The organism is Gemella sanguinis ATCC 700632, assembly GCF_000701685.1.
GTDB classification, from domain to species: Bacteria; Bacillota; Bacilli; order Staphylococcales; family Gemellaceae; genus Gemella; species Gemella sanguinis.
The window spans coordinates 1-57,671 of record NZ_JNJO01000008.1 but is presented as its reverse complement, the minus strand read 5'-3'; the positions used below and the strand labels follow the sequence as shown (position 1 = coordinate 57,671).

Annotated in this window: 56 protein-coding genes and 1 pseudogene (1 of these 57 running past the window's edge); 13 read left to right on the top strand and 44 right to left on the bottom strand. The window is 30.1% G+C overall.

The features are described from left to right. The 13 genes from rplD to tadA all read right to left on the bottom strand — a co-directional run. A protein-coding gene (gene rplD, locus T369_RS0104890; RefSeq protein WP_031552531.1) for a 50S ribosomal protein L4 crosses the window boundary here: on the bottom strand, positions 1–543 show its 5' portion. Its footprint begins 81 nt before the window's first position; only the first 543 of its 624 coding nucleotides appear in the window; the start codon lies at positions 541–543; the stop codon falls past the left edge of the window. 32 nt (positions 544–575) lie between these two features. After that, the gene (gene rplC, locus T369_RS0104885) at positions 576–1,238 is read right to left on the bottom strand and encodes a 50S ribosomal protein L3 (protein WP_004633609.1); all 663 of its coding nucleotides are present in this window, start codon (positions 1,236–1,238) and stop codon (positions 576–578) included. 19 nt (positions 1,239–1,257) lie between these two features. Continuing rightward, a complete protein-coding gene (gene rpsJ, locus T369_RS0104880) occupies positions 1,258–1,566 on the bottom strand; it encodes a 30S ribosomal protein S10 (RefSeq protein WP_003147624.1) in 309 nt (102 codons plus the stop codon). Between the two features lie 421 nt (positions 1,567–1,987). After that, positions 1,988–2,737 (bottom strand): MBL fold metallo-hydrolase, encoded by a 750-nt coding sequence (locus tag T369_RS0104875; RefSeq protein WP_031552528.1) that lies wholly within the window; start codon positions 2,735–2,737, stop codon positions 1,988–1,990. A gap of 41 nt (positions 2,738–2,778) precedes the next feature. Continuing rightward, positions 2,779–3,168 carry an OsmC family protein gene (locus T369_RS0104870; RefSeq protein ID WP_031552526.1) on the bottom strand — a complete coding sequence of 130 codons (390 nt, stop codon included), beginning with the start codon at positions 3,166–3,168 and terminating at the stop codon, positions 2,779–2,781. A gap of 41 nt (positions 3,169–3,209) precedes the next feature. Continuing rightward, the gene (locus tag T369_RS0104865) at positions 3,210–3,881 is read right to left on the bottom strand and encodes an HAD family hydrolase (protein WP_210727758.1); all 672 of its coding nucleotides are present in this window, start codon (positions 3,879–3,881) and stop codon (positions 3,210–3,212) included. Between the two features lie 109 nt (positions 3,882–3,990). After that, positions 3,991–4,605 carry a nitroreductase family protein gene (locus T369_RS0104860; protein ID WP_031552519.1) on the bottom strand — a complete coding sequence of 205 codons (615 nt, stop codon included), beginning with the start codon at positions 4,603–4,605 and terminating at the stop codon, positions 3,991–3,993. A 249-nt stretch (positions 4,606–4,854) separates the two neighbouring features. Beyond that, positions 4,855–5,529 carry a hypothetical protein gene (locus T369_RS0104850; RefSeq protein ID WP_031552516.1) on the bottom strand — a complete coding sequence of 225 codons (675 nt, stop codon included), beginning with the start codon at positions 5,527–5,529 and terminating at the stop codon, positions 4,855–4,857. Between the two features lie 26 nt (positions 5,530–5,555). Further along, the gene (gene dprA, locus T369_RS0104845) at positions 5,556–6,446 is read right to left on the bottom strand and encodes a DNA-processing protein DprA (protein WP_031552513.1); all 891 of its coding nucleotides are present in this window, start codon (positions 6,444–6,446) and stop codon (positions 5,556–5,558) included. 11 nt (positions 6,447–6,457) lie between these two features. After that, positions 6,458–7,555 carry a competence protein CoiA gene (locus T369_RS0104840; protein ID WP_233417882.1) on the bottom strand — a complete coding sequence of 366 codons (1,098 nt, stop codon included), beginning with the start codon at positions 7,553–7,555 and terminating at the stop codon, positions 6,458–6,460. A gap of 28 nt (positions 7,556–7,583) precedes the next feature. Next, the gene (locus tag T369_RS0104835) at positions 7,584–7,862 is read right to left on the bottom strand and encodes a hypothetical protein (protein WP_031552507.1); all 279 of its coding nucleotides are present in this window, start codon (positions 7,860–7,862) and stop codon (positions 7,584–7,586) included. A gap of 42 nt (positions 7,863–7,904) precedes the next feature. After that, positions 7,905–8,720, bottom strand: coding sequence for a methyltransferase domain-containing protein (locus T369_RS0104830; RefSeq protein WP_031552504.1), 816 nt, complete (start codon positions 8,718–8,720; stop codon positions 7,905–7,907). A 282-nt stretch (positions 8,721–9,002) separates the two neighbouring features. After that, complete coding sequence (tadA, locus tag T369_RS0104825; protein ID WP_031552501.1) at positions 9,003–9,470, bottom strand: tRNA adenosine(34) deaminase TadA; 468 nt, start codon at positions 9,468–9,470, stop codon at positions 9,003–9,005. A 1,513-nt stretch (positions 9,471–10,983) separates the two neighbouring features. Between tadA and T369_RS08970 the strand changes: the two genes are divergently transcribed. Further along, a complete protein-coding gene (locus T369_RS08970; RefSeq protein WP_031552493.1) occupies positions 10,984–11,724 on the top strand; it encodes a LytR/AlgR family response regulator transcription factor in 741 nt (246 codons plus the stop codon). 232 nt (positions 11,725–11,956) lie between these two features. Here the strand turns inward: T369_RS08970 and T369_RS0104805 are convergent, their stop codons facing one another. The 3 genes from T369_RS0104805 to T369_RS0104795 form a co-directional block, all read right to left on the bottom strand. Further along, the gene (locus tag T369_RS0104805) at positions 11,957–14,275 is read right to left on the bottom strand and encodes an ABC transporter ATP-binding protein/permease (protein ID WP_031552479.1); all 2,319 of its coding nucleotides are present in this window, start codon (positions 14,273–14,275) and stop codon (positions 11,957–11,959) included. Positions 14,276–14,405: 130 nt separating this feature from the next. Then, positions 14,406–15,017, bottom strand: coding sequence for a DUF1648 domain-containing protein (locus T369_RS0104800; RefSeq protein ID WP_031552476.1), 612 nt, complete (start codon positions 15,015–15,017; stop codon positions 14,406–14,408). Further along, positions 15,007–15,276 carry an autorepressor SdpR family transcription factor gene (locus tag T369_RS0104795; RefSeq protein ID WP_031552473.1) on the bottom strand — a complete coding sequence of 90 codons (270 nt, stop codon included), beginning with the start codon at positions 15,274–15,276 and terminating at the stop codon, positions 15,007–15,009. The genes T369_RS0104800 and T369_RS0104795 overlap by 11 nt, the downstream gene beginning before the upstream one ends. Before the next feature lie 385 nt (positions 15,277–15,661). Here T369_RS0104795 and T369_RS0104790 point away from each other — a divergent pair, with 385 nt between their 5' ends. After that, entirely contained in the window at positions 15,662–16,660 is a 999-nt protein-coding gene (locus T369_RS0104790) for a D-2-hydroxyacid dehydrogenase (RefSeq protein WP_031552470.1), read from the top strand. A gap of 829 nt (positions 16,661–17,489) precedes the next feature. Here T369_RS0104790 and pyk read toward each other — a convergent pair. The 21 genes from pyk to T369_RS0104685 form a co-directional block, all read right to left on the bottom strand. Next, complete coding sequence (gene pyk, locus T369_RS0104785; RefSeq protein WP_031552468.1) at positions 17,490–18,935, bottom strand: pyruvate kinase; 1,446 nt, start codon at positions 18,933–18,935, stop codon at positions 17,490–17,492. A 110-nt stretch (positions 18,936–19,045) separates the two neighbouring features. Then, positions 19,046–20,008, bottom strand: a complete 963-nt coding sequence (gene pfkA, locus T369_RS0104780; RefSeq protein WP_006364610.1) for a 6-phosphofructokinase — start codon at positions 20,006–20,008, stop codon at positions 19,046–19,048. 126 nt (positions 20,009–20,134) lie between these two features. Then, positions 20,135–23,413 carry a DNA polymerase III subunit alpha gene (locus tag T369_RS0104775; protein WP_031552465.1) on the bottom strand — a complete coding sequence of 1,093 codons (3,279 nt, stop codon included), beginning with the start codon at positions 23,411–23,413 and terminating at the stop codon, positions 20,135–20,137. A gap of 82 nt (positions 23,414–23,495) precedes the next feature. After that, positions 23,496–25,910 carry an SA1320 family protein gene (locus tag T369_RS08965; RefSeq protein WP_051618971.1) on the bottom strand — a complete coding sequence of 805 codons (2,415 nt, stop codon included), beginning with the start codon at positions 25,908–25,910 and terminating at the stop codon, positions 23,496–23,498. Further along, on the bottom strand, positions 25,900–26,619 hold the full coding sequence (locus T369_RS0104765) for a hypothetical protein (protein WP_051618970.1): 720 nt from the start codon (positions 26,617–26,619) through the stop codon (positions 25,900–25,902). The genes T369_RS08965 and T369_RS0104765 overlap by 11 nt, the downstream gene beginning before the upstream one ends. 259 nt (positions 26,620–26,878) lie before the next feature. Next, a complete protein-coding gene (locus T369_RS0104760) occupies positions 26,879–27,211 on the bottom strand; it encodes a hypothetical protein (RefSeq protein ID WP_155835429.1) in 333 nt (110 codons plus the stop codon). 36 nt (positions 27,212–27,247) lie between these two features. Then, the gene (locus T369_RS0104755; RefSeq protein ID WP_031552454.1) at positions 27,248–27,577 is read right to left on the bottom strand and encodes a hypothetical protein; all 330 of its coding nucleotides are present in this window, start codon (positions 27,575–27,577) and stop codon (positions 27,248–27,250) included. 111 nt (positions 27,578–27,688) lie between these two features. Next, positions 27,689–28,402: a hypothetical protein gene (locus T369_RS0104750; RefSeq protein ID WP_031552441.1), complete on the bottom strand. Its 714-nt coding sequence runs from the start codon at positions 28,400–28,402 to the stop codon at positions 27,689–27,691. A gap of 12 nt (positions 28,403–28,414) precedes the next feature. Then, entirely contained in the window at positions 28,415–29,104 is a 690-nt protein-coding gene (locus T369_RS0104745; RefSeq protein ID WP_051618969.1) for a hypothetical protein, read from the bottom strand. Positions 29,105–29,150: 46 nt separating this feature from the next. Further along, entirely contained in the window at positions 29,151–29,861 is a 711-nt protein-coding gene (locus T369_RS0104740) for a hypothetical protein (protein ID WP_051618968.1), read from the bottom strand. 2 nt (positions 29,862–29,863) lie between these two features. Continuing rightward, positions 29,864–30,229 carry a hypothetical protein gene (locus tag T369_RS0104735; protein ID WP_031552432.1) on the bottom strand — a complete coding sequence of 122 codons (366 nt, stop codon included), beginning with the start codon at positions 30,227–30,229 and terminating at the stop codon, positions 29,864–29,866. After that, positions 30,226–30,465 (bottom strand): hypothetical protein, encoded by a 240-nt coding sequence (locus T369_RS0104730; protein WP_031552429.1) that lies wholly within the window; start codon positions 30,463–30,465, stop codon positions 30,226–30,228. Before T369_RS0104730 ends, T369_RS0104735 begins: the two co-directional genes overlap by 4 nt. Then, the gene (locus T369_RS0104725; protein WP_031552426.1) at positions 30,413–30,928 is read right to left on the bottom strand and encodes a hypothetical protein; all 516 of its coding nucleotides are present in this window, start codon (positions 30,926–30,928) and stop codon (positions 30,413–30,415) included. The genes T369_RS0104730 and T369_RS0104725 overlap by 53 nt, the downstream gene beginning before the upstream one ends. Positions 30,929–31,058: 130 nt before the next feature. Then, the gene (locus tag T369_RS0104720; protein WP_031552423.1) at positions 31,059–31,640 is read right to left on the bottom strand and encodes a flavin reductase family protein; all 582 of its coding nucleotides are present in this window, start codon (positions 31,638–31,640) and stop codon (positions 31,059–31,061) included. A 31-nt stretch (positions 31,641–31,671) separates the two neighbouring features. Next, a complete protein-coding gene (gene yaaA / locus T369_RS0104715; RefSeq protein ID WP_031552421.1) occupies positions 31,672–32,400 on the bottom strand; it encodes a peroxide stress protein YaaA in 729 nt (242 codons plus the stop codon). A 2-nt stretch (positions 32,401–32,402) separates the two neighbouring features. Then, positions 32,403–32,813, bottom strand: coding sequence for a hypothetical protein (locus T369_RS0104710; protein WP_006364615.1), 411 nt, complete (start codon positions 32,811–32,813; stop codon positions 32,403–32,405). Between the two features lie 137 nt (positions 32,814–32,950). Continuing rightward, complete coding sequence (locus T369_RS0104705) at positions 32,951–34,822, bottom strand: polysaccharide biosynthesis protein (RefSeq protein ID WP_031552418.1); 1,872 nt, start codon at positions 34,820–34,822, stop codon at positions 32,951–32,953. A 104-nt stretch (positions 34,823–34,926) separates the two neighbouring features. Beyond that, positions 34,927–35,175 (bottom strand): hypothetical protein, encoded by a 249-nt coding sequence (locus tag T369_RS0104700; RefSeq protein ID WP_006364617.1) that lies wholly within the window; start codon positions 35,173–35,175, stop codon positions 34,927–34,929. 2 nt (positions 35,176–35,177) lie between these two features. Beyond that, entirely contained in the window at positions 35,178–36,137 is a 960-nt protein-coding gene (locus T369_RS0104695; RefSeq protein WP_031552415.1) for a CdaR family protein, read from the bottom strand. 11 nt (positions 36,138–36,148) lie between these two features. Beyond that, on the bottom strand, positions 36,149–36,949 hold the full coding sequence (gene cdaA, locus T369_RS0104690) for a diadenylate cyclase CdaA (protein ID WP_031552412.1): 801 nt from the start codon (positions 36,947–36,949) through the stop codon (positions 36,149–36,151). A gap of 219 nt (positions 36,950–37,168) precedes the next feature. Then, a complete protein-coding gene (locus T369_RS0104685) occupies positions 37,169–38,263 on the bottom strand; it encodes an NAD(P)/FAD-dependent oxidoreductase (RefSeq protein ID WP_031552409.1) in 1,095 nt (364 codons plus the stop codon). Between the two features lie 173 nt (positions 38,264–38,436). On the opposite strand from T369_RS0104685, the gene T369_RS0104680 reads away from it, so the two are divergent. After that, positions 38,437–39,294 (top strand): hypothetical protein, encoded by an 858-nt coding sequence (locus tag T369_RS0104680; protein WP_031552406.1) that lies wholly within the window; start codon positions 38,437–38,439, stop codon positions 39,292–39,294. A 209-nt stretch (positions 39,295–39,503) separates the two neighbouring features. After that, a complete protein-coding gene (gene pepF / locus T369_RS0104675; RefSeq protein WP_031552403.1) occupies positions 39,504–41,312 on the top strand; it encodes an oligoendopeptidase F in 1,809 nt (602 codons plus the stop codon). Between the two features lie 51 nt (positions 41,313–41,363). Here the strand turns inward: pepF and proC are convergent, their stop codons facing one another. Further along, complete coding sequence (proC, locus tag T369_RS0104670; protein ID WP_035496403.1) at positions 41,364–42,152, bottom strand: pyrroline-5-carboxylate reductase; 789 nt, start codon at positions 42,150–42,152, stop codon at positions 41,364–41,366. Positions 42,153–42,334: 182 nt separating this feature from the next. Between proC and ung the strand changes: the two genes are divergently transcribed. Next, positions 42,335–42,994 (top strand): uracil-DNA glycosylase, encoded by a 660-nt coding sequence (ung, locus tag T369_RS0104665; protein WP_031552397.1) that lies wholly within the window; start codon positions 42,335–42,337, stop codon positions 42,992–42,994. A 361-nt stretch (positions 42,995–43,355) separates the two neighbouring features. Here ung and T369_RS08960 read toward each other — a convergent pair whose 3' ends face one another. Next, entirely contained in the window at positions 43,356–44,519 is a 1,164-nt protein-coding gene (locus T369_RS08960) for a hypothetical protein (protein ID WP_051618967.1), read from the bottom strand. Between the two features lie 338 nt (positions 44,520–44,857). Between T369_RS08960 and T369_RS0104655 the strand changes: the two genes are divergently transcribed. From T369_RS0104655 to T369_RS0104645, 3 genes are all read left to right on the top strand, one after another. Further along, positions 44,858–46,036 (top strand): acetyl-CoA C-acetyltransferase, encoded by a 1,179-nt coding sequence (locus tag T369_RS0104655; RefSeq protein ID WP_031552391.1) that lies wholly within the window; start codon positions 44,858–44,860, stop codon positions 46,034–46,036. Positions 46,037–46,323: 287 nt separating this feature from the next. Next, entirely contained in the window at positions 46,324–47,496 is a 1,173-nt protein-coding gene (locus T369_RS0104650) for a hydroxymethylglutaryl-CoA synthase (RefSeq protein ID WP_031552388.1), read from the top strand. Positions 47,497–47,507: 11 nt separating this feature from the next. Then, a complete protein-coding gene (locus T369_RS0104645) occupies positions 47,508–48,776 on the top strand; it encodes a hydroxymethylglutaryl-CoA reductase, degradative (protein ID WP_031552385.1) in 1,269 nt (422 codons plus the stop codon). A gap of 66 nt (positions 48,777–48,842) precedes the next feature. Here T369_RS0104645 and T369_RS0104640 read toward each other — a convergent pair whose 3' ends face one another. After that, the gene (locus T369_RS0104640; protein WP_031552382.1) at positions 48,843–49,544 is read right to left on the bottom strand and encodes a sunset domain-containing protein; all 702 of its coding nucleotides are present in this window, start codon (positions 49,542–49,544) and stop codon (positions 48,843–48,845) included. A gap of 195 nt (positions 49,545–49,739) precedes the next feature. Between T369_RS0104640 and T369_RS0104635 the strand changes: the two genes are divergently transcribed. Next, on the top strand, positions 49,740–50,366 hold the full coding sequence (locus T369_RS0104635; RefSeq protein ID WP_031552378.1) for a superoxide dismutase: 627 nt from the start codon (positions 49,740–49,742) through the stop codon (positions 50,364–50,366). 190 nt (positions 50,367–50,556) lie between these two features. After that, positions 50,557–51,651, top strand: a complete 1,095-nt coding sequence (locus T369_RS0104630; RefSeq protein ID WP_031552375.1) for a metallophosphoesterase — start codon at positions 50,557–50,559, stop codon at positions 51,649–51,651. A 46-nt stretch (positions 51,652–51,697) separates the two neighbouring features. Here T369_RS0104630 and T369_RS0104625 read toward each other — a convergent pair whose 3' ends face one another. Then, positions 51,698–52,228 carry a hypothetical protein gene (locus T369_RS0104625; protein ID WP_210727757.1) on the bottom strand — a complete coding sequence of 177 codons (531 nt, stop codon included), beginning with the start codon at positions 52,226–52,228 and terminating at the stop codon, positions 51,698–51,700. 2 nt (positions 52,229–52,230) lie between these two features. After that, positions 52,231–52,503, bottom strand: coding sequence for a hypothetical protein (locus T369_RS0104620; RefSeq protein ID WP_031552369.1), 273 nt, complete (start codon positions 52,501–52,503; stop codon positions 52,231–52,233). A 162-nt stretch (positions 52,504–52,665) separates the two neighbouring features. On the opposite strand from T369_RS0104620, the gene T369_RS0104615 reads away from it, so the two are divergent. Then, complete coding sequence (locus T369_RS0104615) at positions 52,666–53,880, top strand: peptidoglycan bridge formation glycyltransferase FemA/FemB family protein (RefSeq protein ID WP_031552366.1); 1,215 nt, start codon at positions 52,666–52,668, stop codon at positions 53,878–53,880. 47 nt (positions 53,881–53,927) lie between these two features. Here T369_RS0104615 and T369_RS0104610 read toward each other — a convergent pair whose 3' ends face one another. After that, positions 53,928–55,253: an FAD-containing oxidoreductase gene (locus T369_RS0104610; protein ID WP_031552365.1), complete on the bottom strand. Its 1,326-nt coding sequence runs from the start codon at positions 55,251–55,253 to the stop codon at positions 53,928–53,930. Positions 55,254–55,477: 224 nt separating this feature from the next. On the opposite strand from T369_RS0104610, the gene T369_RS0104605 reads away from it, so the two are divergent. Further along, on the top strand, positions 55,478–55,813 hold the full coding sequence (locus T369_RS0104605; protein WP_006364640.1) for a zinc ribbon domain-containing protein YjdM: 336 nt from the start codon (positions 55,478–55,480) through the stop codon (positions 55,811–55,813). A 312-nt stretch (positions 55,814–56,125) separates the two neighbouring features. Next, positions 56,126–57,328: a dicarboxylate/amino acid:cation symporter gene (locus T369_RS0104600; protein WP_031552362.1), complete on the top strand. Its 1,203-nt coding sequence runs from the start codon at positions 56,126–56,128 to the stop codon at positions 57,326–57,328. Between the two features lie 158 nt (positions 57,329–57,486). Here T369_RS0104600 and T369_RS09500 read toward each other — a convergent pair. Then, positions 57,487–57,671: pseudogene (locus tag T369_RS09500) on the bottom strand (transposase); the annotation flags it as partial.

The window sequence follows — 57,671 nt, the reverse complement described above, 5'->3', positions numbered from 1 at the left end:
AAGACCAGTTGTTTCTACGAATTCAACTCCTGGAATATTTCTTCCTGATAAAACAGTATTTTCTTCTAGTTCAGTAACTACGAATAATACTTTTTTCTCTAGGCTAAGGTTTGATAACATTTCTTTAAAGTTTTTAGTTTTAATTGCATCAAATGCTAATGTTTCTAATGCAAATACTTCGTTAGCTGCTACTTTAGAAGATAAAGCAGAACGTAATGCTAAACGACGCATTTTACGAGGCATTTTGAAGCTGTAGCTACGTGGTGTAGGTCCGAATACAATTCCACCTCCACGCCATTGTGGTGAACGGATAGATCCTTGACGAGCACGACCTGTTCCTTTTTGACGCCATGGTTTGCGACCACCACCTGAAACTTCAGAACGTCCTTTTGTTTTGTGTGTACCTTGACGAAGTGATGCTCTTTGTAAAGTTACAGCTTGGAATAATACGTGTTGATTTGGTTCAATACCAAATACTGCATCATTAGCTTCAACTGCACCAACTTTTGTACCGTCTTGTTTAAATAAATCTAATTGTGGCATTATCTAATTTCCTCCTTCCGTATATTTTCCGATTATTTACCAGATTTAACTGCTGATTGGATTTTTACGAAGCTTTTTTTAGATCCTGGAATACATCCTTTAACTAGGATTAATCCATTTTCTACATCTACGCTTACGATTTCTAAGTTTTGAGTAGTAACTGTAACTCCACCCATTTGACCTGGTAATGCTTTACCTTTAAATACACGGTTAGGTGCTACAGGTCCCATTGACCCAGGACGACGGTGGTAACGAGAACCGTGTGCCATTGGTCCACGAGATTGTCCGTGACGTTTAATAGCCCCTTGGAATCCTTTACCTTTACTTACTCCTGTTACGTCAACTAAGTCCCCTGCTGCAAAAATATCAACTTGGACTTCTTGACCTACTTCATAACTAGCAACATCTGCATCTCTGATTTCGCGTACGAAACGTTTTGGAGCAGTGTTAGCTTTATCTGCGTGACCTTGTTCAGGTTTGTTCGCAACTTTTACTAAACGATCTTTACGTTCTTTATCGTAAGGACGTTTATCGTCGAATCCTAATTGGATTGCGTTGTATCCTTCAACTTCTTCTGTTTTCTTTTGTAATACGACGTTACCTTTCGCTTCAACTACTGTTACTGGGATTAATTCTCCATTTTCAGCGAAGATTTGAGTCATACCTACTTTTCTTCCTAAGATACCTTTGGTCATCGAAAGTCACCTCCTATAATTATAATTTTAATTCGATGTCAACACCTGATGGTAAGTTTAAGCTGATTAAAGCGTCAACTGTTTTTTGTGTTGGTTCAATAATATCGATTAGGCGTTTGTGTGTGCGTTGTTCGAATTGTTCACGGCTATCTTTGTAAATGTGAACTGAACGTAAAATTGTGTAAACTGCTTTTTCCGTTGGTAATGGAATTGGTCCAGAAACTTTTGCTCCAGAACGTTTTGCTGTTTCAACAATTTTCTCTGCACTTTGATCCACTAATCTGTGATCATATCCTTTTAGACGAATACGAATTTTTTGTTTTGCCATCATTTCTCCTCCTATTACATTTATTCGCTGTTATCTAGTAACAACTTCTCCACGAAAGTTCTCCAGCACGCCATGCCATGGCAAAGCGGCCGGGCGTGTCAGTAACCTTTCGCTTCAACGCAAGTCTTTTTCAGACCAACATTCATTATTATACATGGAAAAACCATTAATTGCAAGTGATTTAACGAAAAAAATTCAAAAAAATTTATGAATATGTTTTCCATTTTTCAACTATAGTTTTTAGAATTTTCGATCTCTCATTTTGTCCTATATTATATAGAAGAAAAAATTCAATTATCACTTTTTATATTTTGAAATTTCCCCTTATTGTCTATTAATTATTTTCCAGAAACAATAAGAAAAAACCTAGAATAATTATTCTAAGTTTTTTCAAAAAAATTATTTTTCCAAAGGTAATATATTATATCGAAATACTATCTCCTGCTACCAAAACTTTATATCCTGCTGCTTCAACTTCTTTTCGAGTCGTTTTGTAATGACTATAATCTTCAATGTGCAGCGGATAAACATTCTTAGGCTGAAGCAGACTATCCATTTGTTTTAACATTCCCAAATCCATTGTAAAAGGTCCACCAAATGAACCAGATTTTACTGCACCTAGGTTAGCAAAAATAACATCTATATTTTGCGGAATATTCTTCGTTAACTCAGAATACAGAACTGTATCACCCGTGAAGTAAATTACCTTAGTTAGCAAAGGGCTTTTGATTGTTATTTGATAACCATTAACTTTTCCAACTATCTTTTGCATAATATAATTACTTGCATGATATGCAGGTACTGCTTTAATAATAATTTGATATTCTTCAACTGAAAATATTTGTTCTTCGCCCCATTTTAAAACCATATTATTTAAAACTGACAATCCTTCTGTAATTTTTTTATTAGTTGAAATTACAGTTTTACCATTTAGGTAACTTCTTCCTACATCATCTAAATGATCTTGATGACCATGAGTTATTAACCATAGGTCAACTTTATTAAGAAGCTCGCTGTCATTATTAACATCAGTTTGCTTTTTAGATACGAACCCTTTAAACTGGACTAGACTTCCTTTAGGAGATAAATCAGGATCAATACCGATATAAAATTTATTATCTATAGAGATGACTCCACACGCAACCCCACAATAAGTAAATAAAATAGACATAATACCTCCTTGACTTTTCACGAGCACACTTATCTTAGCTTTTATTTTTTCAAAGGTAGTATATTATATTGAATATCTAATTCATCAGATAATAAATGAGAAACTTTACATCTTAATTTGATATTTTCTAGTACTCCCTCTCTATCTTTTGAGCTTAGTTCTTCTTCTGTTCTATCCACATAGACATTTGCTACAATATTTTTATTATCGTAGTCTACTTTTAGCTCTGTTTCCACAGCTAAATCTTTTAAACCATAAGCTCTAACAAAATATCCTTTTGCACACATACTAATACACCCATTATAAGCAACAGTGAAGATTTCCATAGGTCCATCGAATTCTTCTTCTATTCTCATTGTATAACTTCCACCTAATGGTGTTGTTGCATTAGCAGTAAAACCTTCTTTTATTTTTAAGTTTGATGTGTACATTTTAATACCCCCATTTATTATTTTTTAAAAATTCTTCTATATTATTTATTTTCTACTACATCTTTTATTGTTTCTAATAAATCTACATCTTTATAAGCGTACTGAACTCCACTAAAATCCATATGTTTAGTAATATCATTAGTCTGCAAAATTAATGTTGCACCTGATTTACTAGCACCTATTGCTCCAGGTTTAGAATCTTCAATAGCAATTGAATTTTCAATATTAACACCTAATTTATTAGCTGCCAATAAATATACATCAGATGCTGGTTTCGGGTTTTCTACCTCTTCTCTAGTAGCAATTGCTCCGATATATTTTTCAAAACCTTTTCTCTTTAAACCTGTTCGAATATGCTCCTCTTTACCATTTGATGCTACAGCCATTTTTACACCTATCTCATGTAAATATTCCATAACTTCTGCAATTCCTGGCAATACAGGCGCACTATGATAATTTTCAAATATACGTCTAGTAATTTCCTCTTCGAATTTATCATAATCTTCATCAGACATACCAAATCGTTTATTATAATACCTTCTACTAGTCTCTTCATTTGTACCTGAGACATTCTCTATGTAATCCATTTTATCCAATTTAGCACCTAAGACTTCTTCAGTTAGGTCTCTCATATTCTCATAATAAACTTTTTCAGTATCTACAATAGTTCCATCAAAATCAAAAATTACCGCTTCTAGTTTTTTCACTGACATTCTCCTCATCTATACATATATTACCTATTTTAAACCCTAAACAATATTTTTTAAAGTAATATGCTAGTAAAATTTACCTTATTTTTAGGCAAGATTCCCAACGTAGAAACTACTCAAAAGTTACTAAATCTTTAGCTCCCATTCTAGTAGAAGGTCTTGCATCTTTTTCTTTCTTTCCTATAGCTATTAACATTACAGGCATTAATGATTCATCAAGCTCGAATAACTCAGAAACTTTCTTTCTATCAAATCCACCAATTATATTAGAATCATAACCTTTCGCATGAACGATATTCGCAAATTGCATAGTCCAAATTCCACAATCGAAATAAACTAATTCACGTTTCGTCTCATGAGTTGTAGCCTCTATCATTCCCTCAAGACCCGTTCTGAATTTTTCTTTTACTTCTTCTGTCATATGACCTTCTTCTACTGCAGAACCATAGATTTCATCAAATTTATCAAAGTAACTTAAATCACCTAATAATATAATCATCGCTGATGAAGTATCATTTTGTGTTTTATTAAAGTTTGCTTTACCTAACTTTTCTTTACCTTCTGGCGTGTCAACCACTATATATCTCCATGGTTGAAAGTTACACGATGACGGAGCAATATTTGCTTCATCCAACATTTCTAAAATTTCCTCACGAGGAATTTTAACACTCTCATCATAGTATTTTACCGATCTTCTATTTCTAATTACATCAAAAAAATCTCTCATTGTTTACTCAATCTCCTAAATTAATTTTCTAATCTTTTAGCTGTACAATTATACTATAATTGATACCTTATATCAACTATATTAACTTAATATAAAAAGAGCAGCCAAGAACTTTATTATCAGCTACTCTTCATTTTATATTATATTCATTTCCTAGAAAAATTTTAATACCACCACAATACCTCCTTGGATTACTCGATATTATTTTTCTAGATTTTTTAACTTTGTTATTTAACCAATCTTGCATTATTATTTCCCTAATATTACTTTTACTATCATCTCAGGCTTTGTAACCATAAGGAGATGATCTTCTTCCTCTATTTGTATGTAATTTGCAGGTATTAATTTAAAATAAGAGAAAATCGTAACTCTATTAAATACTTCTCTACATTTTTTTAACAACCCTAAATTATCTATTCCTGCATACAGAGATAAGTAATCATACTCTAACTCTGCTGATGGACTAATCACATATTCACTACCTCTTTTTCTCAGTTTTCTTAGGAGTAACTCCACTAAAAACTTATCTTGCTTTTCTTCTTCACTAAGTGTCTTTGATAGATATTCTTCTTTACTAGCGAACTTTATCTCCGGTTCAAAATATGTTTTTAACACTGATTTAGGAGGTATCGGCTCTAACCCCTCAATTACTATCAAATTGACCTCATTAAGGTATTCGCCAAAAATTTCCAACCCATTAAGCAAAACAACCGTTCCATAAGAAGCACTAATAATATATCCGCCTCTTTTAACCTTAGTCATTTTATTTAACAGTACCGTCTCAATTTCTTTTTTTGATATAGATTTAAAACTCTCTTCTGTAAATTCAATAAAATCAAAGGTTTGGTTTGGCATATTTTCCAGAACTCTCGTCCAAATATATCTATCCCAACCTAGTGGATTAATAAATAAGATATCTGTCATAATAATCATCCTCTCAAATATCTATACTAAAATCCTAATTCTTCACCAAAATCCTCTAATTTATTTACCAGTATCGCCCCCTCTCTAATATATTCATTCATGGCCCAACTCATTTTTGCTCCAAACTTCCCTGGAAGGCAAAATACATTATTACCTAAATCCAAAGCAAAATCTACCGTCCTAGATGTACCACTCTTTTTAGCCGCTTCTGTAACTAACAACGAACTCGTTAACCCCGCAACTAACCTATTTCTCTCCAAGAATTTATATTTTCTTATTGGCGATGTTGGCACATATTCCGATATAATTAAATGTCTTTTCTCTAATTCTTTATAGAGATATCTGCTTTTTTCCGGATATATTATATTGTGACCATGAGCAATAACCCCTATAGTAAATCCTCCATTTTTTATAGCACCTTCATGAGCTAAACTATCCACACCATAGGCAAGACCACTAACTATTAAAAAATAATTCTTTAGTAGATGCGGTACAATAGATTCTAGAGCTTCTTCCGAATACTCCGTATTGTTTCTACTGCCCACAATCGACATTTTACGTTTAAATAACAACAACTCTTTATTCCCTCTATAAAAAATTACAAAAGGATAATCGTACAACCTAAACAACTCTTTCGGATAATAAATATCATCGCAAAATATATAATTTACACTATAAAATTTAAAATACTCCTCAAAATTAAAATCCAAATTGTATTTTAATTTTTTATGAATCTCTTCACCACTGTCACCAAAAAATTTCTCAAATTCTTGAACAGATAGCTCTAAAACCATCTCTATACTCCCCAACTCCTCAAACATTTTATGCAATTTCAAAGTCGTAACTTTTTCTATCGCAACTAATGAGAGGATAATTCTTTTTTCGATGTCCGTTAACATCCCATAATACTCCCCCATAACAGTCTCCCTTAATCTTCATTTGCGATAAGCAAATTATAATAATTATCAAATACCTTTATAAATATCTCATTTTCCTGTTTATTATCAATGTAGATACTATCTTTTATCTCAATAATATTTCTCATAATACGAATAAGCTCTGTGTATGTTTTACCCTCTTTGTAGAATCGATACATCAATCCCTGCCAGTAAATTAAAGGAGTATTTATCAATATTTGTTCCAACATATTAACCCCTATAATCTCTGGAATGTTGCTTAACTCTATTCTTTGATTATAAAACATACTTAATACTTTGTTCTTTACCGTTTTATCATATTTAATTTGTTCATAAACATAGTTTTCAATATCTGATGGATATAATTTAGAAGTCAAATCCTTCTCCGATAATCTTAAATCCAATGGAATATCAAATTTATCTAAACTAACAGTTGTTTTGATACAAACGGCATTTCTCTTTTTCAGATTATGTGCCCAGAGTTGATATAATTCAAAACTCTTATTCTCACTATCCCAACCATAGAAGAACACTTTCCCTTTATAATAATTCAAAAAATTATCCACGAAAGGAGCATACCTTATATAACTTATACCATCATAGCTTTTCAACTCTTTTATGAATTTATTTGTATCTATTAGCCAAATAAGTTTTATTCCTGCTTTTTCGTATCCTATGGTTCGTTGCTTAATGAGCTCTAACGGAATTACCGAGCGTTGATATTCAAAAGCAATATTCTTATCCCTAATAAAAACATCAGCTATTTGAATATTTCCTTCTCCTACTTTGAAAACATGCTCAACTTCAACGTTTTTATACATACTTCTAAAGTGGTTATACAAATCCTTTTTCGCCTCTAAATGTTCTTTACTTTCTTTTTTATAAGTCTCATAATCACATGAACAATTTTTAACATGAGCAAAATGCGATTGTATCTTCACACCTTTTTTAAAAATAACCTTTTCTCCACAAACTGGACAATGGTATTTATTTGCTTTTTCAATATCAGTATCCAATGCATTACATACTTTATTATTATCATCATACGCTACATACATGATTCTCACCTTTTTCTCTAGCACCTCATTACTAGAACTACTGCACGTCATTCGTATTAAAATCTATTAAATTATCATTTTACTTAAGTACTCTATACTTTCTATAAATAGCATCATCTATCTCTATTTCAACAAACTTATTTAAATTTATCCCTGATATTTCATCTTTGTGGTTATCACTATCTATTAGATACGTTTTCCCATCTTTTTGACATAGATAATAATGAGTCTGACGAATACTTGCTTCCCTCATAAGATACATATCTTCTTTAAGTGAAAAATTCAAAGAATTCATTGGCCACGGTTTTTTTATGTATTTTTTTACCTCCACTACGCGATCATAACAATTAGCATTCATTGTAATATCCCCCTTTCATTGATTAGAAAACATAATTATTATTTATTTTTTACATACTATAATCTCTAAATCTATAGTTATTTCTTTTAATTTTTGAATATCACTTTCTAATATTTGTTTCGAAAATGTTAGTGGTGTCATCTTTAAAAAGTTTTCCGCCAAATATGAATCTAATACATACGTCTCTTTCACATTAACACGTTCCACTACTTCGCAATTTTCTTCAATTAGCGAAATAGTATCATCATTTTTATACTCCTTAGCAGCTGTAATAGAACGTATTTCCTTTAAATACTCTGCGTTTGGAATAACTTTTATCAAATATCCATCTTTTCCAAGAACTCTAAAAAACTCTGTGTAATTAGCCGGAGTTAAAATATTCAGAATACACGAAACACTATTATCTCTAAATGGCAAATTTGATAGATTCGCTATCATATAAGGATTTTTTTTATCCTCCTTTACCGCAAGTTCTATGGCATCTTTACTATTATCCAGACCATAGAAATACTTATCAGGAAACTTTTCTTTTAGTTTTCTAATATAATAGCCTTCTCCACACCCAATATCTAAAACTCTATTTTGCGCATACTTCTCTATCAAACTTTCTAGTACTTCTAATACTTTTTTATAAAATCCATTGTTAAATATGATGCTACGCGCTTCAAATAGTTCTTCACTATACTTTGTTGGTTTATAATTATTTATTAAATGAATATGTCCTTTTTTAGAAAAATCATATCTATGGTTATCAACACAGATTAAACTTATTCCTTCTATTTTAGCTTCTGTTGCACATTTCGGGCAAAGATAAATATCATTTTTATCAAACTTTTTCACTACATTTTCTATTTTCATGAAATAACCTCTACTTCCTAGCTATATTGTATCAAATTTTTAACAATAATGATAGCGATAACATCTTTATTAAAAAGAATTTTTTTCATTTTTTTTAGATTAGCACTATGCATTTTGATAATCTTTGTAAACGCTTGATTATTAAGTATATAAAATAAAAATGACGATCTAGTTTTTTTATTTAAATCTATCGTCATTATAGTTATTTATTTTTGTTTTTTATTTTTTAAATTTTTAAAAGTAACTCATATTAAATTATAATAATATATTTGTATAGACAACTCATTTTTTCTTTTTACTTTCTCTAAGTTCTTTGAAAAAACTTTTCATTAACATTGAACATTCATCTTCTAGTACACCCGCTACAACTGTTGCTTGGTGATTAAATTTATTATTAGAAACCAAATCCATACAACTACCACAACAGCCGTATTTTGGATCTTTCGCTCCGTAGATTACATTTTCTACACGAGCTTGAACTATTGCCCCACTGCACATAACGCATGGCTCTATAGTAGTATATAAATAACTATTGTCCAAACGCCAAAACCCTTGCTTTTCACACGCTTTTTTTATCGCAATCATTTCTGCATGATTCAGAGCTTGTTGAGTTTCCTCACGTGTATTGTGCCCACGTGCAACCACTTCTCCATCCACTACTAATACCGCTCCAATAGGAACTTCACCTTTTTCATACGCTCTCCGCGCTTCTTCTAACGCTAACTCCATATAATAACTATGCTCTTTCAACTTATAACACCTTCCAGTAATATTTTCTCTAAGTTCTACAATATTATAGCATATTTCCTACGTAGAAACAGTAAAAATAACTGCCTCTAAAACGTTTCGGAAGCGTTGCTTCCTCAATCAGCTTAAGTAAATAAAGAAACAGCTCTTATTTCTTTAAAGATTTAATGAATCTAACATCCTTAATCAGTACTAATAACATCACAAATAGCACTAATATTTTTCTATATATATTATCAATATTAATCCCTACATGCGTCAATATCATATAAATTAAAATACTGTCAACAAAGCTATTTCTCTGTATTAGCTTATAGTTTATTAAATTTAATACAATACTTATTAAACTACATAATATATATAGTATGAAAACTAGATTACTTACTATAGTTACCATTTTGTTTCATACCCCCTTTATCTCTTGTACTCTGTTTATCAAAAACTCCCTTATTATAATCCCGTCCCTCTATATACTTTTCTTTATTTTTTTAATATTATAGCCTATTTCTAGCGAAGTAACAGTAAAAAATAACCACCTCTAAAAAGGGTGTTTGTTATTGTTTCGGAAGCTTTACTTCCTCAATCAGCTTAAGCAAATAAAGAAATAAGTGCTGAAATAACTCTTATTTCTTGAAATACTACTATTCATTTTCTTAATTACTTTCTTTTGGATAAAAATTACCCTGAAGTATCACAATAAGATATTTATTACAGAAAAGCATACTGTAATCATTAAACTAAAACATATAACTATATGATTAAACAATAATATCATTGTAATCATTAAGTCTACAATACTATTTTAAGTATAACATTTTGAAATTATATCATTTATCTAAACTTGAGATTTTATATTATAGATACCTTCCCACACCTAAACCTATATTCACTCCTCTTATTACTTGCAAGCAACCCGTTACAACACCTTATTAGTCATCCATAGCTCCTCATCCATAGTCTACAACATTAAGTAAATCTTCACTTTTTTAATTCCTCATTTTGATGTTGCTCTTTCTTAAAGCTATATTTATATATTAATGTAGAAATATACACTATAAAACATATAACTTTCACTAAGTACCATAAACTATAACTCACAGGATAAAGTATCGTTAAATACAATACTATAATTAATATTTCTGAAAATTTTAAATTATTCATAACTTCACTCCTATCTCTACCCGAAACCATTATCTTCGTTGAGTTGTTGTGTATTCAAACAACTTGTAGTAATTGCTCCATAATTTTCACTATAGCCTATACATTTACAAAAACCATCACAACTTATTGATTTCGTCATTATTTAATAATTCATAATAAGTATTCGTAAAAAATATCTCATTCCTATTTTCTATAATTGACACCTCTTACAATCTTTATTTTACAGTACACTTATTATTTTTTTATAAATTATACCCTAAGTTTACATTTTTATTTCCTAACATGCAAAATTTTATTGTTTATAGAATAATCTCATGGTAGAATTATAATATGTTATAAAAATGGAGGTACACTAATGAAAATTGCTATCTGTGAAAGTAATAAAAATACATTAAAACTTATAGAAGATACCATAACTAAATATTTTATAATTAACGAGTGGAATTTCGATATAATGCTATCTACCACAGATCCAGAAGACATTATAAACTTTATTGAAGAAAAAAAAGCTGACTGTTATTTTTTAGATATCAATTTTGGAAAAGATAGTATCACCGGTATAAAATTAGGAAGAAGAATTCGAGACTTAGATGCTTTTGCTAAACTTATATATATTAGTTCCCATCAAGAATACCAGAATGATTTACTAAAGGAGATGATTTCTACTTTCGCCTTTGTTAACAAAAATAAAAATACATTAAAAGATGATATTCGTAAAACTTTAGACACACTACACAAGCAATTCCTGTTAGAAATCGACACTAACTCAAAATTACATAAAATACCTATAAAAATAGGCACTAGACAATTTATTTTCGATATTCAGGATATCCTATATTTTGAAACAATTGGTGATCATAAAATATCAATCTATTTAACAGAAAATAAAACATATTCCTTTTATGGCAAGATATCAAAATTAATTAAATTAAACAATAACCTATTTCAATGCCATAAATCTTATATAGTAAACCTACAAAATATTACTGAACTTTATAATGATACCATTATTTTTAAAAATAACTCTTCTTTACTATTGTCAGTGTACACAATAAGAAAAATAAAGAAAAAATATACAGAAATTTTTAATATTTAAAACAATTTTATGTCTTATCATATCCCGATATTATAACTATTCTGTTATCTTATTCACTCCTCATAAATACTAAAATTATTTCTTTAAATATTTCAAACTGTAAAACAATCAAGAAAATTAAATTAATAAACCTTCCTTAAAAATTATTCCAAAAAGATAGCAACTAACACGTAGAAAATCAAGAAATCAGTGAAAAATCCAGCTAATTTTTACTATTAGCTGGATTTTATATTTATTCAGTTCTTAAAGCTTCGACTGGATCTTTTTTAGCTGCCATTCTTGATGGTATTACACTAGCTATCAAGGTTAGTATTACACTCAATAGTATTAAACCTACCGCAGATTTTATATCTAACCCCGCACTAAAATTATCTATTTTTAAAGCTTTAGCTATAGTTTTACTAATAGGTAAAGCTAACCCTGATGATACAATAACACCTACTGCTCCAGATACAAAACCTATTAAACCTGCTTCCGCTATAAAGATTCTTGTAATATCTTTTTTACGTGCCCCTATAGCTCGTAAAATACCAATCTCTTTAGTTCTTTCCACTACTGAAACATATGTTAGTATTCCTATCATAATTGATGATACAATTAGCGAAATGCCCGCAAACGCAGTTAATATCAATGTAATAGTATTAATCATTTGCGACATAATTGATGTCATCTGTTTAGCCATATCTGAATATGTAATACTATACTTATTATAATCTTCAGTTCCTGCACCATATCTATCTGCAACTTTTTTATTGTACTCACTAATAGTGTTTGCTATTTTATCACGATCATTAAATGTTTTCGGATAAATTAATATCGAACTAGGCTCAGTATTCGCTCCTAAACCAGATAGAACTTCAGTCGCCACTTCATTATCCATTTTTGTATTAGTTAGAATATTTTTACTTTTATCTTTTTCTTGCTCTTTTACTATTTCTGAAGAAACTTCTTTAGATAATAAGCTATCTTGTAGCTCTTTCGTATACCCTAATGTAAATTGAGGTACTGTAAAACTGTCTTTAGCTTTAGCTATTGCCACAATTTTTACTTTTGTACCAGCATTATACATTTTCTCATCAACAGCAGCTGGAACAAATCTATTTTCCACTTTAGTGTAGTAGTTATTATTATCCACTATACTAAATTCTTTACCTAAAATATCTTCATATTTCACTTTAGCATTTTCACTATAACCAAGAGCTTTTAAAACATTTTTATCTATTTCATTATTCTTCGCTGTAAATAATACTACTTCATCACCTTTAGGATACTCAAAATTCTGTTCCAAACTTTTAACTATTTCAAATTGATTCATTATTAAGTTTTTATCTTCTGGTAGTACACTAAATATAGTATTTCCTCGGAAATTATCTTGACCATCCATTTTAACATCTACTATATCACCTTTAGTGTTTTTAGTAAGAGCTTTTATTTTATATCCTTTTGCAAAATCTATCACTGAATAATAGTCTTTAGCATTTTCTTGAATATATTTAATGAATGTTTCCCCATTACCTAGCGCATCTTCTGAATACAGGTTCTTATGGACATCCCTACGTGATTTTGGAACAAGATTCTCTTCGCTAGAATCAGATGTGTTGTTATCTTCACCTATTCCAAAATTAATTTGATTCGAACTAATTGTTATCGGCATACTAGATAAATTCTCATTTTGCATAGTTTGAATATACTTATCCATACCTGATGATATAGCAAGTACTAAACCAATACTAATAATCCCAATACTACTAGCAACAACGGTCATTAATGAACGAAACTTTTTAGTAAGTAAGTTTTTAAAACTAGACTTTATAGCACTACTAAATGCCATTGCTGTTTTCTTCAACTCATATCCATTGTTTCCTTCTTGCTCAATATACGGTTTAGTATCTTCTATTATCTCCCCATCTTTTACACTAACTATTCTATCACTATATTTACGTGCTAACTCTGGATTGTGAGTTACCATAATAACTAGTTTCTCTTTACTTATTTCTTTTATAAGCTCCATAATCTGAACGCTAGTTTTACTGTCTAAGGCTCCAGTAGGTTCATCTGCTAGAATAACTTTCGGATTAGTTACTAAAGCACGTGCAATAGCTACTCTCTGCATTTGTCCACCGGATAGCTGATTAGGTTTTTTATACAGATGATCTCCTAGTCCAACATCTTCCAATACCTTCTTAGCTTTTATATCATTTTCTTTATTTGATTCACCAGAAATGGATAGAGCCAATTTAACATTTTCTATAACACTTAGATGCCCTATTAAATTATAGCTTTGAAACACAAAACCAATAGTTCCATTTCTATAGCTATCCCAATCTCGATCTGTAAATTCTTTAGTAGAGCGTCCCATAAGCAGCATATCTCCCGAAGAATACTTATCAAGACCTCCTATTATATTTAATAGTGTTGTTTTCCCACTACCACTAGCACCTAAAATCGATACAAATTCACTTTCTCTAAAAGAAATATTAACCTTTTTTAATACTTCTACCTCCGTGCCCCCAGTATTATATTTTTTTACTATATCTTTTAACTGTAACATTGCACTATTCCCTTTCATTCTATTAGTTAATACATTATAGTTTTCTCAGTTTACATAGAGTTAAAATATCTCTATTACTAAAGATTCCGTATTTAATCTATTTAATAAACTAAATACAGAATCTTTTTACTTATCTATATTTTTTCATAAGATAAAACGGTAGGAATATACAAATTAGCACAAAAATAGCTATAGCAATAATTGAACTTATAGGATTAATCATCGCACTGAAGAATATTATTGCCCCACCTATTACCAATACTCTAGAGTAACTACGAATAACTTTTTGTTCATTTACACCTTTTTCTAATCCAAATAGATTAAAGTTATATTTACCCCAAAATTCTTTTTTAGGTAAGTAGTTACCTAATACCATAAATATTATACCTATTGTAAATACTGTATACTCTCTAATCTCAAAACTACTATTCATTGCATATGTTAGTAATGCACATTGCCCTATGACACTCACTATAGGGATAATACTTTTTATTAACACTGCACCTTTTTTAGGTGTATTTTTAGCATCAGCAGATAAAGAAATTACTACTTGCAATATTGCACAAAACAATGGCAGAACAATAATCTCAATATCTTTACTCATAAAACTGTTTGGTTTGCCATCAACTCCAAAGTGAATAGCTATTTCACTAGGTAATACACTATAATAATATACACCTATTAAAATTGGCAACAAACAAATTACAACACTATATATCAATGTTTTTCTATCAACTCTCATCTTTCTTTCCTCCTAATTCATACAACCACACTAACAGTTCCTCAAAAATACTGGCATTAAGTTCATAATAGACATAGTTTTTATACTTACTTTCTATTATCAACCCAGCTTTCTTTAATTTAGATAAATGATAAGAGATTGTCGCTGCAGTTAAATGAAATTCTTCAGCTAATTCCCCTGCACTTTTCTTCTCATCTTTCAGTAAATCTAATATATCTCTTCTAACCGGATCTGAAATTGCTTTTAATGTTTCACTCATCCCATTTATATCACCACTTTCATATCGAATTGCAATTCTATTTAGATATCTATCTAATTAGATTATAGCCCTACCATTAATATTTGTCAATACCTATTTAGATATTTTTCTAAATAGATTTAAAAATTATCTTTTGGTAACTTTATTTTAGTATATACAATTTATACTCTTAAAAAAAATTTATATAATTATTTATATGTGCCAATCATTGATCTCATAATTTAAATTTTACTTTGTAAAATATTAGCACTTTTAATCATATCAAATAATACTAATATATTTTTTTCCAACTCTTTTCATCCACTATAACAGTATTGAACATTAATTTAAAACAGTTTATAATAAGTATGAAAACATTCACAATTTTAAATAAAGGAGAATCATTATGAAACTAGCACTATTTAATTTAAGAGAAGACGAACGACCATTTGTTGACGCTTGGATGAAAGAACATCCAGATGTAGAAATAGATCTACATGAAGGTGAACTTCAAGCCGAAACAAAACACTTGCTAGACGGGAAAGACGGAGCGGTAATGTTCCAAAATAGACCTTTTGCTAAAGAAGTATATGACTATGGTAAAGAACAAGGTCTAAAAGTTATAGCTAACCGTATGGCTGGATTCGATATTTATGATATCAAATATATGAGAGAGCTTGGAATTAACATGACAAACGTTCCTCGTTATTCGCCAAACGCTATTGCAGAACACGTAGTAACTACTGTTCTTTACATTAGTAGAAATATTAAAAAAATACTTAACAATATAGAAAAACACAACTTTACTTGGAATAAAAACATTATTTCAAAAGAACTTAGAACACAAACTGTAGGTGTTTTAGGAACAGGAAATATTGGTCGTCAAACAGCAACATTATTTAAAGGACTAGGTTGCAAAGTAATTGGTTATGATTTATACCCTAGTGATGCTGCTCGTGAAGTTTTAGAATATGTTGATACTATCGATGAGCTTTTAAGTCAAGCAGATATAGTTACTATCCACGTTCCAGCCACTAAAGAATATACTCACATGGTTAATGATGAATTCTTTAGCAAAATGAAAGACGGATCTATCTTCGCTAATGCCGCTCGTGGTATTTTGGTAGATACAAAAGCTGTTATTCGTGCATTAGATAGCGGAAAATTATTAGGAGCTAGCTTAGATGTTTACGAAAATGAAGGAAACTATGTTCCTAAAGACTTCTCTAACAAAGATTTCGACGACAAACTTATGCAAGAATTAATTGACCGAGATGATATTATCTACACTCCTCATACAGCATTCTATACTGAAACAGCAGTTAAAAACCTTGTAGAGGGAGCATTGAATGCAGCAGTAGACGTTATTACAACTGGTGATTCTCCAAATATTGTCAATAGATAGCCCTTTAATATAATTAAACAGGAAGGTAAATTACAAAAATCTAATTCTAAAGATTTTGAGTAATATTTCACCTTCCTGTTTTTTTCTTTTTTCCACATAATCTATATTTTCATATTTTATTTTTTTATATTTTTTTAAAAAAATAATATAATTTTCTGTTAGTTTGCATATTCTAATTTACCCCTATAAACACCTTAACAACAAGCTTTGTAATTATCCTGAAATTGAAAACTGGAAATATATTTTTTATATTTTTTATCAAATCTAATTTTCTATTTGACTTATTGTATATTTTTGATAAAATAAAAATGTAAACGGTTGTTTTATTTAGTTTATTATTTTATATAATAATTTCATTTATAAAATATCCCTTGAATTTAATTATTCTATTTGTTACCTCTTGATATTTTATAATGAGATCAGTTATATGATATTTTTGTCGAGTATACATACCAGGAGATATAGATGGAGATTTATTAATCGTCCGAATCTTAACTAACATAATTCACACATATTAACGGCATAATATTTTATAATAAACTAATTTGGAGTTAATAGAAAAAGCATTCTCTAACCTTTTGAGAATAGCAAAACCGTTCCTAATAGCATAAATCGCTATTTATTAACCTTGGTTGTTAAAATTTTTTAACAATAAACTTTTAATTTAATGCTGAAACTTTCTAGTTTCGGCAAACTACAAAATAACTAATTTACCCTAAATTTTTTATTTTGTGTTCATTTAACGAGAGTAGCCCCCAAAAGGCTACTTTTGTTTTATAAGAATATAAAAAGAACTCAAATTCTATTTGAATTTGAGTTCTTAGTATTATTAGTCTATTTCAGATACTTTTAAGAAGTTTGTAGAACCTACATTACTTCTTGAAGTGTTTACTGGGATACCACCAGTGATTACGATAGCATCACCTTTTTTAGCATATCCAGATTCTTTAGCGATTTCTTTTGCTGTGTCTAACATTTCGTCAGTTGATTTAACTTGAGCAGATACTTTAGCATCTACACCCCAAACTAAACTTAATCCTCGAGCAACTTTTTCACTTGGAGTTACAGCTAAGATAGCTGCGTTTGGACGGTATTTAGAAATTAATCTAGCAGTTATTCCAGACTCAGTGTAAGTTACGATAGTATGTAAGTCTAAGTTTAATGCAGTATATCCTACAGATACACCAATTGCATTTGTAATATCTTTAGATACAATTTTTCTTGAACGATCTTTTAAGATACGAGAATAGTCTTGTGTTTCCTCTGTACGTTTAGCGATTGTTGCCATAGTACGAACAGATTCGATTGGGTATTCACCAGCTGCTGATTCTCCTGATAACATGATTGCATCAGTTCCATCATAGATAGCGTTAGCTACGTCTGATACTTCCGCACGTGTTGGACGTGGGTTTTTTTGCATAGAATCTAACATTTGAGTAGCTGTAATTACGAATTTCCCAGCTGCGTTACATTTAGCAATGATATTTTTTTGCATGATTGGTACTTCTTCAGCTGGCACCTCAACTCCAAGGTCACCACGCGCAATCATAATACCATCTGATACTTCGATAATAGCATCGATATTGTCGATAGCTTCTTGACATTCGATTTTAGGAACGATTTGAACGTGTTCGCATCCTTCTTCTTTAAGAATACGTCTAACTTCTAGTACGTTTTCTTTAGTACGAACGAATGATGCAGCAACGAAGTCGATATCATTTTTACATCCGAAACGAATATCTTCTTCATCTTTTGGAGTAATCCCTGGTAATTTTGTAGAAACACCTGGTACGTTAACTCCTTTTTTGTTTTTAAGTACTCCACCATTTTGGATAGTTGTATAGATTAATCCAGCTGCAGTATCTACACTTTTAACTGTTAATCCGATTAATCCATCATCAAGAAGAATAGTATCACCAGCTTTAACATCATTTACTAATTCTCCATATGTGATAGAGAATTTTTCTGGTGTTCCTAGAACTTCTGACATAGATACAATAACATCTTTTCCTGTTTCTAAGATGATTGCATCATTTTCCATATTGTGAGTTCTGATTTCTGGTCCTTTTGTATCTAAAAGGATAGCTAAGTTAGTTCCTGTTTCTTCTCTAACTTCTTTAATAGTTTGGATACGAGCTCCATGTTCAGAATAGTCACCGTGTGAGAAGTTAAGACGACAAACGTTCATTCCTAACTCTACCATTTCTGTAAGTCTTTCTTTAGTTTCAGATTTAGGTCCAATAGTACAAATTATTTTAGTTTTTTTCTGTATCATAATATTAATTTACCTCATAATTTTATCGTTAATATATATTCTAACTTATTTTCAATATGTTTTCAAACATTTTTTCAAATTTTCAACGTTTACAAACAAAGAAAACGTTTTTAGATTGAAAGTTGTTTAGAAACTTCGTAGATTGATAAATCGACATTGTGCACATCGCTAAATACATCTTCGAATTTAGTACTTACAAGTTTGTTATTTTGAATACCTACTGCACGTCCAGATTCACCTGCGATTAGTAATTGAACTGCGTAGTTACCAAAACGTGATGCTAATACTCTATCTTGTGCTGTTGGAGTTCCACCACGTTGGATATGACCAAGAATAGTTGCACGTACTTCTTCACCTGTTAATTCTTTTAATTTAGCCGCTAACTCTTGTCCACCCATTACACCTTCTGCAAGAACGATGATTGAGTGTTTTTTACCACGACTTTCACCTGCTTTAATACGAGCTACTACTTCATCAAGATCTTCTTTTTTCTCTGGGATAAGAAGACTTTCACTTCCTCCAGCGATACCAGCATACAACGCTAAGTCACCAGCATTACGCCCCATAACCTCAATAATAAATGCACGTTCATGACTTGATGCTGTATCACGCACTTTGTCAATAGCATCTACTATTGTATTTAAGGCAGTATCGAAACCGATAGTGTAGTCTGTACAACAAATATCGTTATCGATTGTTCCTGGCACACCGATTGTTTTAATGTCCATCTCGTTACTTAAAGCCATAGCTCCACGATATGAACCATCTCCACCGATTACTACTAATCCATCAATACCTAAGTCTTCTAAGTTTTTAATAGCTACTTTTCTTACTTCTGGATTAGCAAATTCTGGTAAACGAGCTGAATAAAGCATTGTTCCACCACGGTTAATGATGTTACCTACATCACCTACCTCTAATTTCTTGATGTTATTTTCTACTAGTCCTTTATATCCCTGAAATACTCCATATACTTCCAAACCATTGAAGATTGCTGTTCTTACTACGGCACGCACAGCTGCATTCATTCCAGGTGCATCTCCACCACTTGTTAAAACTGCGATTTTTTTCATGTAGTTTTACCTTCCTCTGTTTTTATTTAGATTAATATTTTTAAATTTACTTAACAACAATACCATATTTTAACTATTTTTTCTAGTCAAAACACGGTATTGTTTGTTTTTTGTTCATATTTTTTCTTATTTATCCTTATATGCTAGTTTTAAAGGCTTTTCAGGTAGATTTTCCAAAAATTTATGAACAAATTCCTGTTCATTTTTTATATACACTGTTTTAGCCTGCGTTGAGTTATTACTACGCAACATAACCACCTTAACAGCTGATTTATCAGTAATATAACTAGAAATCAGCTGAGAAATCGATTCATCGATGACAGTATAAATAATTTTTATATTTTTCAGACAAAAATTATTATAATTTTTTAAACTAGCAAACTTTTCAAGTATGTATTGTTCCCTATTATTTCTTACTTGTTTTTTCAAAGTCATCACTACAAACTCTCCGACCTTTATAAAAGTATTTGCGTATTTATAAACACTAGGAAACACCGTTACATCATAATCATTTTTACCATCATTAACAGTTAAAAATGCCATGTAGTCTCCATTTTTTGTTTTTATTTCTTTCTTCGTAATAACTTCTACATAACTATCCGTTACATCTCGACCAATATATTGCAGTGGAAGATACGAGTATTTTTCTTTTTCCACTTGAACAGGGTGTTTTAAGAAATATGTACCTGTAACTTCTTTTTCCATTTGGATTCTTTCGGTAATAGAATAGTCCTCAACTTCTTCTACTTTTAAAGTTAGACCTGTTTCTGCGGATAATGCTACTCTAACGTTGTTTATATATTGGCGATTATCTTCATAATAATCTTTAACTTTTTTCATAAGCGTTGCGCGATTATAACCAAAAGTATCTAACGCTCCTGCTTTTACTAAAGAAGCTGCCGCTTGATAATCAACTTTTTTATTCATTCTTTTTAGGAAATCATCAATATCCAAGTACTTACCAAAGTTCAAGCGATCTTGAACTATTTCATAACTACTGCGGTACCCAACATTTTTAATAGCCGTTAGCGCGAAGACTATGTCTTGTTTATAAACACTAAAATCACTTAAACTAACATTAACATCAGGTTTTATCAATTTAATTCCTAAATTATTAAGCTCTTGTTTATACTCATTTATTTTTTTCTCACTACTAATAACGTTATTAAGCAACGCAGTCATAAAGTACTTAGTATAATAAACTTTCAAATAAGCTAAGCGGTACGCAAGCATACTATAAACAACCGCGTGACTCTTATTAAATCCATAGTTAGCGAATGTAACGATAAGGTCAAATAAACTCTTAGCCACATTACGGTCATAACCAGCAGCTACACTTTTTTCTATGAAAATTCGTCCATAATACTCCAAATCTTCTTTTTTCTTTTTACTAACAGCTCGCCTCATATTATCCGCTTCGTTAAGTGACATATGAGCAAAATTCACCGCTATAAGCATGATTTGTTCCTGATAAACAATTACACCATATGTATCTTTAAGAATTTTTTCAAGATTAGGATGAGGATAATTTACCTTCTCTTCCCCATGTTTTCTTCGAATATAAGTTTCTATTTGCGCCATAGGTCCTGGACGATATAAAGCATTCATCGCGACAATATCATTGAACTCCGTTGGTTTAAGAAGGCGTAGTTTTTCCTTCATTCCACTAGATTCAAATTGGAAAATACCTTCTGTTCTACCTTCCGCAAATAGATTATATACTTTTGGATCTTTATAATTTATCCTAGTAATATCAAACTCTGAATTTTCCTTTTTAATCTGTTCAACAATACTAGATACCATCGTTAAATATCTAATTCCAAGAAAATCTATTTTTAGTAATCCAACACTCTCGACATCATCCATTGTCCACTGCGTTAAATATTTAGTCATATTAGATTCAGCAAGAGGTGCATATTTCACAAGAGGATTATTATCACTTATTACAACCCCTGCAGCGTGAACAGACGGGTTTTTCGGAAGACTTTCTAAACTCAGCGCTATACTAAACCAACGGCGATTTATAGTACTCTCATTAACAAAATTACGTAGTGACTCAGAACTTTCATAACACTCTTTCAATGTCCTTGTAGAACTAATATTACTACTAATAAACTTTAAGGCATTATCATCAAACTGCAGAATTCTCGCAGATTCTCTCGCAGCACTTTTAGATTGAAACGTTGTAAATGTAATAATCTGCGCTACTTTATCTTCACCATATTTTTCTTCTACATATTTAATAACTTCGTCACGGCGTGTATCCTGAAAGTCTATATCAATATCCGGCATAGAAATACGCTCTTTATTTAGAAATCTTTCAAATAGTAAATTATATTCTAGAGGATCTGCTTCTGTGATATTTAATAAATAACAAACTAAACTTCCTGCTGCACTACCACGTCCAGCCCCTACTAAAATCCCGTTAGTTTTGGCATACTTAACAAAATCATAAACTATTAAGAAATAGTCATTAAAGCCCATTTCATCGATGATTTTAAGTTCATACTCATAGCGTTTTTTATACTTGTATAAATCTTTACCAAATAATTTTTCTTTCGCACCCTTTTGAACTAAATAACGCAGATAGTCTCTTGATGAGAAATTTTGGAATACATCTTCATCTTTTCCATACTTATATTTAGGTAGATGGTATCCTTTAAATTCTAGATTGTATCGACATTTATCAATGACTTCTGCTTGTTTAACTAGAGCTTTTTCTAACATTGATTTCAATAATGGATTATCAACATTTAGTAAATTCTTAAAATCTTCTTGAGTTCTTACAAATTTACTACCAGTAGTCGTAGTTAATTCAGTAATATTAAGTTTGGCATTGTCCCTAATTGCACGACTTACAATTACTTGTTGGTATTGGTCATTATTTAAATAAAAACTTGGTTTTGTATAAACTACATTTTCATAATATTGATAAAGACTAGCATCAAACTTTTCATTAAATCCAAAATAAAAATCAAAACCTTTTAACACATCATTTAAGTAGCTAAACTCCATACTATCTCGAAGTTCATCAATAACAATAATTACAAAATCTTCTTTAGATTTTTTTAGTTCTTCGACAAATTTTTCAATAGACCATTCTACTTTATTTTCTATCATTGTTGATATTTCCAACAAACGATAAAACATTTCGGTATTTTTACATAGTATATTAAATTTTAGAAAACTAATGCCATAACCTAACTTTATCTCTAAACCGTGCACTAAATCAATATCAAACTTTTTAGCGATTTTATGAGCTTTAATAGCACCATAAAGAGTTGGATCTGTAATAACTACAGTATCTTGCCCGTCTTTTTTCAACTTACTAAATAACTCAGTATATTTGATTGTACTATTTAATAAATCATAAGCACTATGCACTTGCAAATTGTAATAAGTCATAATTCTCCTCCTTTCTTCAATAATTAACTATATAATATATCATTATATCATTTTGTTGCCTTAAGTTAAAATACTTATATTTTTAACTCTGATCTCCAAAACAATCCCCTATAAAAGTTTTATAATAATCTAGATTTTTTCCTACTTCATCTAGTTTATTTTCCAAAGCTTGTATTGCTTTCCCACTCATATTTTCTGTTCCTATATGACCTTTTACATATGTTATTTCTTTTTGAATTTTTTCAACTAATTGTTTCACTACTTTTTGACTATTTACTATTTCATCTAAATCAAAAGCTTTATAGACACCTTCCTCTATAATTTTCTTTAAACTTGGTTGAAGGGCAGCTAAGTTATTTTTTGTGCTATCAATTGCCGTTATTGTATTTTCTATTCGACCTTTTTTAGATGTGATTTTCTCTCTAGCTCCAGAAATATTAGTTACCACTGCTTCTGGATATAACCTTTTGAATTCTCCCCAATATCTTCTTTTTGTTTTAGAGCCTTTTTCACCGTCTTCAGTATACTTTTCCTCTACTTCAACAGTCATTGGATAATTCCCTTCAATTTTTGCCATTCTACTTTCTACATTATCTACATATGTTAACCAGTTGTTTAACCCTTTTGAAATAGTATCTAGGCTTCTACTTGTTACTTCTGTTACTTTACTAGCATATTCTTTACTACGCTTTTCTACTTGTTTATCAAACGCCTGTATTACCCCACTCACATCATCGAATATTCCATCTCTTTCTAGATACGCTTTGTAACTAGTTGGCATAGACCTAACTGTATTACTCCCTACAAAAACACCGTTACTTATTCTTCCTTCAATCCACTTATCTTGCGCCTCAAAATTTACAGCCAAACCTTGTGTTAATTCTCCAGTGTTTTGTAGTAATTTCCCTAGCTCTTCAGCGTTAGCTTTAGCCACTTTTAGAACCTGAGTTAAAGACTGGCTTATCCCGTCCTCTTTTCCTGTTCTTAACCCATCTCCCTCAAATGTTTTTTTACTCTCTTCTAATAGATGTTTTGTCCCGTTTTCTACTTCTTGCCATGATTTCAGTATTGTTGGTTTTCCTTTAAAGAAATTAGAAATATCTTTCGATTCTTCCTTTATACTTTGATTTAATAATGGCTCTACTGCATCCCTTAGTAAAGATAACTCTTGATTAAATGGATGAGGAATTAAGACTGCTCCATGAAGCAAAGGCTTTTCATTATGTCCAAATTGTTCCATCTTAAGTTCGTGGTAGTTTTGTAATTCACTTAAAAAATCTTTATTTTTTATTATTTCTCCTACTGAATCTCTTAAATTATCTAGCACCAATGGTACTTGAGCATTATTGATTTCCTCTTTTATTTTTTCACTAACTTGCTCTTTTCTTTTATTGAAGTCTGCTTCGACACTATTGTTTTTTTCTATACATAAATTAGTTATTCTTATTATTTCTTCTAAGTCTGATATTACACTTGTTTTAATATTATTACTTAATGTTTTAAGTACATCAGGGTTTAATTGAATTTTTCCACCTGCTGTGATTTCCACACTGTCACTTAAAAGATTTTTGGTAGTAAGATTCAGCGAAGCTAAATTTATATCAACATTCCCATCACCATCTATATCTATTTTTGTTTTAGAATAAAACAATGGTTTAGTTAAGTTTTCTATTTCCTCCTGTGATTTTTCAGAGTTTAATATATCTAATATACTATGAATTTTACCATTTTTTAAAGTGTATAGTATTCCTATGTATTTCCCATTAAGAAACTCAGCTCCATGAGTTAACCAATCGTATTGTGACCTTATAGTTACTATTTGTCCTGTGAATGTTTTTACTGAATTTTCTATTTTGCGTTCTTCTGACTCATCCCCAAGAAGATCTAACACACTATTTTTAAAAAATTCCATGGGATAGGCTATCGCATCTTTTAGTCTTACTCCAAATCTACTCAATAACATATCCATTGCATTTTCTTTGACTAATACCGCTGCCTTTGCAGCCAATTGCCTTAAGGGTACATATAAAGGGGCTGGATTATAGATAATTGTTTTTTGAACATTATATTGTAATGCAACCCTCTGAGCAACATTCCCTCCTAAGCTATGTCCTGTAAGTATTATATTGTCTCCGTATTTTTCTCTAATTTTTTCATAAAATTCATACGCTGGTTCATAATGTGTAGAGCCCAATCCAAAACCAATTTCCCCTACATCAGATTTTATTACATCTTTATAAAATTCTTTCCATCCTGATTCTAAATTAGTCCCTGTATAAGATAAGATTATTTCTCCTGTATCTTTATCTCTAAAAGCCGTTGCACTAGTACCTGTTTTTTCGTCGTAAGTGTCTTCTAAATATTCTAGTTTTTCTGGGTATTGAAGATTATAATTATCTTTGACATATGATTCTATTTCATCAGAAGGTTTCCTTTTAATTCTTGCCTTTTCAAATTCATATGATAAATCAGAGGCATATAATGTACTATTCTTCATATTTATTCTCCTTTTTTTCTATGATTCTTTCAAGAAATGTCAACCCATCTTTGTTTATTTCTATAACATAAAAATAATTCTTTTGACCATCTGCACCTCCTATTCTTATATTCTGATTCTCATCTTTCACACCTAAATAATCAGCTATTTCTTTATTTTTGTAGCCATAAGTAATTTCATACCTTCCAGTTTCATAACTATAATCTTTATCAATCACTTGTAATTTACCCAGTATGCTCTTATTTAACTGTATTTTTTGAAATAAAAAATAATTTCTAGGCAATATTTCTTCTGTCAATTCAGGATTGGCTAATACTAAGTTTTGCCCCTTTTTATACTCTACCTCACTTTCCTTTTCCACTATCTTTTCATACGGATCCGACTTTAATAGCGTTTTACTCACTTTACCTTTTATTACCTTATTTTCCTTTTCTCCCTCAACTTCAATATATAATCTATATTTCTTTCCGTTTTCTTCAAACAATCTTGTTTGGGATATTATAAATCCATTAGGAAATTTTTCAAATAAATCCTCCAAATTCTCTGTTGGGTATACTCTTTCTATATCTGACACTTTATTTTCTATCCATGTTCTACTTCCTTTTCTTGCACAACCCACATTCATTACTAATATACCTCCTACTAATATTATACTTACCTTTTTTAATACATTTTTAAATATTTTTAGCGATTTATTTTCTTTTTTCATCTTAACAACCTCCTTTAGATAGATCGTTTTCCCTATTATACCATAGTTTTGCTCATTACTAATAATTAAGAAATAAAAAATAATACTTTTAATCATTATTTTTCATTTTTATCTCTTCGCTTTCTACCATTTTATTTTACTTACAATACAACTCACTATTCTATCTTGTCGATTTCATCAACTTTATATTCGTTAATATGCCTACTTAGTAAACTTTGGATAAAAAACAGTAATTAATAATGCTATTTCTTATTCAGCATCATCCTTTTTTGTCTTCTTTTTCTTCAACGACTTTTTCAAAAAAATCAAATTTTTTAGATTCACCTTTAATTAAAATTGTATGGAAATAGGCTTTGTCTTTCTCACTATAATACCCACTTACATCTAAAATTATTTTATCACTATTTAAATCTAAATAACTATTTATTTCATTATTATTAATACTATATTTTATACTATATCTATCAGTTGCAGAAGTATATACTTTATTTTTAACTCCTAACTGTTTAAATATATCCTTATTTAATTTTAATTTTTGAAATAAAAAATAGTTTCTAGGCAACAATTCCTCTGTTAACTCAGGCTTTGCCAATACTAAATTCTGTCCTTTTTTATATTCAACTTCACTTTATTTTTCCACTATCTCCTTATAAGGTTCTGTCTCTACTCGCACCTTTTTTATCTTTCCAATTATTTTTCTAGTAGCTTTATTCCCCTTCATATCCAAATTTATCATATATGACACCCCATTCTCTTTAAAAACCTTTGATTGACTTATAATAAAGCCATTGGGAAACTTCTCAAATAAGTCTTCAGCATTTTCCGTTGGATACACTCTTTCTATATCTGATATTTGCTCTTCAATCCAAACTATATTTCCTTTTCTTGCACAACCCACATTCATTATTAACATACAACCTAATAATATTATACTTGCCTTTTTTAATATATTTTTCATCTTATCTACCAATTACTTTTCTTACATTATATCTATATTAGTTTCTTTTTTATTATACCATAGTTTTACTCTTTACCGATAACTAGATAAAAAAATAAGACCTACTAAGTCTTATTCCTCATTCTTTATATCTTCCTTACTATTTGATATTATTTCATAATAATTTATATTATTTTCCTTGTTTTCTATTTTGAGGCTATATTTATATGAATCCTTTGCGGATAAATCTACTCCTCCTAAATCTACTTTTAACTCCGTTTTTCTATCTATATTAAAATAGTTCGAAATCTCACTATCGATAACATTATATTTTATGTCAAATACTCCTGTCTCAAAGGAATATTCTTTATTTATAAATCTCCAGTTATTAAGAACCTCTTTATTTAATTTAATTTTTTGAAATATAAAATAATTTCTAGGTAACAAGTCTTCTGTTAGTTCTGGTTTATCTAAAACTAATCCCTTACTTTTCACGTACTCTACATTACTTTTCTCAATTAGAGTACTTTCAAACGGTTCACTTTTTACCTTATACTTTTCTATATTTCCTTTTATTGTTTTATTTTCTTTATCACCTTTAAGCTCTAGAACATAATTATAACCTTCATTTTTATCATCTCCGTCTACTAATCTAATTTGACTAATATAAAAGCCGTCAGAGAATTTTTCAAATAAATCTTCTAAGTTCTCTGTTGGATATACTTTTTCCATATTCTCTACTTTTCTTTCAACCCAAGCTCTACTTCCTTTTCTTGCACAACCCACATTCATTACTAACATACAACCTACTAATATTATGCTTGCTTTTTTTAATGTATTTCTCATCGTACCCACCAACTATTCTTTATATTCATTCTCCTTTTTTTCTATAACCCTTTCAAGAAGAGTCAATCTATCTTTACGTACTTCTATATAGTGAACATAATTCTTTATACCATCTCCACCTCCTATTCCTATATTCTGATTCTCATCTTTCACACCTAAATAATCAGCTATTTCTTTATTTTTGTAGCTATAAGTAATATCATACCTTCCAGTTTCATAACTATAACCTTTATCAATCACTTGTAATTTACCTAGTATTCTCTTATTTAACTGTATTTTTTGAAATAAAAAGTAGTTTCTAGGTAATAATTCTTCTGTCAACTCAGGCTTTGCCAATACTAAATTATCTCCCTTTTTATACTCTACTTCACTTTCCTTTTCTATAGTTTCTTTATATAGATTTGACTGTAATAACGTTTTACTCACTTTACCTTTTATTACCTTATTTTCCTTTTTACCCTCAACTTCTATAAATAAGCTATATCTCTTTCCATTTTCATCAAACAATCTTGTTTGGGTTATTATAAAACCATTAGGAAATTTTTCAAATAAATCATCTAGATTCTCTGTTGGATACACTCTTTCTATATCTGATATCTGATTCTCTATCCAAGCTCTACTTCCTTTTCTTGTATTTCCTATATATACTAGTAATGCCGCTACTACTAGCACTACAGCTGCTATTTTTGATATCTTTTTCATTTTTCACACTCTTTTTCTCTTAACTTGTATCATTTATCCCTTAAATTTAAACATTAATTATTCTCTCTTCTGTCAAATCTTCCTTATCCTCTGAAATTAATTCATGATAATTTATACTTTTATTATTTGCTAATATTTTAACACCATGTTTATAAGGATTATATGTAGTTCTTTCTATACCACTTATCCTTATTGTTGCACCATTTACTTTTCCTCCAAAGTAGTTATTAACAACAGTATCATTAATTTTATAAGTTATTCCATAGCCTCCATTTCCAGGCGTATAATCTTTATTTTCAAACTCTAACTTACCAAGTATATCCTTGTTAAGCTTTAATTTTTGAAACAGAAAATAGTTTCTAGGCAATAATTCTTCTGTTAGCTCAGGTTTAGCTAATACTAAATTTTCTCCCTTTTTATACTCTACTTCACTTTCCTTTTCCACTGTTTCTTTATATGGCTCAGATTGCAGTAGCACTTTACTTACTTTACCAGTTATCTTTTTAGTATCTTTATCTCCCTTCATTACCAAATCTATACTGTAGCTTTTTCCATTTTCTTCAAACAATCTTGTTTGGGATATTATAAAGCCATTAGGAAACTTTTCAAATAAAACCTCCAAATTCTCTGTTGGATACACTCTTTCTATATCTGACACTTTATTTTCTATCCATGTTCTACTTCCTTTTCTTGTACTTCCTATATATACTAGTAATACTACTAGCACTACAATTGCTATTTTTGATATCTTTCTCATCTCTATCCTTTATAGTATATTCTCTTTATTTCCGAAATGTTTTTCGGTTGTTCAACTTTCGCTATTACTATTTCTCCTCCATAATGACTAGATAAAGTTATATCTCCACCTATATTATTTTCACTTAATAAAATTCTATATCTAGAATTAATCTCTACAGTAATACCCCAAATTTGAGTAGAAGTATTTTTACTAAATTGTAAAAACTCAATTGTTTTTATTTCTTCACCATCTACCATTTTAATATTATTTACTATAAATCTCGCTACTCTATCTTGTTCAATTTCATCGACTTTATCTTCCTTACTACATCCACTTAATAAACTTATGATTAAAAAACCAATAATAATTAATACTATCTTCTTCATTTACTATCACCCTCATTATTTTCTCCTTCTTCAACAATTTTTTCATAGAAATCTCTATTTTTATCACTTACTGAAATTGTATGAAAATACGTCTTATCTTGCTCATTATATTCTCCGCTTACTCCTAATTTTATTTGTTCATTATTTAAATTAAAGTAATCATTTATCTCATTATTAGTAATCTTATACTTTATAGTATATCTCCCAGTTGCATGAGTATATAAATTTTTTTTCAACTTCTAACTGTTTAAATATATCCTTATTTAATTTTAATTTTTGAAATAGAAAATAGTTTCTAGGCAATAATTCTTCTGTCAACTCAGGTTTAGCTAATACTAAATTCTGCCCTTTTTTATATTCAACTTCACTTTCCTTTTCTATTATCTCTTTATATGGTTCTTTTTTTATTCGAGATTTACTAACTTTTCCTACTATTTTTTTAGTATTTTTATCTCCTACCATTTCTAGGTCTATACTGTACTCCTGCCCATTCTCTTCAAAAACCCTTGTCTGACTTACTCTAAAACCGTTGGGGAATTTCTCAAACAAATCTTCAGCATCCTCTGTTGGATATACCCTTTCTATATCTGATATTTGTTTTTCCACCCATGCTCTACTTCCTTTTCTTGCACAACCAACATTCATTACTAACATACAACCTAATAATATTATACTTGCCTTTTTTAATATGTTTCTCATAGTACCTACCATTACTTTTCTTAATTATATCTATATTAGTTTCTTTTTTATTATACCATAGTTTTACTCTTTATCACTAATTAACAAAAAAAGAATGACCTTAATTAAAAGTTCATCCTTTTCCACATTTTTATCCACAAATTGAATCGTCTTCTGCGCTACAACCCATGTTTTCACCTAATTTTTTAGTGTCACTATTGAAGTAGCGGTATATTCTTTCTTTATCATCACCCATAAAATATATCGGGTTAAAATCTCTACTATTTAAACTACCATCTTCATTTAACATTTCATCACATATAACCCTACGTTCTATAGTAGCTATAAAGTTAGTGTAATCACCGTGTTCTACTATATGCTCTACACGACACTCAATATTTAGTAAACACTCATCTAATAATGGAGCATCAACCTTTTCACCTAAATCATATGTAATATCTGCCATACCAATCTTATTTTGACCTGAGTGGAATCCTGCCATCTCAACTTTATTTAGGATTTCTTGGCATGGAATGTTTAAAGTAAACTCTCCATATTTTTTTATATTCGTTACTGCATTGCTTTTACTTGCTAAACCTATAGTTAATGTATTACCTAATGAGTATGATGAACTCATAGTAGTAACATTATATTTCCACTTACTATCTTTATACCCTATTAATACAACAGGAAATCCATAGTATAGTTTCTTTGTATTCATCTCTGTTTTCATAAATTATATTCCTTTTTTATTTTCTCTTTTTTTATCTTTTCGCTATAAAAACTAATAGTTTTTCACTAGATTGCTCTTCTATATATTTAAAATTATCAAATTCTATATTTTTTATTTGTTCTATATCTGTAACTTTACCTTTAACAAGTTCTGTTAAAAATTTTCCACGTGCTTTTTTGGAAATTGTAGAATGAGTTTTTAAGACACCATCCTTATCTTCCATGAAATTTATTTTTATAAATTTATCTCGTGCAGTTGGTGAGAAAACCTCTTCGAACTCACTTGATAATAACGATATAATAAAATCATCATTTTCAATAGCTTTATCATAATCCTCTCTCCAAAAGTTTTTTAGAGAAGTATTTCCTATTTTACACTTTTGTAAAAAATCTAGTCTATGTTCACTTATTGGGTAGTACGCATTTATAACTCCGTATAATGCAGAAGTTATAAAAACATAGTTACTTATATATTCCCTATCCTCTTCATTAAAACTTTGACGAGCAATATTTCTATACATAAGTCCATTAAACAGCTCCAATGCAGGATAACTATCTGCGTCTTGCTTAGTTAATTTTCCCCAACGAGCATATTCTTCTTTAGCTTTATCCTCTTTTATTTTATAAATTGACTTTAATTCATCAATTGTTTTTAAAGAAAATTCATTTATTATACTTTTTGTTTTTTTCGATAATTTTTCCCCAGATACTTTCTCCGCTTTACTATTTAATTCTTTAGCGGTAGGTATTAAAATCTTCATTATTATTCCTCTTCTGGTAGTTCTAGAAAACTATTTTCTATTAAACTATTAACTTCCATTAATACAAAGTTAAATTCTGTTGCTTCTATCTCTGGATCAATTATTAGAGTATTAAAATAACCAACTACAAAGTCACGATTAGCTATTTCTAATGCAAACATATACTCACTAATTTCATCAACTAAAAAAGCAGTTTGTTGTAAAACTTTATTTTCAAAAGTATTTGCGTAATGTACTGATTCCATTAGTCTTCTAACTTTTAATTCTGGATAGTTTTCAACAAAACGGTCCCTAATATATTTTGCTAACTCTTCAGCCTTAAATTTATCAGTATTTGCTTTTCCTTTTTTTAATACTTCTTTATCTTCTAATTTTTTCAGAAGTTGAGTTAAAGATGTATGTAAACTGTTCATTTTCTCTCTCCTTAAATTTTTTTTACACAATATATTTTATAAAAAAATTGAAAAAATCGCTAGTTATAAGGTGCTTCAAATAAATATTTTTTCAAAAAAAATCTAGAGTTCAATTCAAACTCTAGATTTACCTTACCTTAGCCGTTATAACAATTTATAATTTCGAATAATTTATTTCTAATTTCTTCATTAGAAGCATGCCCTAACATACCTTTTAATTCCGCTAACTTCTGATCTAATTCATTAACATTAATATTTAACGTAGTATTTTTATAAATCATTTCGTTATCTGTTTTTTCACTATTTTCATAGTCTAACGACAACTCTTCATACATTTTTTCACCAGGTCTAAGCCCTATTTCTTGGATATCAATATCTTTATATGGCTCTAATCCTGATAGTTTAATTAAGTTAGTCGCAAGGTCTATGATTTTTACAGGTTCTCCCATATCAAGTAAGAAGATTTCTCCTGCACTAGCATAATATCCTGCTTGTAGCACTAGTTGTGCCGCTTCTGGAATCGTCATAAAGTAACGAATAATATTTTTATGCGTAATAGTAATTGGTCCACCTTTTTTAATTTGTTCTCTAAAAATAGGAATTACAGAACCATTAGATCCAAGAACATTACCAAATCTTACCGCCGCAAATTTAGTATTATATTTATCCCCTTTTGATTGAAGGATAATTTCTGTAAGACGTTTAGATGCCCCCATCGCATTTGCAGGGTTAACCGCCTTATCTGTAGAAATCATAATAAATCTCTCTACATTTTTCTCAATCGCAACATCCATAACATTTTTTGTACCAAAAACATTATTTTTTATGGCTTCTTGAGGACGACGTTCCATTAAAGGAACATGTTTATGAGCTGCAGCGTGGAATACTACATCTGGTTTATACTTATCAAAAACCTCACCTAATGCTTCTTTATCACGAATACTTACGATTTCTGAAATATATGAGACATTATTATAAGCATCTGTATGACTCTTTTCAAAATCTAAGTCTCTTTCAAGCATATATAGAGCATTTTCGTTTACATCTACTAATATTAGATTATTAGGTTTAAATTTGAAGATTTCTCGTACTATTTGGCTTCCTATAGAACCACCTGCACCTGTTACAAGTACATTTTTATCTCTTAAGTAACTACGAACTTCTCCTTGTGAAAGTTTAACTTCACCACGACCTAATAAATCTTCAATCGATACATCTTTAAGGTGTTTAGCAATACTTTCCCCTTCTTCAATAGCTACCCCTGCACCCATTACTTTAACAGTTACATTTGTGTCTTTTAAGATATTTAAGATTCTATTTTTATTATATGAATCTATCGAAGGGATAGCTAAAAACACTTGTTCTACTTCATATTTTGGAATCATTTGTAGTAAGTCATATGTTGTTCCTACTACAGTAACCCCACTAATAACTGAGTTTTTTCTATTATCGTCTATTAAACCAACAACATGAGCTTTAAACACATTATTTTTAGATAATTCTTTTAATAGAATATACCCTGCATCTCCTGCACCAACTATAAGTGTATTTTTATAAGCAGTTTTACCATTTACACTAACTTCTCTTTCTCTTAGAGCACGATAAAGCATACGTATAAACATAATTCCCGCAATAATTAATAATGGTGAGAAAATCGCAAAACGTACATTAGAAAATGTATCTGGTAACATAAATTGGTATAATATACTTACGAAAAGATCCCCAATTATTACCGACATACAAATATTGAAAATCTCAGCAACCCCTAAGTATGACCATAGAGATTTATTAATACCAAATATTTTAAACAATATACCATAAATTACTAAAGAAATAAGTAAGAATTCACAGATTTCTATTCCGTAAAAACGAATCATTTCTCCAGGATAAGCACTTCTACCTAAAAAGATTGAAGATAGTACCCCTAAAGCTACTATGATTAAATCAAGTAACATAATTAATTTAAATCTATGATATGTATATAATTTTGATGAAAATAATTTATCCATTATATCTCCTATATCATTAGTACATCAATATACTAATACAACTTAATAAATTCTTGAAGGTAATATTTAAATAAATATTACCTTTAATTTTTTATTTTACTTTTTTACATTCTATAACCGAAATAACTTGCCGCAGAAACTATAATTATAAGGACTACAATACTTATCCTTCTAGTTTCTTTTATCATAATTATTTCTACAATTTTCTGTACTACTAAAATTCCAATAGCAGTAAACATCGTAATCATTTTTGTTTTTTGATTATCAATAAATATTGCACCTATTATAATTCCCAATGCAACAACTGTAACTAACATATTGATAGCCAAAAACCTTAATTTCTTATCATCCATAACTATTTTTTCCTTACTTTAATAGTAACTTTAACTATTGCAGGATCAGAAGTTACACGTATGTCTTCTTTCGGATATAGCTTCAGATTACTTCGTTCTTCTGTTTCATCTTTTACATCACTTAAGTCAACATCTACTAACATTTCCGTAAGTTTGTCTAGTTCTGTTTGACTTTCCCCACGAACAGTTGCTTTTGTAGCTTCAGGTGTAATACTTACTAACTCATATCCTTCAGGTAATGCACCTATAGTATTTACAGTTACCGGTACTTCTTTTTCTATATTTTTCACTTCAATAGTCATAACTGTAGAACTTGGTTCTATATGTATGTCTTCTATCTTGTTGTAGTTACTATCATACGCTACTAATTTAGCTTCTTCTTTTGTATTTTTATTAATTTTCGTTTTATTATCACTTTCAGCTCTTACTTCTCGAATACTGTTTATAGTTTCAAGATCTCCTGAAATTTTAACATGTTCATCGTTAACTTTAAGTTTTTCTACTTCGTAACCCATAGTTAGACGTTCTTTTTTAAGCGTTGGTGTAACAACAAACTCTTTCGTAGTTTTTTCACGTATAGAAACAGTTATCGTACTTGGTTCAGCTGTACCTTCTATACCTTTTTCTAAACCTTCTACATCAAGTTTTACTTTTTGATCATCACCTATTTGTGAATTTTTAAGATTTAGTTTTACTTTGAAGTTCTTAGCTACACTTTCTTTTTGTACCTTTGAAGGTGTTCCGCTAAGTTTCACCGAAACGGTATTTGGCACTCCTAAAACATATTGCTTATCTCTATCGTATTCTGCTTCTACTTGAACATCTGTTACCCACACAGTTGCATTATTATCAGTGTTTCCTATAACCGAAAAGTTTTTTATTTTTTCATTAACTGAAAGGAATAATAAAATAGCTATTAGTAATGATATTAATTTTAATTGATTATTCTCTTTTAATCGCATACTAACACCTCTTATATTAGATTTTCTGGAGATTGTTGCCAGTTTTCTTCTAAATACTTAGTTAATTCTTTTTCTGTAAAATCAGTAACCAATCTACCATTTTGACAAATACTTATCTTTCCTGTTTCCTCAGATATAACAATAATTATTGAATCTGTTAATTCAGATAATCCTAATGCAGCTCTATGACGCGTTCCATAGCTACTTGCTATACTTCTATTATCAGACAGTGGTAGCACACAACTTGCTGCACGAATACTGCTTCTATCAATAATCATCGCTCCATCATGAAGAGGTGTATTTGGTATAAATATATTAATAATAAGCTCACTAGTTACTTCTGAGTTTATTTTTATTCCACTTTCTACATACTCATCAAGACCTGTATTATTTTCCATAACAATTAGCGCTCCTATTCTTCTACGCGCCATATGTCTTGCTGAGTCAACAACAGCTTTTATGATATGTTCTTTTGTATCTTTTGTTGTATCTTTGTATTTTAGAATATTCGATAACTGGACACGACCTATATATTCCAAAGCACGTCTAAGCTCTGGTTGGAAAATAATCATTATTCCTAAAACTCCCCAAGTAACAACTTGGTCAAAAATATAAGTCATTGTTGTAAAACCTATGAAATTAAAAAATATTTTTAATCCTATGATGATTAAAATACCTTTAACTAACTGCATTCCGCGTGTACCTTTTAACAAAGTTAAAAGTTTATAAACTAAAAACCAAACAAGTAAGATATCTAATACGTGTATTACTAACGATAAAGTACCAATGTTTGATAGATATTCAGCTATCATAATATTCTCCTTTCATAAACTTGTTAAATAATCATCACTTTTACAAAATAATCTGTAAAAACGATTCATTTCCATTATTAAATAAAGACATTTTTGGATTATCAAAGCATATAACAATCCACATTTTATTATACCATAAAAAAGCATAATATCGATACTTTTTTTATTAAAATAAAGCAAGAAAATATTAGTAAAATATCCTCTTGCTTTATAGCTATATTATTTTAGTTTTATATAATTTTCTATATTGTAATTTTCCGCTTCTAATTCATTTTCATTTCCTAAGATAAGATTAGCTACACTATACCCTATAATTGGACCTGTTGTTAATCCTGAAGAGCCTAAACCACTTATCGCATAAACGTTTTTTAATTTAGGTACTTCACCGAAAAACGGAGAATAATCTGACGTGTACGCTCTAATACCTACACGCTCATTAATAATATCAGCATCTTCTAAGTTACGAAGAAACTGCTTAGCTTCATTACCAAAAGCATCTAATTGTTCTTTATCTACTTCTAAATCAAATCCCATTTCATTTTCATGAGTAGCTCCTACACTAACTACACCATCTTCAAACGGAATTATATCTAGTTCCCCTTCCGGCATAATAACAGGATAGTCCCCTGTATTATTATCATTTACTTTATAATCACGCAGTTGCCCTTTTTGAGGTCTAACATCAACATCATACCCAAGTGGCTCTAATACATCTTTTAACCATGCCCCAGTAGCAAGAACTACAACATCGTACTCTTTATTATCAATAACATATTTATCATCTAATAAATTTATACCCACTTTTTTATTGATAACATTTGCTTTAGATGCTGTAAGCAATGTTTTTACAAAACGTTCACCTTCAACTCGACCTCCACCACTTGCATAAAGCACATCCCCGTTATTATCAAAACTAGGAATAACTTTTTGAACTTCTTCTTTAGAGATTATCTCTAAATCACCTATCATCGGAGATAATTCTTTTCTTTGTTCCGCTAGTTCTTTTAATTCCGGAAGTTTATTTGTATCTTTCTTCAGCAAATACACCCCACATTGATCATAAAAATCCGTATTATAACCATCTTTTTTCAAGTCTTCTACTAATTTCAAATAAAAATCCGCCCCTAAACGAGCCATTTTATACCATGGCTTATTACGTCTTTTAGAAAACCACGGGCTAATAATCCCCGCAGATGCTTTAGTAGCTTGTCCTACTCCATAATCAAAAACTGTTAACTCTACACTTTCATCTTTTGATAAATAATAAGCACAAGTAGCACCCACTATTCCTCCACCTATTACAGCTACTTTCATAATTTACCTCACTTTTTAATAAATAATTTTTTCTACTCAATAAAATTATACATCAAAAAATTATGAACGTAAACTTTTTATAAAATAAAAGAAACTTTATAAAATTCACTAGTTGACATAAATAACTCTTACAAGTAAAATAATATCTATAAAAACTATTATGGAGATATAAAATGAAAAAACAATTATTATTAACTGTAGCAATCGCAGTTCTTTCAGGAACAACACTAGGATGCGCTCAAAACAAGAACGATAACAACAATCAACCTACGCAACAAGAAGCAAAAAAAGAGTTATCCAATGAGGAGATAGTTAAAGCTGCTCTGAATAATTTCCCAAAAGACAAAAATATTGAATTAGAAAGTAAACTAAATATAGCTACCCAGCTTGGAGATGAGCATATTTCTTTAAATATATTATCAGACATTAAAATCGATGAAAAAGGAAATATATTAAAAAACTCTTCTAAACAAGAAACTTCTGCCGAAGGAAACTCAAATGAGAAAAAACAAGTTTTCTTAAAAAAAATAGATTCTGGTTATGAAAAATTTGATGTTGTAGATGGAAAATTAGTAGCTAAAAAGATTGAAGATGATGCAGATTTTCTTTCAGCATTAGATCTATTTTTCAAAAGGAGTTCTATATTTGACTTAGTACTAGATAAAAATTATGAAAAAAATGATACAAAACTAACATTTAGTGGGAAAATTAAATTTTCTGAGATAAAAGAAAAATTTAAATTGAGTGATGAGGATATGTTAATTGATGGCAATGTAGACTTATCACAAATAACCGTACCATTTTCTTTAGTGATAGATACTAATACAAATGAAATCACAACAATTACAGTAGATATAAAGACTCCTATGAATGATATCATTAAAGCAAATCTTGAAAAAGAAAAGGACTCAATGGAGAAACAAGAATATGCTGTTGCGAAACAATTACTTGAAGCTATCGCAAAAGATTCTAAAGGAGAATATGTAATAACTCGAAAACTTGATAAAATAGATGAAATAAAATTTAATTAATATAAGATAAATCTAGGTTATTTTTATAATAATCTAGATTTTCTTCTATAATATAGTTACTATTATTGAGTAACCTCTAGTTTTACATCAAACTAATATAATTACCTTTACCTATTTACATTAAAGTACTATAATTAATATTAGATATAGTTTTAATATATAAATAGAAATTTGATTATTAGTGGCTACACTAATAAATGGAGGTTAATATGGGTGAGATTAAATTAGTTCCAAGAAACGAAGTAGATAAAAAATATACTTGGGATATGACATTACTATATAAAAGCAATAAAGAATTTATAAGTTCTTTAGAAAATATTAAAAAAAGTATTTTAGAATTTAAAAACAACTACGAAGGAAAATTAGCAGACTTAAACATCTTAGACAAAGCGGTAAAAGAATACGAAGCTATGTATGAAGAATTTTATAAACTTTCTCACTATGCAGAACTTCCTATGACTGTTGATAGATTCAATGAAAATGTAGTTAATAACGCTACTCTATTTGAGGAAGTATCGACTCTTTGGGCAAGCAACCTTAGCTTTTTCGACACAGAATTAGTAGGATTGGACGAAAGTTTTATAAATGAATTTGTAGAAAAACATAGACCTGATTTAAAATATTTCTTCGAAAAAGTGAGTTTAGAAAAAAAACATACTCTTTCTAAAGAAGCAGAACAAGTAATTGCAAACTATGAAAGTCTTCCTAACTTTTATAATTTATACGAAGTTACTAAACATGAAGATATGCAATTCGATAGCTTTGAAGCTAATGGTAAAACATTAGAAAATAGTTTTGTATTATATGAAAACTTACATGAGATGGATAATAATAAAGAAGTACGTCGTGGTGCAGCAAAAAGTTTCTATAAAACTCTAAATGCATATAAAAATACTTCTGCGAATGAGTATATCTCACAAATCAAAAAAGAGAAAATGATTGCGACTATGCGTGGTTATGATAGTGTTATAGATTTCCTATTAGATAAACAAGATGGTAATCGTGAACTTTATGATCGTCAAATTCGTACTCTTATGGTGGATCTTGCACCTCATATCCGTCGTTATATTAAACTTCTTGCACGCGAACATAATATTAACGATATGCAATTTGCGGACTGTAAAATTAATTTAGACCCTACTTTTGAAGTAGATATGAGTATTGCAGAATCAAGAGAATACTTGAAAAAAGCACTTGGTGTTCTTGGAGAAGATTACCTTAATATGATTGATGAAAGTTATGATAAACGTTGGACTGACTTCCCTCAAAATATCGGTAAGAGTACTGGTGGATTCTGTGCAACAGTTCCAAATGTAGCGGGATTCATCCTACTATCTTGGACAGGAAAAATGAACGAAGTGTTCGTTTTAGCACATGAATTAGGACATGCTTATCACTTTATGAGTACTGGTAAACACCAAACAATGTTAAATAATGACTGCCCTCTATACTTTGTTGAAGCACCATCTACTTGTAACGAAGTAATAGTATCAAATTATCTACTAAAAACAAATACTGATGCACGCTTTAAACGTTGGGTAATTAGTAATATGATTAGCAGAACATACTTCCACAATATGGTTACTCACTACTTAGAAGCAGTTTATCAAGATAGAATCTACAAAAAAGTAGATAATAATGAAATGCTTAACGCTGATGTTCTTTCTAAAGTAAAACGAGAAGTAATGGAAGAATTTTTCGGAGATAGTTTAGTTGTTAATGAAGGGGCAGAATTAACTTGGATGCGTCAACCTCACTACTATATGGGACTATATCCATATACTTACTCTGCAGGTTTAACTATCGGAACATCTATCGCTAACAAAATAGATAAAGATCCTAACTACGCCGACGTTTGGTTAAACGTCCTTTCTAAAGGTAGCAGTATGTCAGCATTAGACCTTTCTAAACTAGCTGGTTGCGATGTAAGTACAGATGAACCATTAAAAGAGGCTATTTCTTATGTAGGTTACTTAGTTGACCAACTTTATGAACTAACTGATGAATTAAATAAATAATAGTAAAGTACCGATTGAATAAAATTTCAATCGGTACTCTTTTTCTTTCTACTACATTTTATTTAATTTTTCAAAACATGCTCGTTCGCATTCGATAACTGCACTTCTAAAATTATTTTCTTCAAGCACCCTTACCGCTTCTATCGTACTTCCCGCAGGTGAACAGACATCATCTTTAAGTTTACCTGGATGTTCATTTGTTTCAAGTACCATTTTTGCTGAACCTAACACAGTATTCGCAGCTAATCTATATGCCACATCTCTTCGCAATCCATTAAGAACCGCACCATCAGCTAGCGCTTCTATAAACATATACACATATGCTGGACCCGACCCACTAATCGCTGTTAATCCAGGCATATCTTTTTCACTTATTACCTCTACTTTCCCTATATTATCAAATAACTCTACTATTGTAGGTTGCTCATCTTTACTTATAAGCTCACTAAAGCTAACTCCTATTATCCCCGCTCCTACTTCTACAGGTGTATTTGGCATAATTCTCACTACTTTTGTTTCTGGAATAATAGCTTCTATATCTCGTATTTCTACAGATGCTGCCATTGAAATTACTATTTTATTTTTTAGTTCATCTTTAATTTCCCCTAATACTTTAGCAACTAAGTAAGGTTTTACACCAATAAATACTATATCACTATTTTGTACTAATTCTTTTAAACTCTCACATGCTCGTACACCGTTTTTCTGAGCTGCACTTTGAGTACTACTATCAGAAGAGTTTCTAATAAAAATATCATTAGCTCCCACTTTACCTCCCGCTAATATACCCTTTAATATAGCGCCGCCCATATTCCCAGCACCTATAAAACCTAATTTCATAATATTTATCCTCCTTACTTGCTAGTCAATTTTTACTATTTTTAATCAATCCAACTTTATTATACCATACTTATAGTACTTTATTTTTATCATTCTTTATTATTCTAGAAAATCATATTATTATTAAGGAAGGTATGCTATACTAAAATTAAATATTTAATAATTTACAGAGGAGTACAATTATGGACAAAAGTTGGAAAGAAATATTTAAAAATTATCCTAAAAGAGAAGAACTTTCTATTACAATAGATGAAATTAACAATAAAAGAAAAACTACAACTATATACCCACCGGAGAAATTAGTATTTAGAGTTTTTGACCTACCACTAAAAGATATTAAAGTAGTAATACTAGGTCAAGATCCTTATCATAATCCTGGTCAAGCGTGCGGACTTAGCTTTTCCGTTAATGATGGAGTCCCTCTACCAAAAAGCCTTATTAATATTTACAAAGAGCTTTATGACGACCTTGGAATCAAACCAGCTAAAACTGGTAATTTGGAAAAATGGTTTAAACAAGGTGTGTTTTTATTAAATGCAGTTTTAACAGTTGAAGAAAATTCTCCAGCTAGTCATAGTAATCTAGGATGGCAAGATTTCACAGACTATATTATAAAAACTATTTCTAAAGAAAATGATAATGTCGTATTTATATTATGGGGAGCATATGCAAGAGGTAAACGAAAACTTATAGATCAAACAAAACATAAAATTATAGAATCTGCACACCCTAGCCCATTATCTGCTTACCGCGGATTTTTTGGTAGCAAAGTCTTTTCTGAAACAAATAACTATCTAAAAGAAGTCGGAAAAGAACCAATAGATTTTAATCTGGAAAAATAATTTATTTTAAGTAAATTTTAAGTAAAATTTTAAGTATATTTTAAGTAAAAGCCCTATAATATTGTCTTAAGCAAAAATAATGAATTTTCTTAACTTAACGACACTTGTCGTTTCTCCCTTTTAAGTTAGAAAATGTTTTTGTTTAAACCAATATTTCGGTTAATTCTTTATGATATTAACAGATAATAAAACTTTTTAATTTTTTTCATAATGTGGCTTGTCGCTCCCTAGGCAAGCCATTCTCCCTTTTAAGAGTACATATTACTCTTTTGTTATTTGTATATAGATATTAGAGGACTTAATTTAGTTCGTAAAAAAGACGTACACATCAACTTGTGTACGCCTTTTTTATTTATATTTTTTAATAGTAGATAAAGCTTTCAACATAGTACATAGTTTTATTTTGTCCATTTGGATAGACTTTATTATTTAATCTTACTGTCATAAGACCAGTTGGTTTATTAGTTGCTACTGTTACATAAGGAATTAAGATTTTATCCCCTTCTACTTTCCAATCTTCTGTTGGAGCAAATATAGAATTAGTAGTTCCTCCATAACCTACTACACTACGTATAGCAAACATATTATCTTTTTTGAAGTAAACAACAGTGTTATTATCTGGTACTAATTTTTCTAATTCAGCTGGAGTATATTCACTTTTTGCTTTATTTGCAGTAACTAGTTTTACACCATTTTCAACAAATAATTTATTTAGAACTGCATTAACATTGTATGTTTCAGCGTTATTTGTATTAAGTCTATCTAATAAATTAGCTGCTGGAAGATAAACAACTTGATTTTGTGTAGTAGAGATACTTGCACTAAATCTTATTATATCTATCATTTTTGAATTTTTAGTATTGCTTAAGCTATAATTAATAACATTTAATAATTTTTCTACTTCTTTAAAGTTGTGTTTATAGGCATTATTTTGTTTTTCAGTAGCTTTAGCATTATCGTCAGCTTTTGGATTTTGTTGTTCAGTTGCTTTTACATAGTTATTGTTTTTAACATTTTTTTGTTCAACTGATTTTTTCTCATCTTTTTTTACATTTTTATTATTTTGTTCAACTTTATTATTAGCAACAGTTACTTTTTTGTCACTAACATTTTGTTGAGTTTTTTTAGTGTTTTGAGCAGCTTTGCTAGTAGAATCGTTATCTTTAACTACTTTATTGTTTTCTTCACTATTTCTAGTTACTTTGTTAGCATAACTGCTATCTTGAATAGCTCTATATATATTTGAATTATTTTGAGCTACTTTACTAGTTTGATCATTGTAATCACTAGTTACTTTATAACCTGTATTGTTTCTGTTATTTTCTTGGGCTACATTATTATTACTATTCTCTTCAGTTACATTATTTCCATTATCATTTTTATCTTTATTTTCATCTACATGTGCAATAGCTACTTTTGATGATTCATTGCTGTTATCTGATTTTTGTGCTGAAGTATGTGAGCACCCTGTTAAAAGTCCTACACCTAAAATAAATACGCCTGTTGTTTTTAATAATTTGTTCATAACTATACCTTCTTTTAATAAAAATTCTTTTCAATATTTTTTATAAATTTATTATACTCCTAAAAATTTCAAAATGCAATACTTTTATTACAAAATTGTTACAAAAATATTACATAGATATTTCTAACCACCATTAAACATTGCCAAATTAACATTTACGAGTGTTACACGTTACTATTTTTTTGTTACAATGTTACAATTATGTTACAAAAATCTTAGATTCTATTAAAATGCATTCATATTTTCACTTTATCTTGTATAAAGATACATTTATTTGAACTTGCTAAATGTTTATAGTAAAATATACTCGATAAATATACTTATAAGGAGATTATTATATGAATAGAGTTGCTATTGTAAGTGCAAAACGAAGCCCTATTGGAAGTTTTGGAGGAAGTCTTAAAAATGTTTCTGCTGCAGCTTTAGGATCAGCAGTTGTCCAAGATGCTTTAAATAATATAAACTTAGACCCATCACTTGTTGATGAAGTAATTTTTGGTAATGTTCTTCAAGCTGGACTTGGGCAAAATATCGCGCGCCAAATAGCTGTTAATGCGGGTATTCCAAAAGAAAAAAGTTCATTTACTGTCAATAAAGTTTGTGGATCAGGATTAAAAAGTGTTATTTTAGGAGCACAGGCTATTCTACTAGGAGATAGCGACATAGTCGTTTGTGGTGGTGTAGAAAATATGAGTGCAGCACCATTTGTAACTAGTTCACCTCGTTTTGGTCATAAACTTGGTAACTTTGAATTAGAAGATAGCATTATAAAAGATGGATTAACTGATGTTTTTGAAAACTATCATATGGGTATTACCGCAGAAAATGTAGCTGAGCAATTTAATATTACTAGAGAAGAACAAGATAATTTTGCTTTATCTAGCCAACTTAAAGCTAGTTCTGCGATAGAAAATAATAAGTTTGTTAATGAGATTACCCCTATTACAATTAAAACTCGTCGAGAAGAAATTATATTTGATACTGATGAATACGTTCGTCCTGAAACAACTCTAGAATCACTATCAAAACTACGACCAGCATTTAAAAAAGATGGTACAGTAACTGCTGGCAATGCTTCTGGAATAAATGACGGTGCAGCATGTGTTATTTTAATGTCTGAAGATAAGGCAAATGAATTAGGTCTAGATATATTAGCTTATGTAGATGGCTATGCTACAGCTGGTTTAGATAATAAAGTTATGGGGCTTGGACCAATTCCTGCAACTCAAAAAGTGTTATCAAAACTAAATCTAGATATTAAAGACATAGATTTATTCGAAATGAACGAAGCCTTTGCTTCACAATCTATTGCTGTTACACGTGAACTTGGACTAGATAGTTCTAAAGTTAATATTAATGGTGGTGCAATAGCGTTAGGACACCCTATCGGTGCAAGTGGTTGCCGCATTCTAGTTACTTTAGTACATTCATTAATAAATGAAAATAAAAATCGTGGAATATGTTCTCTTTGCATTGGTGGAGGACAAGGTATTGCTATGGCAATTTCTAAAAAATAAAAATATGCTAATAGAGAAAGGTTTCTTCTCTATTAGCTCTTTTTTATATCTTTATTTAAGTTTAATTTAAGTATACTATATTAAAATTTGAGTGCTATACAACTTTTTAAAAATTTAATAGTCAAACTGTGGACTATTTTTAAAAAATCTTATACAATAGTAATTGCGATAATTTTTATTTTTGACATAAGTATATGATTATTAGAAATCCATATACTACATAATATTAATATATTTTATAAATAGTATTTTATAGAATAATTACGTAGATCGAAAGGTAAAAGGAAATGAAAATAGGAATTGATAAAATAGGTTTTGCCATGCCTAAGTATTACTTAGACATTCGCGATTTAGCGACTGCTCGTGGCATAGAGCCTGATAAATTTACTAAAGGATTACTTCAACTTGAAATGAGTATTCCACCAGTGTCTCAAGATATAGTTACTCTTGGGGCTCAAGCAGCATTTGAAATTTTAGATAAAGAAGACTTAGAAAAAATCGATATGATTATAGTAGGAACAGAATCAGGTGTTGACCAAAGTAAAGCCTCTTCTGTATTTATTCATGGATTATTAGATATTCAGCCATTTGTACGAGCTATAGAAGTTAAAGAAGCTTGTTACGGTGCAACTGCAGCTTTAGATTTTGCAAAAAATCATGTTATGAATAATCCTGAATCAAGAGTACTTGTTATCGCTAGTGATATCGCTAAATACGGAATCAAAGCTTCTGGAGAATCAACACAAGGAGCCGGAAGTTGCGCAATGTTAATCACTAGTAATCCTCGTATTTTAGAATTAAACAACGATAACGTATGTCTTACTCGCGATGTTATGGACTTTTGGCGTCCAAATTACTCTCAATATGCCTTTGTAGAAGGTAAGTTCTCTACTGAACAATATTTAGGTTGCCTTACTACTACATGGGATAAATATTTAGAGAAAAATAATAAACAATTAAGTGATTTTGATGCAATTTGCTTACACCTTCCGTATCCAAAATTAGGATTAAAAGGTTTAAACACATTATTAGAAACAGAATCTGATGAAGCTATTAAAGAAAAATTATCAGAACGTTTTAATGAATCTATTTTATATAGCCAACGAGTTGGTAATATATACACAGGATCATTATTCTTAGGTTTACTTTCTCTATTAGAAAATAGTACGAACCTTAATCCTGGGGATAAAATTGCATTATACAGCTATGGTAGTGGTGCTGTTGCTGAAATCTTCAGTATGACTTTAGTTCCAGGATACGAAAAACAACTTAAACAAAATCGTTTTGACGAATTTAATAGTAGAACACGTATTTCTATAGAAGAATATGAAGAAATGTTCTTTAGAGATACTACTGTAGATAGCGAAGGAAATCTTGATATTTCTGATATTAAAGATGATAGTAGATTCGTATTAGAAAAAATAGAAAATCATAAGAGAATTTATAAGAAACAATTTTAAAAGAGGGAATTATGGGAAACATTTGGAGTAGATTTTATAAAAAGAATAGAGCCGAACGCCTAGAAGTTATCGAACAATCTAATATTCTTGAAGAAGAATATCTGAATTTAGTTAAAAACAATACTGTTTTAGATTACGATACCGCTAATAATATGGTAGAAAATGTTATTGGAACATTCTCACTACCTTTTAGCGTAGTTCCTAACTTTGTTGTTGATAATAAAAGTTACGTAGTCCCAATGGTAACAGAAGAACCTTCTGTTGTTGCAGCTTGTAGTAATGCTGGGAAAATAGTTGCTTCTTCTGGCGGATTTACGACTACAATTCATGATAGAAAAATGATCGGGCATGTTGCCTTGTATAATATTTCTGATACTGATTCAGCAGAACAAACTATTCTTAAAAATAAAGATCTACTTCTTAAAACAGCTAATGAAGCCTACCCTTCTATCGTTCAACGTGGCGGTGGTGCAAAAGATATTAACGTTAGAGTTTTAACTGAAGATGGTACTACTTTTGTAGTAGTATATCTAATCGTTGATACTTTAGAAGCTATGGGAGCTAATATGTTAAATACTATGTTAGAAGCTCTTAAAGTTTCTCTTGAATCTCTTACTGGTGGAACAGCTCTTATGGCTATACTATCAAACTATGCTACTAGTTCATTAGTTACTAGTAGTTGTGCTATCCCTTTTGAAAAATTAGGAGAAAATGGTAAATACTTAGCAGAAAGAATTGAGCTAGCGAGTAAATTCGCTCAAAGCGATGTATATCGTGCTGCAACACATAACAAAGGTATCTTTAATGGTATCGACAGCATTGTTATTGCAAGTGGTAATGACTGGCGAGCTATTGAAGCCTCTTGCCAAAGTTATGCTGTAAAAGATGGAAAATATAAAGGATTATCTACTTGGCGTTGCGATTTAGAAAACAACCTATTAATTGGTGAATTAACTGTACCTATGCCAGTAGCAAGTGTCGGTGGTTCTATAGGAATTAACCCTAGTGTAAAAGTAGCTAGACAAATGTTAAATAATCCTGATGCTAAAACTTTAGCAAGTATTATTACATCTGTTGGTTTAGCTCAAAACTTAGCTGCCTTAAAAGCCTTAGTTGGTGATGGTATTCAAAAAGGACATATGAAACTTCACGCTAAATCGCTAGCTATTTTAGCTGGTGCTACTAATGATAATCTAGATTTAGTAGTTGAAAAATTACGTGAACAAAAGCATATGAACCTTGCCATCGCAAAACAAATAGTTTCGGAATTAAATAATTAAAAATCAGTATAACAAAAAACAACTTCAAATTTAGCTTTGAAGTTGTTTTTATATTTTCTTAATTTATTAAGCGGCTTTTTTATATCCTGCTCTAGCTGCAGCTTCTTCTGAGTTATAAACTACTACATTATTAGGTGCTACCTTATTGTAAGATGGATGACCTGGAGTGTAGTATTGCCCACTCTTCTTACTTGCTCTTACTACAACTTTTTTAGTTTTTGGTTGAGCTTGCGCTTGTTTTTGTGCTTGAGATTGTTGAGCTTGTGATTTATCTGTATCTTTATCTTTTGACTGATCTGCCTTTTCTTTATCAGTAGATTTAGAATCCTTGTCTTCTTTATCTTTCTTTTGTTTATTATCTGATTTTTTATTTGCGGCAGCTAGTTGAGCATTTTTCTCTTCTTCATTTTTCTGCTGTTCTTCTACTCTCTTTTGTTCTTCTGAAGATTTTCTTTCTTGCTCTTCTTTTCTCTTCTCTTGATTTATTCTTATATTCTCTTCTTTTAAAGCCGCACTATGACGTGATGTTCCAAACAATGCAAAAGACATAACTATTGTCGCAAAAATACCTAGAACTACTTTTTTTAATCTTGTTTTTCTCTGAATAAATTTTATTATAGGTGGACACAAAAAGATAAGACTTGGTACAAATACTACGAGTGCATAGACTATCCCTTGAGTTACTAATACCATTAATGATATAAACATAAATATTATAAAAATTAGCCATAAAATTATATGTCCGTACTTATGTATAAAATTTTTCACAGTTCTTCTCCTTATTAATTAATTCTTACTTTGACTATTTTATCATGTTTTATTAGAATATACAATTATTTTCATGTAATTTATACTTTTTATGCACAAAACACTGATTTATGTAAGCATTTTTGTTGTTAATTATCAAAATATTTCTTATAATTAATATATATTAATCAGAAAAAAATCGGGAGGATTACAACTATGACTTTTAAATTACCTGAATTACCTTATAGTTTCGATCACTTAGAGCCAGTTATCGATGCTAAAACTATGGAAATTCACCATGACAAACACCACGCAGCTTACGTTAACAACTTAAATGCTGCTTTAGAAAAACACCCAGAAGTTGAAACTGGATGTGTATGTAGATTACTAAAAAATATCGAAGATGTTCCTGCTGACATCCGTCAAGCAGTTATCAACAACGGTGGAGGACACCACAACCACTCTCTATTCTGGAAATCTCTAACTAAACCAGATTCTTCTGAATTCGGTGGATTAGTTAAAGAGAAAATCGATGCTGAGCTTGGCGGATACGAAGAATTCGTTAAAGCTTTCTCTGCAGCAGCTGCTACAAGATTTGGTAGTGGTTGGGCTTGGCTAGCACTTGATAAAGAAGGTAAACTAGTTGTTACTTCAACAGCTAACCAAGACTCTCCTTACTTAACAGGTCTTACTCCAATCCTTGGATTAGACGTTTGGGAACACGCTTACTACCTAAACTATCAAAACCGTCGTCCTGACTACATTAAAGAATTCTTCCGTGTAGTAAACTGGGACTTCGTAAACGAACGCCTAGCTAAACAGTTAGAAAAATTAGGGAAATAATCTAGTAAATCACCTCTATCTTAATTAGAGGTGATCTTTTATTCTTTCTATAAGAAACTTTAACTAAATTTAAACTATTTCTTATATAATTTCTAAGATTTATTAATAGCGTGTAGTTGGTCTATTTTTAAAATTAGCCAACTACCCTATTTTTATTTTATAAAATTAGATTTGATTTGGAGGAAAAACTATGAGTAATTGGAAAGCTATTGTTGCTTTTGTAGGAGTAGCTGTATTTTACGAAGTATTAGTTTTACTTTTATGGCTTGGCTTAAAATGGATGTTAACACCTTTTATCTCACCTAAAGTAAAATTAGTTCTTGGTATCTTATTCTTTATTTTTGCTAACTTTTCAATTATAGCTTATATGCTTCGACTAGGTGCACCATGGGTAAATTATGGAAACACTTGGTATTTCTACTTCCTAAACGGCGTAGTTATAGCTGTAATTTTATTAGTAGCAAAATTAGTATTAAAGCTATTTAACTTTAACCTTTCTCAAGGTGTAAGTTTAGGTATAACAAGCCTATTTCTTGTTGGAATGACCACTTTAGGGTTATATTGGGCATACTCACCTATAGTTAAAAGTGAAACTATAAAAGTTGATAAAAAAATTGAAAAACCTATAAAAATAGCTATGGTATCTGACTTACATCTTGGAACATTTTTCGGAAATGGTCAACTTGAAAAATTAAATAAAATTATTGAAGAAGAAAAACCAGATGCTATTGTAATTGCCGGTGATATTATGGATGATGATATGGTTATGTATAAAAAGCGAAATATGGGTGAAACACTTAGCAAATTATCAGCTCCTCTAGGAGTGTACGCTACTATGGGGAACCATGACCGTGCAGCTCAAGAAATAGTAGAAGAAATATCTAAGACAGGTATTAGACCTCTATTTGATGAGAGTGTTAACCTAACTGACGATGTGATTCTTGTTGGACGTAAGGATAGAAGTGTTAGCAAAAATAGATTAGCTACAGAAGACTTATTAAAAAATGTTGATACTAGTAAAACTACTATTTTAATAGATCACCAACCAGATGCAATCGATCATCACAGTACATTACCTATAGATGTCCAATTATCAGGTCATACACATCGTGGTCAAATATGGCCAATTAACTATATTACAGATAGAATCTACACACTTGATCATGGTTATGCTAAAATTAATAATAAACACTTCTTTACTTCTGCTGGTTATGGTTTTTGGGGACCACCTTTTAAAACTACAGCCCAAAGTGAAGTTTGGATGATAACTATTGAAGGAAAATAATAAAGAACAACCTAGAATTGATTTCTCAACTCTAGGTTGTATTTTTTTATTCTCGATCAAATTTATTTGTTTGTTCATCAATAAATTCTTTTGTCAAATACTCATCTATAGCACTCTTTTCTTGTGATTTATAATCATCTCTAATAGAATCCCATAGTTCTTTAGCAGTTCTTAAATCTACACCATAATGCTCTCTAATTGTCTTAATATTTGCAATGTCTCCTGCCTCTGGATTAATCACTTCTCTTAAATCAGAAAAATCTTCAGCAATTTCTTTCTTCACTTCTGAATTATAATTTGATCTTACTTCGTCTTTAATAGATTCCCATAATTCTTTTGTATCGCTAAGTAATAGTTCTGGATATCTATCTCTTAATAATTTAATATTGTTAATGTCTCCTTTTGAGGCATCAACAACAGAGAATAATTCATCTTTATAACTTTCTTTTTTTAGTTCTTCTAGTTTTTCTTTACTTACTTTTTTCTTTTCTTCAAAATCTGCTTTTGATTCACTATTTCTAGTTGAGAAGAAAATAAATATTACTAGTGCTAAAACAACAATTAAACCTATTTTCATACTTAAATGCCTCTATCTTTCTTAATAATTTCTAATAACTTTTTAGCCTCTGGATATTGTAAGAAATAAGCCTTTCTTAATGTAGCTATATTTAATGCATCACTTTGGCTATAATCAATTAATCTTTCCAGTTCTTTCCTATAACTTTTACTTTGCAATCTTTCTAACGCTTCTTTACTTTTTGCTTTACGTTGCTTGTTTTTATCTACTATTGATGAAATTATCGCATAGACTACAATAAAACCAAGCATAACATAAATAGTATTCATATTCATAGTTATATCTCCTTAGTGCTTCCAAATAAGTTATTATTATTATACACTTTTTTGTGTTTTTTGTAAAATTGATATTCAGCAACCTCAACTATCTAAAAATTGATTTTTTAGCTATAATTTGTTATCATTAATTGTACTTTAATAGAAGGATTTGTAGAAACTATGAAATTTTTAACTGATATAAACAATGAAAAATACACAGAATTTATTAAAAGCCATAAACATGGGAATATGATGCAAGCTATTGAATGGTCAGCTATTAAAAATACATGGGGAGCTGTTAGAGTAGCAGTATCTGATGACGAAGATAATATTATCGCCGCAGCTCAAGTTTTAACTCGTAAAGGCCTTTGGTACGTGCCACGTGGTCCAATCTTAGATTACAACAATAAAGAATTATTAGGATTTTTCTTAACTAATCTTAAGAAATTCGCTAAAACTAAACAGGCAAAACTAGTTAAACTTGATATCCCTATAGCTGTTAAAGATGAAAAATTAGCTAACTTTAAAGATGTTGATGTAGATCGTAGTAACGATGAACTAATAAAAACATTTAAATCTTATGGATATAATCACAAAGGATTTAGCCTTGATATGAGTAGCACTATCCAACCTCGTTTTAATACTGTTACGAAGTTAGAGCAACCTGTACCTGATTTATTCTCAAAAGATACACGTCGCCTTATCCGCGATGCAGATAAAAAATTCGTAGAAGTTAGACGTTGCGGAAAAGAAAACTTAGATGATTTCTTATTTGCCTTAGCTTGTACTGAAAAGAGAAAAAATATTTCACTTCGTGGACGTGAATATTTTGAAAATCTTCTTGATACATTTGGTGATAATGCCCTACTTTATATTTCTTATATAAATGTAGAAAAAGCACTTAAAGAGTGTCATAATCGTAAAGAAAACTTAGAAAAAGAAATCGAAGAACTTGGAGAAAAATCTCCTAAGAAAAAACGTACTTTAGAAGAACAAGTAGCTGGAACTGAAAAACTAATTACGCTATTTAATGGACTTGAGATTGAAGATAAGTCTAAAGACCAAGTTATTAGTGCTGCGATTACTATAGCATATGGTAACCATGCAGAGATTATTTATGCAGGTATGAATGAAGACTTTGCTAAACTTCCTGCACAATATAAAGTATTCTCTGATACAATGAAAAAAGCCCAAGAAATGGGCATTAGCGAGGTATCTATGGGAGGAATCGAAGGAAGCCTAAACGATAGCTTACTAGGTTTCAAATCTAAATTCTCTCCTAATATCGTTGAATACTATGGTGAGTTTGACTTAGTTATCTCTCATGTATTTAACCTAATGTATAATTATGGTCTACCTTTACGTAGAAAAATCTTAAAATTAATACATAGGTAAAATTTAATCCCTAGAACAAAGTTGTTCTAGGGATTATTTTTATTCTATTATACTAATTTAAACACATCGTTTAAGTTTTCAGCCATTGTTGGGTGAGTGAAGATTTGGTCTCTAATATATGTATATGGAATTTTGTTGTCAATTGCCATTTTTATAATATTGATTATTTCTTCAGAGTTTTTACCGAATAATGTTGCTCCAAGAATTAAGTTAGTATCTTTGTCTACTACTACTCTGTAAATTCCACGTTGGTCTTGGTTTACAGCTCCTCTAGGCATATTTGCTACTGGTAATGATGCTACTGCTACATTGCTGTATTGAGCTTTAGCCTCTTCTTGGTGTAGTCCTACGTGAGATAATGCAGGTGAGATAAATGTTGAATATGGTACATTTTTACGATCAGCCGTAGTGTATTCTTTTTTACCATGTAAGTATCCATTAACTACTCTAAAGTCATCTAATGATACATATGTAAATTGTAATCCACCATTTACATCTCCTACTGCAAATACATTCTCAACAGCTGTTTGACAATACTCATCTACAACAATTGATCCGTTAGGACGTAGTTCGATATCTGTATTTTCTAATCCTAGATTTTCTGTATTTGCACGACGACCTGTTGCATGTAATACTGCTTCAAACTCTAACTCTCCGTGTTCTTCAGTTACTACAACAACGTTTTCTCCGTTATTACGAACTTCTTTAGTTGTAGAACCTAATTTAAATTCTACACCTGTTTCTTCTAAGTAACCTTTTGCTAATTCTGCGATATCTTCATCTTCTCTTCCTAGTATTCTAGCTGAAGGATCGATTACTGTAACTTTTACTCCTAGACGAGAATATAAGCTTGCGAACTCTAGTCCGATATTTCCACCACCGATAATACCTAATGTTTTTGGCGCTTTTTCTAATTTTTGTAATTCAGTGCTATCGTAAACATTTTTAGAAGTTGTTAACCCTGGAATTGGTAATACATTATTTTTAGCTCCAGTGTTAATTACCACAACTTCTCCTTCTAGTTGTTTTGTTTCACCATTTGCTGAGATTTCTACTACTTTATTTGATACAAATTTTGCACGAGCAGTATAAACGTCTACATTTGGGCTATTATCTAACATTGCAAAGTTTTTAGCGTTTAATTTAGTTACTACTTTATCTCTTGTAGCTTTAGCTTCATTGTAATCTTTTTTGTTATCAGCAGCTACGATAAGAGTTTTTGTTGGGATACATCCAATATTTATACATGTCCCACCGTACATTGCGCTACTTTCTTCAACAACAGCTACTTTTTTACCTTCTTTAGCAAAAGTTGCAGCTAATGTTTTCCCTGCTTTCCCAAAACCTATTACTAATAAATCATATTTAGACATAATTTTATACCTCATTTTTTATTATTTTTCAAAAATTAATCATTCTTGTTTAACCTTTAGTCTTTATTTTATTCCTCTTTTGTTAACTATGCAATATATCTGCTTACAGCGTTTTCTTTAAATATTCTGATTTATTTAATATCAATTCTCAATAAAATTTGATATTCTTCGTTATTATGGTATAATATGCTTTGTATAAATTTGAAAATTTATGGAGGAATACAATGTCATTACCAAATTGTCCAAAATGTAATAGTGAATATACTTATGAAGATGGAACTATGTTAGTATGCCCTATGTGTGCTCACGAATGGTCACCAGAAGATACTAGCGATGTTGAAGAAGAAAAAGTATATCGTGATGCTAACGGAAATGTACTTCAAGATGGAGATACTGTATCAGTAATCAAAGACTTAAAAGTTAAAGGTAGCTCTTCGACTCTAAAACAAGGAACACGTGTTAAGAACATTAGACTAGTCGATGGAGATCATAATATAGACTGTAAAATCGATGGTTTTGGTGCTATGAAACTAAAATCTGAATTTGTTAAAAAAATATAACAAAATCATTTACAATAAATAATTTTTAAGCAGTAATTTTAGAAAATCAAAACATTTATAACTAATTATAGATTTGCTAATTTTACTGCTTATATTATGTCTAAATTTAGTTGTAATTCTACATTAAGTATGAAAACTATTATTTTCAACGATTTCATGTATTCTATACTTTACAAAACATATTTTTTCTTGTATAATATACACATGTCTTTTTAGAAAATACAATCGTGGAATTAGTTAATTGTTATAACTTAACATTATTAAGTTATTCAATTTATCTAATTAAAAAAATTTAGTAAAGGAGAATTTTCTATGAGTTTTTATAAAAAAATACCATTATTAGTAAAGCTTCTTTTAGCTATTACTCTTGGGATTGTTCTTGGTAGTTCACTACCGACTTCTATTATTAGAGTCTTTGTAACATTCTCATCAATATTTAGTTCATTCTTAGGGTTCACTATCCCACTTATTATTGTTGGATTTATCGTTCCTGGTATTAGCCAAGTTTCTAACAATGCCGGAAAATTATTAGGTCTATCAACTGGAGTTGCATATGTTTCTACACTTATCGCAGGAACATTCGCATTTATCGTTGCTAAATTTACACTACCTAGCATTCTTGCTAATGCAACATTACAAACTTTCCAAAACCCAGAAGATTTAATGCTTAAAGGTTATATCGAATTTAAGATGACTCCTATCTTCGATGTTACAACAGCACTAGTTATCTCATTTATTCTAGGTATCGGAATCTCAGCGACACAATCTGATAGCTTAAAACAAGGATTCAATGACTTTGGAGAAATTATTGAAAAATTACTTTCTTCAGTAATTATTCCATTATTACCATTCTATATCCTTGGGGTATTTATGAACATTACTGCTTCTGGTGAAGTATTCAAGATTCTAAAAATCTTCATCATGGTATTCGCTGTAATTTTATTACTACACTGTATCATTATTATCGTTCAATACTTTATCGCTGGTAGCGTAAATGGTAAAAATCCATTCAAGATGATTCTTGCTATTGTTCCAGCTTACATCACAGCAATAGGTACTCAATCTTCAGCTGCTACTATTCCTGTAACACTGAAAAGTACTAAAAAAATGGGTGTAGATAAAAATATCGCAAACTTCACTATTCCGTTATTCGCAACTATCCACTTATCAGGTAGTACAATAACATTAACTACTTGTGCTACTGCAGTTTATTGGTTACAACACGGAGCAACATTCCCAACAGCAGCGGTTATGGTTAAATTTATCATACTACTTGGGGTTACAATGGTAGCTGCTCCAGGTGTTCCTGGTGGTGGTGTAATGGCAGCCCTTGGACTATTACAATCAGTTCTTGGATTCAACGAAGTTATGTTATCACTTATGATTGCATTATACATCACTCAAGATAGCTTTGGAACTGCATGTAACATCTCTGGAGATGGCGCTTTATCAGCTATCGTTGATAAATTAAATAGAGTTTTCTTTAAAAAAGATAAACAACAAGACTTAGCATAAAAAATAAATAGTAAGCAGAATTTTCTGCTTACTATTTTTCAGATTGTTGACAAAAATACCGAAATATCAAGCTAGTATTGATGTTATGGTATTTTTTTTCAAAAAAAATAAGCCTTAAGGCAAAAATTTAGTAGTATTAAGAGGTTTTATACCTCTCTTAATGCTATTGTTTTCATATTTTGAACGCAACAAGACAGCCAAGCGTACGACTGTACTTTGGCTTTTCCTCTATATTGTGCATACCTGTATCCGTGATTTTGTTTAGAATCCGCAAAGCTACGTTCTATTGTTTCTTTTCTTCTCTTATACAATAGTTTTCCTTCTTTTGATATACGTCTTAACC

Coding starts and splice junctions, on each gene's coding strand:
- T369_RS0104750 (WP_031552441.1), bottom strand. CDS start 28,402: ATGAGAAATACATTAAAAAAAGCAAGCATAATATTAGTAGGTTGTATG.
- T369_RS0104870 (WP_031552526.1), bottom strand. CDS start 3,168: ATGTACACATCAAACTTAAAAATAAAAGAAGGTTTTACTGCTAATGCA.
- T369_RS0104740 (WP_051618968.1), bottom strand. CDS start 29,861: ATGAGAAAGATATCAAAAATAGCAATTGTAGTGCTAGTAGTATTACTA.
- pepF (WP_031552403.1), top strand. CDS start 39,504: ATGGGTGAGATTAAATTAGTTCCAAGAAACGAAGTAGATAAAAAATAT.
- T369_RS0104695 (WP_031552415.1), bottom strand. CDS start 36,137: ATGCGATTAAAAGAGAATAATCAATTAAAATTAATATCATTACTAATA.
- T369_RS0104645 (WP_031552385.1), top strand. CDS start 47,508: ATGGGAAACATTTGGAGTAGATTTTATAAAAAGAATAGAGCCGAACGC.
- T369_RS0104725 (WP_031552426.1), bottom strand. CDS start 30,928: ATGAGAAACATATTAAAAAAGGCAAGTATAATATTATTAGGTTGTATG.
- T369_RS0104685 (WP_031552409.1), bottom strand. CDS start 38,263: ATGAAAGTAGCTGTAATAGGTGGAGGAATAGTGGGTGCTACTTGTGCT.
- T369_RS0104615 (WP_031552366.1), top strand. CDS start 52,666: ATGAAATTTTTAACTGATATAAACAATGAAAAATACACAGAATTTATT.
- T369_RS0104850 (WP_031552516.1), bottom strand. CDS start 5,529: ATGACAGATATCTTATTTATTAATCCACTAGGTTGGGATAGATATATT.
- T369_RS0104605 (WP_006364640.1), top strand. CDS start 55,478: ATGTCATTACCAAATTGTCCAAAATGTAATAGTGAATATACTTATGAA.
- T369_RS0104875 (WP_031552528.1), bottom strand. CDS start 2,737: ATGTCTATTTTATTTACTTATTGTGGGGTTGCGTGTGGAGTCATCTCT.
- T369_RS08970 (WP_031552493.1), top strand. CDS start 10,984: ATGAAAATTGCTATCTGTGAAAGTAATAAAAATACATTAAAACTTATA.
- cdaA (WP_031552412.1), bottom strand. CDS start 36,949: ATGATAGCTGAATATCTATCAAACATTGGTACTTTATCGTTAGTAATA.
- pyk (WP_031552468.1), bottom strand. CDS start 18,935: ATGATACAGAAAAAAACTAAAATAATTTGTACTATTGGACCTAAATCT.
- T369_RS0104635 (WP_031552378.1), top strand. CDS start 49,740: ATGACTTTTAAATTACCTGAATTACCTTATAGTTTCGATCACTTAGAG.
- rplC (WP_004633609.1), bottom strand. CDS start 1,238: ATGACCAAAGGTATCTTAGGAAGAAAAGTAGGTATGACTCAAATCTTC.
- T369_RS0104600 (WP_031552362.1), top strand. CDS start 56,126: ATGAGTTTTTATAAAAAAATACCATTATTAGTAAAGCTTCTTTTAGCT.
- T369_RS0104735 (WP_031552432.1), bottom strand. CDS start 30,229: ATGAAGAAGATAGTATTAATTATTATTGGTTTTTTAATCATAAGTTTA.
- T369_RS0104700 (WP_006364617.1), bottom strand. CDS start 35,175: ATGGATGATAAGAAATTAAGGTTTTTGGCTATCAATATGTTAGTTACA.
- T369_RS0104790 (WP_031552470.1), top strand. CDS start 15,662: ATGAAACTAGCACTATTTAATTTAAGAGAAGACGAACGACCATTTGTT.
- T369_RS0104620 (WP_031552369.1), bottom strand. CDS start 52,503: ATGAATATGAATACTATTTATGTTATGCTTGGTTTTATTGTAGTCTAT.
- T369_RS0104765 (WP_051618970.1), bottom strand. CDS start 26,619: ATGAAAAAAGAAAATAAATCGCTAAAAATATTTAAAAATGTATTAAAA.
- T369_RS0104650 (WP_031552388.1), top strand. CDS start 46,324: ATGAAAATAGGAATTGATAAAATAGGTTTTGCCATGCCTAAGTATTAC.
- T369_RS0104830 (WP_031552504.1), bottom strand. CDS start 8,720: ATGAAAATAGAAAATGTAGTGAAAAAGTTTGATAAAAATGATATTTAT.
- pfkA (WP_006364610.1), bottom strand. CDS start 20,008: ATGAAAAAAATCGCAGTTTTAACAAGTGGTGGAGATGCACCTGGAATG.
- T369_RS0104745 (WP_051618969.1), bottom strand. CDS start 29,104: ATGAAAAAGATATCAAAAATAGCAGCTGTAGTGCTAGTAGTAGCGGCA.
- dprA (WP_031552513.1), bottom strand. CDS start 6,446: ATGGGGGAGTATTATGGGATGTTAACGGACATCGAAAAAAGAATTATC.
- ung (WP_031552397.1), top strand. CDS start 42,335: ATGGACAAAAGTTGGAAAGAAATATTTAAAAATTATCCTAAAAGAGAA.
- T369_RS0104835 (WP_031552507.1), bottom strand. CDS start 7,862: ATGAATGCTAATTGTTATGATCGCGTAGTGGAGGTAAAAAAATACATA.
- T369_RS0104755 (WP_031552454.1), bottom strand. CDS start 27,577: ATGAAAAATATATTAAAAAAGGCAAGTATAATATTATTAGGTTGTATG.
- T369_RS0104775 (WP_031552465.1), bottom strand. CDS start 23,413: ATGACTTATTACAATTTGCAAGTGCATAGTGCTTATGATTTATTAAAT.
- T369_RS0104860 (WP_031552519.1), bottom strand. CDS start 4,605: ATGAGAGATTTTTTTGATGTAATTAGAAATAGAAGATCGGTAAAATAC.
- T369_RS08965 (WP_051618971.1), bottom strand. CDS start 25,910: ATGAAGAATAGTACATTATATGCCTCTGATTTATCATATGAATTTGAA.
- yaaA (WP_031552421.1), bottom strand. CDS start 32,400: ATGAAGATTTTAATACCTACCGCTAAAGAATTAAATAGTAAAGCGGAG.
- T369_RS0104840 (WP_233417882.1), bottom strand. CDS start 7,555: ATGACGTGCAGTAGTTCTAGTAATGAGGTGCTAGAGAAAAAGGTGAGA.
- rpsJ (WP_003147624.1), bottom strand. CDS start 1,566: ATGGCAAAACAAAAAATTCGTATTCGTCTAAAAGGATATGATCACAGA.
- T369_RS08960 (WP_051618967.1), bottom strand. CDS start 44,519: ATGAACAAATTATTAAAAACAACAGGCGTATTTATTTTAGGTGTAGGA.
- T369_RS0104710 (WP_006364615.1), bottom strand. CDS start 32,813: ATGAACAGTTTACATACATCTTTAACTCAACTTCTGAAAAAATTAGAA.
- T369_RS0104655 (WP_031552391.1), top strand. CDS start 44,858: ATGAATAGAGTTGCTATTGTAAGTGCAAAACGAAGCCCTATTGGAAGT.
- T369_RS0104630 (WP_031552375.1), top strand. CDS start 50,557: ATGAGTAATTGGAAAGCTATTGTTGCTTTTGTAGGAGTAGCTGTATTT.
- T369_RS0104610 (WP_031552365.1), bottom strand. CDS start 55,253: ATGTCTAAATATGATTTATTAGTAATAGGTTTTGGGAAAGCAGGGAAA.
- T369_RS0104865 (WP_210727758.1), bottom strand. CDS start 3,881: ATGTCAGTGAAAAAACTAGAAGCGGTAATTTTTGATTTTGATGGAACT.
- T369_RS0104795 (WP_031552473.1), bottom strand. CDS start 15,276: ATGAGTGAAACATTAAAAGCAATTTCAGATCCGGTTAGAAGAGATATA.
- T369_RS0104805 (WP_031552479.1), bottom strand. CDS start 14,275: ATGTTACAGTTAAAAGATATAGTAAAAAAATATAATACTGGGGGCACG.
- T369_RS0104720 (WP_031552423.1), bottom strand. CDS start 31,640: ATGAAAACAGAGATGAATACAAAGAAACTATACTATGGATTTCCTGTT.
- T369_RS0104625 (WP_210727757.1), bottom strand. CDS start 52,228: ATGAAAATAGGTTTAATTGTTGTTTTAGCACTAGTAATATTTATTTTC.
- T369_RS0104705 (WP_031552418.1), bottom strand. CDS start 34,822: ATGGATAAATTATTTTCATCAAAATTATATACATATCATAGATTTAAA.
- T369_RS0104680 (WP_031552406.1), top strand. CDS start 38,437: ATGAAAAAACAATTATTATTAACTGTAGCAATCGCAGTTCTTTCAGGA.
- proC (WP_035496403.1), bottom strand. CDS start 42,152: ATGAAATTAGGTTTTATAGGTGCTGGGAATATGGGCGGCGCTATATTA.
- T369_RS0104800 (WP_031552476.1), bottom strand. CDS start 15,017: ATGAGAGTTGATAGAAAAACATTGATATATAGTGTTGTAATTTGTTTG.